Below are 50269 nucleotides of genomic sequence, written 5' to 3'. Positions count from 1 at the left end.
TTATCATATTTTTATTGTATACTTTATAGTTCTGTCCATCAGGTATTATTGTATATACCAAGTTGGTAGAATTTATCAAATTATTATTGTATACTTTATAGTTCTGTCCATCGGGTATTATTGTATATGTCAGTTCGGAAGAATTTATCATATTTTTATTGTATACTTTATAGTTCTGTCCATCAGGTATTATTGTATATGTCAAACTGGTAGAATTTATTGAGCTTTTTTCATAGACTTTAATGTAATTATTATCTGTACTTGTGCTCCCCCCTCCTATATCGTTCTCTTTTTCACAAGAAATAAGACTAAAGGAGATAGATAATGATATGATAAGATATAAGATATTTTTCATTGTTTTATAGTATTTCCATTTATAAATATAGACTTTTAAATTAACAATTGGTTTAATCTGTAATCAAAAATAAAAAACTTTATCTATACCTTAAAAACACTTATGGCAGACAAAACACTTAAATTAAAAATCGACAGTAGCGATGTTGTAGCATTGAAGGACAAGCTGGAAAATGTGGAAATAAAAACCATAAACGTAATTTCGGCTCAGGAAGTATTACAAGGCATACTCACTTCGCCCGAGCCTGTAAAGAACATGGATAAGATTATACCTGCTTACCAAAAGATAGGTACGATTGTAGATGGCATGTCGAAGCTATTGCCCCGCAGCGTAAAAGGATTGCAGGAAGCACAGGTGTCGATACAAACGGGCATAAATAAAGAACTGGAAGGTGCTAAGAAGATAAGCGATGCACATAAAAAAAAGCTGGATGAAATAAAGAAAGAAGAAGCCGCTTTTATAAAATCGGCAAAAGAAAAGGAAAAAGAAGACCTCTCCGTTTTGAACCGTGCGCTCGCTAATGCAAAGAAAAGAGGGGAAGACACCACCGTGCAGGAAGCCCTGATAAGGAAACTATATGAACAAACAGAAGCCGGAATAACAAGGCACATACAGGACAACAACGACAAGCGCGCCCTGATAATACAGGAGTCGATGAATAATATGGCTACTGCCATAGACGACAACTACGCGAAGCAGAAAGCCTCGCTCGAAGCCAGGTACAAACTGGAAACCCTGCTACCGCGCGATTGTATCGCGTGGTAATATATAATTAAAAAGAAAATGATAGATAGTATGAGTCATAATTATAAATTCAAAAATCCGGAGGGTATATATTTCATCTGTTTTGCTGTGGTAAATTGGTTGGATGTATTACCACGCGATACAATCGCGCGGTAGCGGGGAGTAAGAAGATAATTAAACTTTATATATCAAAAAACTATTAGTAAAAGTAGATATAGTATATATAATATCACTTGCAGACGAAGAACCTCCTGAATATATGACATAGCCAGTATCTGTACGTTTAGCATTATAGACTATATCACTTGCAGACGAAGAACCTCCTGAATATATGGCATAGCCAGCATTTGTACGTTTAGCATTATAGACTATATCACTTGCGGATGAAGAACCTCCTGAATATATGACATAGCCTGTATCTGTACGTTTAGCATTATAATGTAATTTAGATGGCGGTGCGGATACAGGACTAGTATAAATATCTTCTTCACAACTATTAAAGCTGAAGCTAAGTAATGAGGCCAATAAAATATATAGATACTTCTTCCCCTGCTACCGCGCGATTGTATCGCGTGGTAATATATAATTAAAAAGAAAATGATAGATAGTATGAGTCGTAATTATAAATTCAAAAATCCGGATGGTATATATTTCATCAGTTTTGCTGTGGTAAATTGGTTGGATGTATTACCACGCGATACAATCGCGCGGCAGCGGGGGGGAAAATAGAAAATTAATAACTTTCCACTTTTTATTTTTGTAGAGTAGGGCATTAATATCTCGTAAATATAATCAGTTTATCTTTTTATAATCAATTGATGAATCTGATTTTTCATTATATATTGTTAGAATACTATTTTTTAAAGTATATCTAAACGACCACCGTATACTATCCGTTCTTTTTTCTAAAATTATGTAGGTATTTTGGGAATAATTAGGATAATAGGTAAGTCTATATTCTCCATGATTTGTTCTATCTATTATTTCTTTTGTGCTTTTTTCATATACATATTCTTTCATTGTATTATTCTTTAAAATCAACACAATAGAATCAATATCAAGAGAAACAGTCCATATTCCTTCAATCTTCTTATTATCCTCATAAATAAAATAATATTTATCCTTAGTTCTATCTATTTCATCATCGATATTTTTATCGCAACTAACTATTCCTATACTGATAATTAATAAAACTACTATGTAAAAATATTTTTTCATAACATTAAAACTTAGTTCTTATAAATATAGACTTTAAAAAAAACAATTGGTTTAAACTGTAATCAAAAATAAAAAACTTTATCTATACTATAAAAACTTATGGCAAAGAAAACGATAAGCATTGATATTGAGATCAATACAAAGAAAGCAGAGGAAGCAGCTTCCAAATTTGGCAAATTTCTGGGAGTAGAAGATACCCTGATTGCAAACTTTTATAAACATTCCGGAAACCTGATAGACAATATAGGGCAGATAGCAACGGCATCGGCAGAAGTAGCCGCGCGCGTGGAGGATGAACAGTATAAGTTTGAGAGGCAGATAAGGTGGTAAAATGAAGAATAATCATACAATGTAATCGCACGGTAACAGGGGGATATTATAAGGATTATTTGTATTGGATGAAGTATTTTGAGTAAGAAGATAATTAAACTTTATATATCAAAAAACTATTAGTAAAAATAGATATAGTATATATAATATCACTTGCAGACGAAGAACCTCCTGAATATATGACATAGCCAGCATCTGTACGTTTAGCATTATAGACTATATCACTTGCAGACGAAGAACCTCCTGAATATATGGCATAGCCAGCATCTGTACGTTTAGCATTATAGACTATATCACTTGCAGACGAAGAACCTCCTGAATATACGGCATAGCCAGCATTTGTACGTTTAGCATTATAGACTATATCACTTGCGGATGAAGAACCTCCTGAATATATGACATAGCCTGTATCTGTACGTTTAGCATTATAATGTAATTTAGATGGTGGTTCGGATACAGGACTAGAATAAATATCTTCTTCACAACTATTAAAGCTGAAGCTAATTAATGAGGCCAATAAAATATATAGATACTTCTTCATGATTTTAGGTATTATTACTTATAAATATAGACTTTTAAATTAACAATTGGTTTAATCCATTATTAAAAATAATAAACTTTATCTATACTATAAAAACTTATGGCAAAGAAAACGATAAACATTGATATTGAGATCAATACAAAGAAAGCAGAGGAAGCAGTTTCCAAGTTTGGCAAATTTCTGGGAGTAGAAGATACCCTGATTGCAAACTTTTATAAACATTCCGGAAACGTGATAGACAATATAGGGCAGATAGCAACGGCATCGGCAGAAGTAGCCGCGCGCGTGGAGGCATTAAATGCTCTGAACCTGAAAGCATTCGGCTCAGTGGAGAAGCTCAACGAAGCGCGCATGCAGGCACTTGTAGCTGAAATAGAAGCCGAAGCAAAAAAAGGAAAGGCGATAGAACAGACAAATGCCTTATACAAAGAGAAAGAACAGTTGCTTATAGAACTGAGCGAAACAGCCAAAAAGAAAGTGGAAAAAGAATATGCCCTGCTAATAGAAGCAGCTAAAAAAACAGGGGCGGACATTACCATTTACGATAAACAGAAAAATGACAGCCTCACCGCCCTCGACAAAAAACTGAAAGAGGATTTGAAGAAAAACAATGAGGAACACATTTCCGCCCAGAAAGCCTTTGTAGACAAAGGGTTGAAAGAGACATCCGAATTGCTGACAAAAAACATTTATCATGGCAAACAAAAACTGGATAAGGATTCGGAAGAAAAGATTAAACGGCAGACAAAAGAAACAGCAGACAAAATAGCGGCTATTAAAAAAATGGCCTTAGATAAGGAAGTTGGAGACGCACGTATCGAGGCTTTGGAGGCAATACATAATGCCAGAATAGCCAAAATAAACGAAGACGCCGCTAAGGTAACAGTCAAGCAAGCCGAAGATACAGCTAAAAAGACCGAAGAAGCGGGAAAGAAAGCCGAAAACTCATTCAAAGGGATTATCAATGTAGGCGAAATGTCGCGCAATATAGAAGACGGCATTAAATATCTGAAGCATTACGATGATGCACTCACTGCTTCTATGGAATACGACATATTGCGTTTCAAGCAATTGGAAGAAACGTATAAGGACGACAAGGAAATACAGAAAACGGTGCTGGAAGAAAAGGCTGCCGTACTGAAAAAATATACCGATGAAAAAATCCGCATTGAAGAAATGATTACCACCGCCGAAAAGAAAGAGCAAGGTTTAAGGCTGGAGCAAATGAAACAATATGCGGAAAAAGGGCAGGAAATAACAAATAGTATAAAAGGGGCTTTGACTCAGACCGCCGACTATTTCGGTTCGACTTTTGGGGCTATTAGTAGTGTGTATAAGGCGGAGATAGATGCGATAGATGAGGATATAAAACATCTTAAAGCTAAGAATGATGGAATTATAAAAGAAGCAGAAAATAGGACTAAAGTTATAACAGATTTAGAAGCAAAATTAAAAGAAGCTACTGAAACTAACAATGGAGAAGCTATACGAAGCTTAACAGAAAAACTTAATGCAGAAAAAAGTGCCGCGGCCGAATCGATAAAAACAAAGCAAGAAACAGAAAAAAAAGAAAGAGAACTAACCGAGAAAAAACTTAAAAAACAAGCCGAACAAGAAAAAATAGAAAAACTAAACCGCAAAGCCACTTTATTAAAAAATATTGGTGAAGGTATCTTTAATGTGGCACAGGGAGTAACAAAGGCTCTATCTTATGGCCCTATTCTCGGCCCTATACTGGCGGCGGTTGTTACCGCAGCAGGAGCTATTCAGGTGGGTATAATGACAAAGCAGCTTGCTAAATTTGCCGATGGCGGATTACTTAATGGCAAACGCCATTCACAAGGCGGTATGCGCATCGAAGGTACAAATATAGAAGTAGAAGGCGGCGAATATGTAATCAATCGTGAATCTACGTCTAAAAATCTCGGCTTGGTACGCTATATAAACTCCCAACGCAAAGAATTGACACCCTCCGATGTAACCGGATTTTTCGCCAGAGCATCACAGGGTTTCGATCTGCCATTTCAACGGGAATTTGCAGCGGGAGGGATGATGCCTGCGCCGTTTTTAGCCCCTAATTTTTCTTCCGACAACGATGCGTTAGTACATGCCATTAAGAACATCCGCATAGAGTCGGGTTCTTCGGGTGACAACGAAGCCCTGATAAATGCTATCAAAGATATCCGTATAGAGCCTAAAGTAGCTGTAACGGATATAATCCGTGCACAGGAAGATGCCGTACAGGTAGATAAATGGTCGGGAAATTGATTAAACATTTATCAAAATAAAAGTAAATTATCTATACAGTGAAAAATAATTAAGAATGACAGGCAACTGTTCGGGTATCTAAATCTTAAATATCTGACTCAAAAAAGAATACGCCCGGAAGATTGTTATACTTTCGGACGTATTTGTTAATTTGTATATGGATGCATGCAAGAGGTAATTACCCTCTTCCGTTGTAGAGTTACGATTAAAAAAGAAATGTTCTGTTACAGACAAATCATTATACATTTCTGACATATTTCTGTTCTTTAACATTTGTATATAAATAAAATAGTTAATCTATTGTTATTCATATTATATTTGCATGCAATTTAACTAAATACCTGATTAACGATAATGAAGAGTCTGTTCTTCCTGTACACACTATTGTGTCTTACCCTCACTGTATCCGCCTCCATTCCACGTATAAAGGGAAAAGTAGTAGAAGCCGGGAAAAATACACCGATCGATTATGCCGATATAATCCTTATTGAAAAGGGAAAAACAAATCCCGTATTGCATACTCTTCCGGAAACAGACGGAGGCTTCATCCTTTCCGATATCAAGGACGGAGAATATTCGTTATTGGTAAGGGCTGTGGGGTTCGATGTATATACACGCTCCGGTATAGTGCTGAATACATCTGCCTCAGTCTTCAATCTGGGTATTATAGAGATGAAGCCACTGGAACAGGGCTTGGCCGAAGTAGAAATCGTAGCACAGAAAAGACAGGTTATCTATAAACTGGACAAAAAGGTTATAGATGCATCTAACAATCTGCTGGCAAGCGGCGGATCGGCAGTCGATATACTGGAGAACACACCTTCGATACGTGTCGATGCCGAAGGGGAAGTAACATTCAGGGGCAGTAGTGGCTTTGCCGTTTATGTAGATGGCAAACCGAGTGTCTTTAGCGGTTCGCAGGCACTGGAACAAATACCATCGGGACATATAGAAAATATAGAGATAATCACCACTCCGTCGGCCCGCCACGATACAGGTGGCGATGTAGGCATTATCAATATCATCACCAAAAAACATTCACTGCAAGGTTTGAACGGTATGGTAAATCTCACGGGAAGCACCATGCTTTCACGTGGGGTGGATTTTCTTCTCACACAGCAGGAAAAGGCTTCACGCTGGTATGTGGGCGGCGGATGGAATGACAGATTGCGTAAAAGTAAGTTCCGGCAGGAGAAAACCACCATCGTATCCGATGTGACCACCATATCCGATTCGGACGGGCCACGCGAAAGCAATAATTTCGACTATTCGCTGAAGGCCGGATGGATGTACACATTGCCGAAAACCACATTCAATGTGGATGTGCAGGGCGGTTATGGCGGACGTACACGCAAGGGTGACCTCGATTATAAAGAAGAGCAGTCTAAAGCCGGTGTGCCTGTAAGTAGCGGTGACTATATAAGCCATGACGACTACGATCTGCACGAGACTTATTATCAGGGAACCGTCGGCTTTGCGCACAAGTTTAATGATAAGGGGCACGACCTCACGGGGAGTTACTACCTTAAATATGGTGGCGATGCCATGGAATATTTTCAGAGCGACCTGTTCAACTACCAGGGCGAACGTCAGCAGGGGCACAGAGCATGGGAAGACGAACACCGATGGACAATGCGAGGAAACCTCGATTACATATTCCCATACCGCGAAACGGGGCGTATCGAAGGCGGTTATCAATATTTCTCCTATCTCGAAGACGGTGATTACAGCATGCAGTTCTGGAATCCCGAAAAAAAGGAATTTTACTGGCGCGATGATATTTACAATACATTCTATTTCAAATACGGTATACATTCCATCTATGCCATAGTGGCCGACAGTTACCGCAATTTCGATTTCCAGTTGGGGCTTCGCGGCGAACATACCCACCGTGTGCTTCGCAGTTCGAAGGAATGGGCTAACCGTACATATGACAAATTCGAATTTTTCCTGTCGGCACACCTCGGCTACAACCTGCCGGGAGGCGATAAGATACTGGCTTCTTATTCGCGGCGCATCACCCGCCCCGAATTGTTTTTCATGGAGCCGTACATTACATACCGCGACTATTATTCTGCCGAAATAGGCAATCCCGATATCCGTAACGAATACATCAACTCATACGAACTGAACTATAAGAAGAATATTGGTGAACACGCGCTTTCGGCATCAGTATTTCATCGTAGCCGCAAGGATAAGATAGAACGCTTGCGTGTACCGTATGAAGCCGGTGTGACACTGGATTCGATGGCAAACGTAGGGCACGATTATTCGACAGGCCTTGAGATCAGCGCGCAGATACAGGCTACACGCAAGTGGAATATCAACCTGAACGGCAGCTACTATCATTACAAGATAGAGAATGAATATAAGACCGAAAGTGGTGACGAAACCAGTAATAATTACGAGATAACACTCAATAACTCATACGATGCCGGAAAAACCACCCGTGTGCAACTCGATGGCAATTTTGTAGGCCCGTCTGTAACTACACAGGGGAAGACTGATGCTTTCTGGTATGTGAATCTGGCGGTGCGCCAGCAGTTGCTCAGCAGAAAACTGAATGCCACCCTGTCTTTCCGCGATGTGTTCAACTCGGCACGCTATGTTAGTAATATAAATACAGCAAACCTGAAATCGGTGACGCATATAAGACCCAATTATCCGTTAATTACGTTAAGCCTGAGTTATACATTCAATAACTTCAAGGCGAAGGGTTCCCAAAACAAGGAAAATCACGACTTATTTGAAGGAACAAATCATTAATTTATTATTTGTTAAGTGTGTAGTGTCGGTGTAGGATTTCCATGCCGGCACTATTTTTTGTGGGAATATATCAGTGTAATTGTGTCTGCTTGAAAATTTAGGTAAGGAAGGATGCTTAGAGTTAACTGTCTCTAAACATTCTTCCTCGTTTATAATGATTACTGTTTAAATTTCAATTTTTCATATTTTTTATTGATCTCTTTATAGTCAATTAATGGAATTGAGGTGCTTTTCTTACTTGTATTCATATATGTGTGATCTTTAGGCGGATAGTAAAAAGCAGTACTAAATATAACGGAATTGTCTATTAAATTTACATTTTCATATACCTCAAAAATAGGATAGCGATATCCCTTAGCATACCAGCGATATATTGTCATTACCTTGTCTGAATCAATACTTGGCGATATACCATCACTTATCAATTGGCTGTTCTTGGTTCTTATAACATTATTTACAATCCCATCGGGAAATTTTACCGAACCATAGCCATCAGCCTTCATTTCCATATTACCTTGGGTATACCCCCATACTGTACCTGAGTATAGATAGGATGATTTATAATCATATTTATACGAATTATTGTAATAAGTAGGGTATTGAGCTGATATCATCCGGGGATTATAATCTAAAACTACGGATGGGTTTTCATGGCCATAAGCCTGTAGTTGATTGTTCTTTACCTGAAAATAATACATTGTATTATGCTCTGTGCATACGATCAGGCTATTTGGCTCTGTGGTTGCTATATCGAAGTAAGTCCTTCCCAAGATATAACTATTGCTTTGTAGTTCAATGGGAGGTAATGAATATGATACAGTATAATTATCATTTATAATGTTTAGTTTGCTAAAGTCCCATACTACGTTTTCTCCGGCGGGACCCGGATTTACATATTCCACTTGCTTTTTAATGAGTTCGTCTCCTGTACGAAAACCATTATCTAGCAGGTTAAATTGATAAGACTCGTTCGTTACAGGTATTTTTTTTGATTGCTTTATCAGTATTTTTATTGAAACACTACCAGCCGAGATGGTAACTTCGGTACTTCTGTCCGATTGAGATTCATTGTCTAACGGATAGATTACCAATGATTCGTTTTGTATTCCTTCCTTTTTATTTGTTATGCACCAGCTTGCTCCGGATACTACTTTCCACGATGTGTTTGATTCTATATTTATCATTTTGGAACCATCTTTGCTATAAAATTCCAGTACGGGACTAGATACTATCAATGCATAGACCATACCTTCTTGTTTGAGCTTTAATTGCTGGCTTTTACTTCCTGCTTTTACTGTTATAACAGCCTCCTTTACTGTTTCGTCCAGATTTATCTTTATAGTTTTATTGTCCGATCCTTCTGTCGCATCCAATGTACACCAAACAGGAATGTCGGATATAGTCCACAATTCATTTGATTGTATATCGAACGTCTTCTCTTCTCCATCAGCCACAAAGCTGATTTCGCCAACGGAGAGAGTCAACGAAACATTTTTAGGATTTTGTTTTAGTGTTATCTCTTTTACTTTATCACCCGCTTTTATAGTTACTACTGCTTTTCTTTCCGATTCGTTTGGATTAGCAGTTACTTTGACTGTAATCTTCCCACTGCTCTGACCTTGTTGTGTCGAAAATGTACACCAATCAGGTATATCCGAAATAACCCAAGAATCGTTCGAACTGATGGCAAATGATTTTTCGTCTTCATTTGCCGAAAAAGAGAGGATATCTACAGATAAACCGAGTGTTATTTCCTTTTTTTCATCATCAGACGAGCATCCTAATACAAAGATTAGTATTAGTAACAGTGGGAGAATTTTTCTCATGGCATTTATTATTTTTTAGATTAAGATAATTTTGCACAAATGTATAATTATTTTAACAGTTATCTGGTGGTAATTTTGATATTATTCTCCATCCTCTTCAAAAAATCATCCTTTTTTAATCCCGCTTTTATTTCTGGCGAATACAGCATCCTTATCACTGTCTTTTCCTGTTCTGAAATATAATAAGGCACTCCCTGAAAACGCAGCCAGCCGCCGTATGCGCTGTAATGCTGCGGGATGGCCGAACGGCCTATAGTGAGGTAGTATTCATAAAGCATCATCGGGTGTTCAAGTCCCAGCATATGCTCAAATTCATGCATCAGGGTTTGTGTGCCCGATTCACGCCCGTCGTATATATGGGCAAAGTTAATTTCCCATGCATGGTCTATAGCCTCGTTTATGCGGGCTATGCCGTTGACAAATATCGGTTTCTGCCTCGGCTTGTTTGCCGGAGCCGACTTCACATTCTTGTATACGATAACATTTCCGTTATCCGGTACACGTTCTATCCTTAATGGAACTATCAGCGGGCGGAGTAGGGTTATAACGGAATCTACTTCGGCTATAACGTTTTTATCCAGTTTGCCGGTGTCTTCTATTTCCACCCGTATATCTGTATTCCATTTGCGGATACGCTCCCCGGCCCGGTTGAAGGCAATGTCGCAAAACAAATCGAGTTCTTCGTCCGTAAAACCAATTTTACAGAATTTGTCCGCATCAAAATCCTGTATCTTTTCGTCTTCCGACTTTCTGTAGAAATGCGCTGCCGTGCCCCATGCCGTAAGCAAAAGAAGCGAGATAAGAATGATGTATCTGACAATTTTCGAGCGCATTTAATGTGAGTGTAATTTATTGATTTTTTAATCTTTAAACCCAACTTGTTTTTTTTCCTCTTCAGGATAGATGATAATGCGAGGGCGCTTGTTCACATCCGGAATCATCAGTTTACGCTCTGCATCTGTAAATCCCATCTTTTGTGCGAAAGTTTCCACATGAAGTCCCGATCTTATTTCGGACGAATACAGCATTTTTATCACCATCTTTTCTTCCTTCGATATATAGAAAGGTTCCTTCATCATATTTCGTATTTCGTCCTGTGAACGGAAGAATTGTGGGATCACAGATCTGCCTATGGTTACATAATAGGGATATAACTTGATAGGATGGTCCAGCCCCAACGCATGCTGAAATTCATGCATAAGTGTTTGTGAACTAGCATGGCAGCCATCGTAGATCATAGCAAAATTGATACTCCACGAGTAGGAAGATCTGCGGTTTACCTTCGACATCCCGTTCAGGCAGATAGATTGCGGCAACTTATTTGATACCACTTCCGGCACACGCCTGTATACGTGCAGGTTACCACCATTTGTTACACGTTCCATCTTTACCGGGGCTATCAGTGGCGCAAGGATGGCAATGACAGAATCCACCTCGTCTATCGATTGTTGGCTAAGTTCGCCGATATTCTTTATTTCCACCTTTATATCCCTGTCCCATTTGCGTATCCGGGAGTTTTCGAACATGAATGCCACATCGCAGAACAGGCTGAGTTCGTCTTCATTATATCCGGTTTCTCTGAATTTGTCTGCATTGAACCGACGGGTTTCCTTTACTGCGGCATTTTCGTATACGAACGATACCAATCCTGTCGTTGTGGATAGGATAATCAAGGAGAATATGGTATATTTAGCATACTTCACCATGTTTTTCGGTATTATGTAGATTCATATAAATGCGCTGTCAAAAACGTCCGACGCACATCCCCCTTTACTACAAATATATTAATTTATATTTGTTTGATATTATATAGAGTGTTTTTTTGAGGGAATTCCATAAATAAGTAATAAAAAAAGAAGAAAAAGAATCACATTTTTATTAATGGGAAGAAAATGAGTGTGATATGGTGGTATAAAATACGAAGTGTATAAGGATGGATTAGATCTTACATGAATGAGTAGGTGAAATGTATCAAAACATGAATAACTGTCACTGCAGCAAAGAACTGAGCGGGTTATAATCTCATACTTTGTCATTTTTATCTTTTGCAATCCTTTCTGGTACTATTAAATATGAGCTTCTCTGTCCGGGAAAATAGGGGCAAAAATAAAAATGTCAATAAGTATTAATAACGACTATGAAAAAATTAATGATTTTTATTTATCATTTCAGCTTTTTATGCCGGTTTTGTTGAGTTTGTGAGTCATTCGATATCTACAATATCGACTAGCTTTACATCGAGTGCCTGACAAATTTTGTATAGTGTCCCAAGGGTTGGATTAGTGCGTCCTTTCTCTATCCTTATGAGGTTATTATATTCTATATCAAGTTTATCAGCCAAATCCATCATGCTCAAATCTCTACTTTCTCTTATTTCTCTAATCTTCAGACCTACTTTTTTAACTAAAGTTTCTTTATCCATGAATTTCTATCATTAATGATTGTTCATTAAAGAAAATTGATTATGTTTGTATCACAACAATCATATATGATAGTTTATGTTAAACCTTATTTTGTTGAAAATCAGATTTAACACATTATACCTTAATGTTTAACAGATTTATAAAAAGGAGGAAAGTATGAAAACATGAAACCATGGATTACACCCTACGTATGCAAGGATAATGCCCGGATCCACAGTGCATGCATAATCAATTTTTAACGATTTAACGCTTTATTATTAACAAATCTTATTAGAAATTAATGAAAACACATCGACAAATTAATGCCCCGAATTCAGGATTATTATGTAGGTCGTTTTCTTCTTTAGCAGTTGCCACTATAGGATTATTCCTGTTTTATACACCCGATGTGCAGGCTATTGATGAAAATACTGAGAAAAAGACTGTTTCTCATGAAATCGCCCCTTTGCAAAAGGGACAAACTATCACTATAACTGTAACAGACGCAGATGGGCCTCTCATCGGAGCCAATGTAGTGGTAAAAGGTACCACTAACGGAAATATTGCAGATGCAGATGGAAAAGTTATCTTAAATAATGTACCCGACAATGCTGTGCTGGTAATATCATTTGTAGGTTTTATCCCTAAAGAAGTTCCGGTAGGCAATCAGAAAACAATAGATGTAAGACTACTGGAAGATGCCCAGGCTCTCGAAGAAGTTGTGGTGATTGGATACGGTACACTGGATAAAAAGCAAGTAACCAGTGCCGTTACCTCCATTTCGGGAAAAGACCTGATGGTAGGAGTAGGCGGTTCCGATATATCCGCATCCTTACAAGGTAGAATCAGCGGGTTGATCATGAATAATATAGGGAGCGCCAATGCCGGTACAACATTCCAGCTGCGAGGGCTTACTTCTATCAATGCAGGTAAATCGCCACTGATCGTAATTGACGGATTCCCGGGCGGGGATATACGTTCACTTACACAAGACGACATTAAGTCGATAGACGTACTTAAAGATGCCTCTGCCGGAGCTATCTATGGTACACGCGCCACTTCGGGAGTAATATTGATTACAACCAAGAGCGGTTCGAATACCAACGGCAAGGTAAAACTGACCTATAGCAACGAACTTACTAAGAAACAGGCTTACGGGGCTCCTCAGATGCTTACCGGACGAGAATATGCCGAACATGGTATAGGCACGGATTACGGTTCGGATACAAACTGGTGGAATGAAATGATAAATGATGATAACTTCTCTCACAAGCACCATGTGGCTATAGATATGGGAACAGAAAAGGCTCAGGTATATACATCGTTCTTCTATGAAAAAAATCAGGGGATATCTTTGAGCGACGAACGCGAAGATTATGGAGGACGTTTCAATGCCAATTTCAAACTGTTTGACGACTGGCTCGAAGTACGCCCGAATGTAGATTACCGTCAGGCATGGAGAAACAATAATATTCCGGCTTTCCAGCAAGCTATGCGAAACAACCCTACACGTTCGCCTTACGACCCCGAGAGTGAAACCGGGTACAACGTATGGCTCAACGAGTCGCTGGACTATAATGTGGTAGCCGATGCCAGACTGAGCACTTACGAAGGGCTGGACAAATGGTTCAAACCGGAAGTCACCTTCAAACTGAACATAAAGCCTGTTCCGGGCTTGTCTTATTCGCAGACAATAGGTTACGAAAACCGCCAGTGGGAGTATCATTTCTACAGGTCGCGTTACCATCGCTCCGAACTGGAAGAATCGCGCAGGGGTGCTGCATATCTCAATTTCAGTAAGACCGAAAATATTACATCCGAAGGATATGCAAATTATATCAAAGAATTTAACGGAGGGCATGTGCTAAATGCTACTGCCGGTTATTCGTACTTCGAAAACAATGGTGAAGGTTTCAGTATGGAAAACTTCGACTTCGATGTGGACGGTCTCAAGTTCTGGAATATCGGAGTTGGTTCGTACCGCAGTGACGGGAAAGCGAATCTGGCCTCAAGTAAAAATATCACAGAACGCTTGTTTTCGGTGTTCGGACGTGCCAATTATTCTTTTCAGGACAAATACTTGTTGCAGGCGTCTCTTCGTCACGAAGGTTCTTCAAAGTTTGCCGCTGATAATCGCTGGGCAGATTTCTGGTCGGTATCGGCGGGATGGCGTATTTCCGCTGAAAGTTTTATGAAAAGCCTTACATGGCTCAAAGACCTTAAAGTGCGTTTCGGTTATGGAGTAACGGGTAACAACGATTTCAGCTCTTCGTATATGGCCGATATGCTTAGTTCAGATGCTTACTGGATGCTACCTGACGGAACATGGGCATATTCGTTTGGTAAGTCACAGAACGTAAATTCCAAACTGGGATGGGAAGAGAATAAAGAATGGAATATTGGTGTCGATTATTCGATATTCGGAGACCGCTTCTATGGAAAATTTGACTATTATCGCCGTAAGATAGACAATCTGATTTATAACGTGAAAGTTCCTCAGCCGCCTTTTACACAGGGTTCTCAATGGCAAAACATCGGTAGTATGGAAAGTAAAGGCTGGGAATTCGAATTCGGTGGGGATATTATCCGCTCAAAAGATTTCACCTGGACTACCAATATGAATCTCAGCCACAACTCGGGTAAGATACTCAGCTTGTGGGGTAACAATACTTATTACAACGGTAACGGATTCGTTGCTCCGGGCACACCCGGGGATGCTGCACGTATAGAAGAAGGTTCGAAAATCGGTTCATTCTACATCTGGAAATTTGCAGGGTTCGACGACGACGGAAACTTCCTTCTTTACAATAAAAACGGAGAAGTGATACCCGCTGCTCAAAAGACCGAAAATGATAAACAGTATATGGGTAATTACCTGCCTACACTGATCGTTGGCTGGCGTAATACGCTTACATATAAGAATCTGGATCTGGGTATCAGCCTGCGCAGTTGGATAGACTTCGATGTATATAACACCTTAAATATGTATTTCGGTATTCAGGGACGAGGAAATACCAACGTGCTCAAAGACGCTTACGGGAAGTTTGCCCACATTAAGGGAGAAAAACAGATTTGTGACTACTATCTCGAAGACGGTACATTCCTGAAAATCGACGCTATTACATTGGGATATACCCTGCCAATGAAAAAATACACCAAATTCGTTGACCGCATACGTGTTTACGGAACAGTGGGTAATGTTGCTACTATCACAGGCTACAGCGGTATGAATCCCGAAGTGAATATCACCAATTGGGATGGCGGTACGGAGAAGTTCTGGGATGGTAGTTTCTATCCGATGACACGTACATATACTTTTGGTCTTCAAGTGAACTTCTAAGATCGCAGACCTATCTAAGGTTCTGTTATAATCAAATATAACAGGTAGTTAGTCTGAAATAATATATCATTAAAAACTTTCTTCTTAAATACATAGGCAAGAATGAAAAAAAATAAGATAACTAAATTTATATTGTCGGGAGCCCTTTGTCTGCTCACAGTTACATCTTGCGATGTAGATCCGACTTTCTATACACAAGTAGTACCCGAAACGTTCTATACCTCGCAGGAAGCGGTATGGGAACGTTTCAACCGCCCTTTCACTCACTGGCGCTGGTATGTAGCCAATGACGCTCCACGCTGGATGTTGCAGGAACTTGGTACAGACGAATTTTGTCAGCCTACCAGAGGTAGCGACTGGTTCGACGGCGCTAATTATCAGAAATTCCATCACCATGAATATACCGAAGATATGATTTTCGTCGAAACAGGATGGACAAACTTTGCCATGGGAGTAGCCCTTGCCTGGGATGCACTCGAAGACCTCGAAAAAGTAGACTTCGATGCCCTGGGTTTTCCACAGGGAACACGTGAATCGATGCTGAATCAGCAAAAAGCACTGGTAGCATCTTTGTACCTTGACGGGCTCGACTTTTTCGGAGGGGTAGCTCTATATACTACAACCCAGAGTGAGGTGAAGGGGCGTTCGACCGATAAGGAAACGTTCGATTTTATCGAAAACCTGCTCAAAGAAGCCATCCCTAACCTTCCATTAAAAGAAGAACTGGGTGGGCTGGAAAACGGCAGTATCAACAGGGCCGCAGGAGCCGCTCTTCTGGCACGCCTCTACTTCAATGCCAAATCGTATATCGGTACGGAAATGTATGCAGAGGCCGGACAGATATGTCAGGATATTATCAGTGGCGTATACGGCAAATATGAACTGGATGCGGATTGGACAAATATTTTCGGCTTCGATAATGAAACAAGTACCGAAATAATATGGTCGGTACCTAGCCAGAATGCCAAGCTGGAAACAGATGGTATGTACTGGGACCGTATGGTTCCTTACAACTACAGGAACTATCTGGGAGGATTGGAAGGTTCGGGTTCCAACAATGGTATCGGGCTGATTCCGAGCCTCGACCCGCTGGGCAATAAATATCCTTATAAACTGGGCGGTGCTTATTCCAAGTTCCACGATAACGATATACGCAAACAACCATACGTATATGAGAACAATGGCAAATATCGTGGAATGTTTATCGTAGGTAAACTGATTAATCCTACCAATCCCGATTGGGTTTGTACAGGTAGCCGTGAGTATAACGGGCAGATAATAACAGTCGTAGACCAGGTATCGTATTTTGCCAAATTAGGTTCGGCCGAATATCCTACGTTGGCATCACTGCCATCTACTATTGCCACGGCTGAGGAGTCATCCTGCGTACGTGTTACCAAACGCAGTCCTCGTCCAAATCAGAGCGAAAAGAACCGTAAATTTGACCCCGATGTTCCAATTATCCGTTTAGCTGAAATTTATTATACATTGGCTGAATGCAAGATGCGTGCAGGGCAAACAGGAGAAGCGGCACAATTGATTAATACCGTGCGCAAACGCTATTTCGCAAACGGAAACGACCCTGACCCTGTTACGGCTTCCAATCTTGACAAATACCGTATGCTGGACGAATGGTTACGCGAATTTTTGGGCGAAGGCCGCCGCCGCACCGATCTGGTACGCTGGGATGCTTATGTAACAGAAGACTGGTGGGATCATAAAGCGACTAACAATCCAAATCTGAACCGTTTTCCGATACATTACAGCCTGATAGGGGCTAACAACTTACTGGAACAGAATCCGGGATATTAAGAATGAGCAGATTGTTTGGTATATAAATGCCCGTTTACTGTTTAGGTATAGGCTTTAAACAGTAGAATTTGAAAGAGGCTGCCCGAAACGGACAGCCTCTTGTTTGTTTTATATAATATACTTTTTTTTAAGGCAGGTAATATTTAAAAACCACCCCGATAATAATAGCCACAGAAAAACTCGAAAGCGTTCCTATCATTACATATTCTGTCATTTTTATTTCCTGTAACTCTTTCAGGTCGCCATATCTGAATATCGACTTGGCTGCCAGAAGGAATCCGATGGCTTCGAAATTTCCGGTAAATATAAATGTAATTATAAGAAAGCGTTCGATGTAGCCAATCCATTTTCCGGCATCCTGTAGCCCGTTATTTCCTGTTACATTCAATTGGCTGCTCCATTTTTCGGTGAATATGCCGATAAGTATCGAAGAGGGTTGCAGTATGAGGATATATGCTATCAGGACAATCCACATCTTATTGCCCGCAAACAGGCCGGATATATATTCCCATAACGCCCCGAACTGGCCTTCACAGATAAGCCAGAGCAATATCAGAACAATAATGTGTAACAGTTGGTCTATCAGGAATGGTTGCAGTCCATCTTTTTTCCGCTTATACAGGAAATCTATCGCAAAATGGGAGACCAGTATCCCTGCGGGAATATACCAGCTTAACCATGCCCCTGCTATAATGTACGCCGCGATAGCATGTATAAGGCTGTGCATTATATTTGCTTTCAGACTTATCTGTATATCATCACTCTTTTTCCTGTCTACCAGTGATCCGGGCTGAAACAGGAAGTCACAGAGGAAATGTGTGCAAAGTAACCTGAGTAAAATATTGATTTCCATCTTTCTTAAGATTTTTGTTTTTCCAAATCCGATACCTTCCTTCTGAACCGGTTTGCATATTTGATTATATTACCGGCTTTCGCATTTAATAGTAATTTGCTGATAGTCTGTTGCGTTTTTCCTGTTATTTCTGCAAGGTCTTTTTGAGACGTATGTTCCGCCATCATAAGGGGATATACAACCGAAGCCTGTGCCTGTGTCCAGCCGGATACGATGTCATCGGCGAAGGTTGTGCTGACATTCAGTTCATCATTGAAGTCATTGTCAGGTGTAATAATACACATACGACTGTTCTTATCCAGCATATCAAATGCCTGGCCCGACAACCGGAAGGCTTCTCCATCCGATTCCACGACACTGTCTGTTATAAACTCGCCTTTTCCTATGCCTAAGCCCATACGCGCATCCCAGCGGAGATTGGCACCCGAATTCGCTGTCAGGGCAGCCCTTAATGCTATGGCTGTCCATACGGTAGCTTTGGCATTATCGGTAATTATCTGGAAGCTATCGCCCCTGTATATCTCTATTCTGGCATTAGCTATTGCTAAAGTGTTGACATTAGAAATAGTGTTATGCAATATATCCAGTAGCCTGTCCCTGTTTCCGGAACTCAGTATTTCGGTAGAATCTACTATGTCGCCTGTTATTACTCCTATCCAACTCATTGCTCTTATTGTTTTATACAAAGATACTATTTTTTTATTTTACTTACAGCCTTTTTAGGTTGTTTTTTGTTAATACAGTCAATATTGGCTGTTTTTCGTTAATACAGCTTGTTTTGGCTGTTGTTTTGACGTGATAAGAATAAATATTTTTTGTGATTAGATCAAAATGTTAATTTTTTTCATTTACCTGCATTTTTCCCCAATCCGATTATCTATACCCTAAAAAGCAGATAATCTATGAACTTACCTATCTACAACTGTATTATTGACGATAACGAAGACGATGTAACCGGCATCTGTGCCATATCTTTTGTCGATTGTCCGGCCAATGAGGTCGATTTCGTGGCATTGCAAAAAAACAGCGAACATATTCTTCTCAATCGCGATACGAAAAAACGCATACTCACAGGCGTAGTACTGAAACCCGAACAACTGATTTATCGCCACAGTGAAGAACTGGGCGACTATTACATCAAGTTTTCGGCCGAACAAATAGAGAAAATAGCACAGAAAATGATGCGTACCGGTGTGGCGCTCCACAATACCACACACCAGCATCAGACACCGCTCTCGGGCAATTATCTCACCGAACTGTGGATAGTGGCAGACCCGCGGACAGACAAATCAAAAGCATTAGGATTTGAAGACCTTCCCAAAGGGACCTTGATGTGCAGCTACAAGGTCGAGAATGAAAGATACTGGAACACAGAGGTGATGACCGGCCACGTCAAGGGCTTCTCTTTGGAAGGTTTCTTCAATCAACAACCGGATATTTCCAAAATTAAAAATCAAATGAATGTAAACATGAACAAAAAGAGACCGAAACAAACATTACTCGGCCGCATTGCACGCATGTTGCTTGACATCGAAGCCGTAGAAAAGGCGGATGTGACGGCTAGCGGTACGCCTTATGTAGTCTTTGTGCTGGCCGACGGCAAGGAAGCCTATGTGGACGAAGACGGATTTGCCACGCTCGACGGAGAACAGATGCCGGCCGGAGAGCATCAGCTTGCAAATGGCAATTTGCTGGTAATAGACGAGCAGGGACAATTCACAGAGACGCGCGAAGCATCGGAAGACAAAACCAAACCCGAAGAGACGAAAGCTCCGCAAACATTGAAACGCAGTAAGGCACGGCACAAACTAGCCACTTTCGAACCTAAAACAGCCGAAGCACTGAAAGCTAAGATTGCCGAAATGCAGCAAACTATCGACCAGTTGACTAAAACATTGGAAGACGCACAGTCGATGCTCGAATCCACAAAAGGGCAGGTAGAAGAGATGCGCAAAAAAACTCCATCGGCACATCCTGCCGTTCAACTGTCGCACACAACTAAAAATGCCGGGGATATGACTACGGCCGAACGCATGGCAGCAGCTTTGAATCAGACAATAAACAGAAAGAAGTAATTAATTAACAAATTCGAAAATTAGCAGATTCGGAAATGGCGAAAACACATTTGCTAATATGCTAATATTCACATTAACAAATTGAAAATATGGCAAACATGTATGACATCTCATCACTGAATTATCAGCCGTCTACTAATATGGACTGGTTTAATTATTAATGCCAATCAGTAGTTAAAGTAACTATTGTAGTATAATATTGTTCTATTATTTTCTGCTTCACTACGTTTCGCTGAAACGTTCATTTTGGCATTGCCCAAAACGAACCAAAAGGCTAGCGCTCCTGTTGAGTCGCCTACGCTCCTCGATTTTCAATTCCTCGGGTACCCAAAACCGTTTTGCCGTCTGAATCAAACACACGGGCTATCGCCCCGTTTGATTCTACCCCGCCTGCAACGGATTGGGTACCCCGCCTGCGTCACTAATGCGCAAGGGCTGACGCACGTGGGGCTAAAGCCTGAAAAGACACAGTCCTGTCGCCGCATCGCGGTAACGGCCTCGTCCCACAGGCGGGGTCCCCAATCCGCAAAGCGGAGGTGTAGGGCAAAATACGGTAGTTGCTATACCCGGCTGATAATCCGGCTAAATATAATTCCGTATTATTTTGCCCCACCGAAGCTGCGGTTTTGGGGACCCGGGGGATGCAGCCTTGATTTTTTGTTTCGTTTTGCATCAAGGCAAAATGAAAAACAAGCCGGATGGCGCGTTAGAAAAAATAGAACATTAAGTAATGTATTCGGCAACAGGCGTATGGCTTTTGCCGAAGTGATGGATGCCGCCGAGAAACACGGCAAACTACTCATCATATCCACCAATCTCCCGGTAGACGACATCCGCAAACGATACGGCGACCGTGTGCTGGACAGGATAAAATCGACCACAACGCGGATATTGTTTGAAGGGGAAAGCCTTAGGCAGTGAACAGTTAGCAGTCAACAATTCATAACTCATAACTACTATAAATATGAAACTAGGAAACAGCAACGGAAACAACACAGGTAAGAAATACTTTATCCGCGGACGCGACGACCGGGACGAGCCACAACCCGCGCATCGTAAGAAAGCCGACGAGTTTAACGGATGGTTCACCGAGAATCACCAATCTCTGGCCAACTTCCTGATAGGCAAATATGCCTACAACGAGGATGTGTTTTATACCACTTATATGCGCATTAGCGAAAAGATTCTCTATTCGGGCATGATCGTAAAAGACTATAAGGCGTATTTCCACCGGTCTTATTTTACCAACTATATACAGGACAGCGAAAAGGAAAGCCGCTATGTAGCAATACCTGTGCACCATCACCTCGAAGCGCACCATTCCAATCCTCACGAGCATGAGCATATGCAGACGAAACTGGAGGATGATATATTCGATTATGTATATCGCCGCTATGACTTGCGTGAGTTTGAACTTTTCAAAATGTACATAACCCTCAAGCCGGCGGTCAATTACCATACGCTGGCCGCTATCACGCATGTGCAGGCGCATAAGATACAACGCATCGTATCCAGGATTCTGACCGATATACGCAGCAATAAAGTATTGGTGGGCAGGTACAGGGAGGTAAGGTAATTTATTTTTAATTAGCAGATTAGCAAAAATAAAATGAATATATCTATCCGGTAATTTGCTAATCTGCGAATTTGCTAATATACTAATTAAAAGAAGAATGTTTATAATCCGTGAAATCAGAATAACAGGCATCACCCGCCTGAAAGTAAATATAGAGACAGGCGATATCGAAAATATCCGCAACGAATGCGCCCGTACCTATAAAGTGAATAAAAGCAAGGTGAAATTTGTATATGACGAAAAAGATGATATATAAAATTAGGGCAAACGCATCAAAATACCTAAAGTTGTTTTCAGTCTCCTGTAGGGGCGTATTGCATACGCCTAATTGTGATATTTTGTTATGCGGGCGTATGCAATACGCCCCTACAGGCCTTCGATAGAAGTTGAACAATTTGATGCGTTTGCCCTAATATAAAATAGCAGGGGCGAACACACTCATTCGCCCCTGCTTATAATATAACCGGATATGCCTATGTCATTTTACCGTGTATTTATACCATTATATTGAGCCTGTTTGATAGCCCATGCCAAAGCATTTGCCATAAGACGGGCATTTTCCACGTTTCCTCCTGTCCATCCGGTGCGTGTCATAGGTTTGAAACTGGTATCGATAGCAAGGGGATATGTAGAAGCTGATCCTCCTGCGCCTGCGCCTGTAGCTCCATTATGGTTAGCTGCAAATCCACCCTCACTGATGAAAAGGAGATTATACCTTTTGTGTCTCAGTATCATTGGTGTGCCACTGCTATTTCTGGATAAGACAACGATCTCATCATCGTCGGGCAAACCTTGCGCGCCGGATGCACCATAACTGTCATTACCCCATAAGAGACCGCGTATATCGCCAAACGGGCCATTAACAATCTCGTCATTTACAAAATTCAGCGTCATCACATTCGTTGTTGTCCAGTCTGCCGTAATTGTATAGCCCGGATACAGAGCTTCAAAAAAGGCTTTCACCATTGCCTGACGCTCACATACAAAGATAAGTACCCCGCCTTTTTTCAAATAGTCGACCAGATTGGTGGCCATTGCTGATTTATCGGTAACATCAAGGTCAAACCCTGTAATGACGATATCAGGTTTAGTATCCAGATAACTCTTAACTGTAGCAGTATTATAGGCGGAAGATCCGCTCACAACGTTGTAAGGATAAAATGTTTGGGAAGATGAATAAGGTACTATTTTAACAGTACTGCTTTCCGTATTTCCAAAATTAACAGAAGCGTCCATCATCTTTCTCAGCCCCGACCCCGACTGGCCCAGATATCCCGCTGTATTCTCATAGTATCCGAACGCAAACACCGATTTTGTAGGGTAGCTGACTACCACAGTAGCTTTACAGGTAGAAACATCCGATGAACTGTTGGATGTGATCGTCATCACCTTATTCTCCACGCTGGTGGGTGTGCCGTAGCCCTGCAATTTCACAGTCTGGCTGGCAGTGTTCAGCATTCCTGACCCTTTGAAATAAATACCGTCCACGGTGTTTGTCTCTATCACATAAGTAGCCCCATATGGCGCTGTTACATTCAATGTCACTTCTATATAATTTTCATCCGGGTCCAGTTCCTTGTTTAACTGATACACACCTCTCACTTTGGTTGCGCTACAAGACATATAGTAAACAGGCTTCACCGAGGAGTCTTCCACCTTTATGTATAACGGGTCGCAGGCGTCCATCGCCTTGTTGTTGAATGTCACTTTTATCTGATCACCGTTTCCTCCGGTCGGTGTATAGTCCAGAGGTGTCCCTGCACCGGGTATGGAAACGAAGTAATAACCGGGAGTTAAGAAAACGCCCGAAGCCGTGAAATAATAACCGTTGTCCGGATCGGGCATTGCTGTTATAGTATATGCTCCGGCCTTTGTCACATGCAATGGTATTGTCATATAATTCCCTGCATTTAAGGATACGTCGTTTTTATATATTCCGAAGAATTTCAGGGAATCGCAATTGCCAAGAGTTGCGATAGCATTGCCCATCTTGGACTGGAAGCAGTTCCACTGTTCTCCGTCCCATTGGTTAAGCCCCTGACAGAGTTCCTTGTCGTCATCTTCTACAAGATTGTACACGATAAGTCCTGTATGCGCCTTATCCAATGTCAGCTTATTAGCTGTATAATCGGTGCTGGGGCCGGAAGCAGGATTGTCAGGATCTGCGAGGAACATCGGGTAAAGTTCCTTTTTCTCCGAAAGAGTTACACGGGGGAGTGCCAGCCCTTTGCGGGCATTCAGTGTACTGTCAGTTACATTGTCCTTGTCTTTTAGTTGCAGCAAGGCTCCTGAGAGTGGCTCTTCATTTGTGCCTACGGTTACCTGTGCAGGCAGGGCCATACTTATACTTAATATTGCTATCAGCAATATCAGTATTTTAAAAATAGCTCCATTTCGATGTTTTTGTCTAAAGTTTGCTTGAATCATGTAGTTTTTCGTTTTAGTTCAAAAAAAATAAATTACTTGTCTTTGTCTGTTATAATTTGTCATTCATCATCTCTTCTGTAATCATCATTGCGCAAAAGTTTCAATACCCCATATCCCTGCCCGATACTTTCCCAAGCCGCGACCAGGAGCGAGGGAGAAAAGATTTTTCCTAAAGACAACAAGAATCTCCCTATCTGTGAGGTATTGAAGCTTTTGCTTAAGATGAGTGTATGTTATAGTCCCCAAAATGGCCCGGCAGGACATGAAAATATTCGCATCTGCGAAGGTGTGAGGCCTGAACTTGTATTTATATATGGAAAATAATATATCGCGCGCGCATGTGCCCGCAATCATAATGGTGTGGCTTATATAGGTACATGTGTTTTTTACACTCCCCGGGATAAGGAATGTAAAGTATATTATAAAATGAAGAAATAAAGGTAAGGTGTTAAGTGTGGTTAGAAATTCTCTCTCTCTCTCTCTCTCTCTCTCTCTCTCTCTCTCTCTCTCTCTCTCTCTCTCTCTCTAGCAAAATAAGGCTAACCTCCAAATTTTCAACAGAAAAAATGAGGTTCTTTTTTGCAAAAAAATCCATGAAAAGCAGTCTTAACCACATGTCGTATGTACTATTGTCTTTATTGTCTTTCTCTAAAAATTGCCATGTCCTTAATAGAACAGTCCAAAATTAACAATTATTTTTTATAAACAAAGTAAATCATTAAGATATTTTACTTTTAATATGGTTCGGCTCATTAGCGGGTATCGTATATAACGGTTTGTAATTTAAATATTTAATGATTTATATCTGATACCTAAGATATTTAAATGTTAAAGATTCACCTAGATAAACACAATTTTAAGAGCGGCTGTATTGTTTCGGTTTCATCCCCATATGTTCATTAAAAACTCTCGAAAAATGGCTTAGATTGGTGAATTCCAGTCGGTAACCGACATCAGATGCAGATAATTTTTCTTCTTTTAACAAACGGAAATATCTGATAAGTGGCGCAAACCATCAAAAATATTATTTTTCATTCCTTTCTAAAATATTCTTTCCCCTCACTCGTCTCCATTAATAGAGAGCTCTTTATTAAAAAACAGATTATAAAATAAAAAACAAATAAAATTATGATGACAAGAGGTTTTGGAATGGGATTCTTCGGAAGAAACCCTTTCGACAACGAATCAAGAAAAAAGTTTAAAGAAGAATGGTCTAAAATGACCGATAGTGAAAAACTTGAGTTTATGAACAAACGTATGGAGTGCCTCGACAAGCATGAAGACCACTTTTCGGTGGAGGCGATAGATGCCCGCTGCGAAAAATGGATGAGCATGTCGGCTGAAGAAAAACAGGTATTCGTTGACGAAAAGAAAAAAGCGTTCGAAAGCAGGATGCATGGAATGCACGGAGGCTTTGGTTTCGGACATTAAAAGAAGAAGCAACAAAAAAGCCTGACTAAGCATTTAGTCAGGCTTTCGTTAGTTATATATAATCAAGCTGTGAGGCTTCTGTGTTCTCTGTGCAATGCCTGCAACTCACTGGACATCACCTCCAGTTCTTCCAGCAATATATCCATATCTTCGCGGGAGATATTGCGGTACGAATCTTCAAATCGCTTTCTTGCCATATGAATTTCATTAATCAGTTCTTCGTGGCGGTTCATGGTGGTATTTTTTAAGTGTTGTTAATTTAGTTTTTATAGCTGAAATAAACAATATTTCCTCATATTGCTATGCAAAGATAGCAATTATTGCAATCTGTACATTACAATATGGTGATTTTTTGAATATGTTTTTTAGCATGTTTTTCGCAATTATTTGATATATAGCCGTTTATTGTTTCTGGATAATTAAAAAGTTTTATTTCAGATAATTCACCATTTTAGGTTATGCGATAGGATAGGGGAGCTTATCTGCCGAGCCATTAAATGTTTGCCACAGAATACAATATTCACTATAAATAAAATCCTTCGCTGATATTATATCTTCCTTTTCCCGGTACTTTTTACTTTGATCGCTTTACCTGAAACCAAATCCTTTCCTCCTTGCAGAAAGAGGTCGCCGCACGTCACTAAACCGGCGCTGTATATATGAGATAACCTATTCTTTTCTATCTTTACAACAAAAAACAAACAAGGCTTCAGTTTTTGGGATTAATATAATCAATTAACAGGGGCTATTAATTGCTGAATAAAAGATGGAACTCCGGACAGTAAACGTCACACGATATATCACCCCCTTGCGTGAAGGTGGTTCATTGCCCGCTTTGGCCGAGGCCGATGATGGATTCAAGTATGTAGTCAAATTCCGCGGCTCGGGGCATGGCACAAAGATGCTTGTGAGTGAACTCATAGGCGGACTGGTTGCACAGGCTCTCGGGTTCCGTGTGCCTGAGATGGTATTTATCTATCTCGACGAGGCTTTTGGCCGCAGCGAGGGCGATGAAGAAATACAAGACCTGCTGAAGGGCAGCCAGGGGCTGAATATGGGATTGCACTTCCTTTCCGGAGCATTGACATTCGACCCGGTAGTAACACGCATAGACGACACTACCGCATCGCAGATACTATGGATGGATGCCTTACTTACCAATGTAGACCGCACCGCCCGCAATACCAATATGCTGATGTGGCACAAGGAGCTGTGGCTGATAGACCACGGTGCATCACTCTACTTTCATCATTCGTGGACAGGGTGGGAAAAATATGCACTGAGCCCTTTCACTCAGGCCAAAGACCATGTATTGTTACCCTATGCCAGTCGTCTTGACGAAGCAGATGCAGCGTTTAAGAAAGTACTTACACCGGAGAAGGTGGCCGAAATAGTAAGCGTATTGCCCGATGATTGGCTGCACTGGGGAGGAAGTGACGAGTCGCCACGGGATATACGGCAGGTGTATAACGATTTCCTGAATGAGAGAATAAAGAATTCAGCAATATTTATAAAAGAAGCACAGCATGCAAGGGAAGCACTTATATGAATACGCCGTCATCCGTGTTGTACCTAGGGTGGAGCGCGAAGAATTTATAAATGTGGGCATTATTATGTACAGCAAGCGGGAGAAATTCCTGAAAGCCCGCTATTATGTAGATGAAAACAAACTTCGCCTGTTCACATCGGAACTGGATACGGACTCGATACAGGAGAACCTGAAGGCATTTGACAAAATATGCGCTGCCGCCGGGGACGGAGGCTATGTGGCTTCGCTGGATATAACAGAGCGCTACCGCTGGCTGACGGCCGTGCGGAGTACATCTATACAGACATCGCGCTCCAACAGGGGCTTTTCGGATGATTTGGACAAGACGTTCGAAAAGTTGTTTACAGAGTTGGTGATGTAGCAGCCAGCGTTCTCAAGCAGCGTCTAAATCTCCCGTATCACCCTGCACGGATTGCCTACGGCGAGTACATTGGACGGAATATCTTTTGATACTATGCTTCCCGCGCCTATCACCGTGTTGTCGCCGATAGTAACTCCGGGGAGGATATGCACGCCCGCACCTATCCATACATTATCGCCGATGGTAACAGGATAAGCATATTCAAGCCCGCTGATGCGCTGCTCCACATCGAAGGGATGTCCGGCAGTATAGATACCTACGCCGGGGGCTATGAATACATTGCTGCCGATGGTGACCTTTGCCCCGTCGAGGACTACGAAATTCATGTTGGCAAAGAAGTTTTCACCTATCTTGATATTGTAGCCGTAATCGCAAAAGAAAGGAGGTTCGAATATGAAGTTCTCGCCTGTTTTGCCGAGAAGGCTTTTCAGCATTTGCTTTTTTTCGGTTTGCATGCCCGGGCGCAAGAGGTTGTAATCGTAAAGTATTTCTTTAGCTTTTTCTCTTGCCTGTAAAAGATCTTTATCGTTGTTGGCATCGTAAAGAAGGCCTGCGGCTGCTTTTTCTTTTTCTGTCATAAGTGTCGGTTATAGTTACAAATCCAAATATAAGGCATTTTCTCCTTATTTAAGGAATCCTGCAACTTCTGAAGTGTTAAATAGTAAAAGTGCCGACAACCACCGTTATCCGCACTTTATTTATATATAAATTCTAGACCAATCAGGCGTTTAAGAGCTTCTCGATATCGAATTTTTTCATTTGCATAAATGCATCCGTTACCCGTCCTGCTCTTAGCGGGTCTTTCATCAGGTCGGTGAGAATAGCGGGAACTATCTGCCACGAAAGGCCATATTTGTCTTTCAGCCAGCCACAGTAGCTTTCTTCACCGCCATCGGCAATAAGGGTGTCCCAGTAATAGTTTATTTCTTCCTGTGTATCGCAATATACCTGAAACGAAACCGACTCGCTGAAGCGGAACTCAGGCCCGCCATTGAGAGCTGTGAACGCCTGTCCGTTGATTTCAAATTCTACGGTAAGCACCGTACCTTCTGGCTGGTTGTGTATCTCAAACCCTTCCTTGCCGTAGTAAGTAATGTCGTTTATCTTCGAATTACTGAATACGGATACATAAAAACGGGCGGCTTCTTCGGCTTTGCCATCGAACCACAGACAGGGGATTATCTGATATTTCATGATTGTTGTTTTTTTTGTATGGCTACCGATTTGTTTGATTAATGTTCTATTATTTTCTACATTTTTTCTACGCGCAATCAAAGATTGCTTGTGTTCCTTTTGTCCAAAGCCGCAAAAGGAACCAAAAACGCTTTAGCGCCCGCTTCAAAGGCCGACCCGTAACGGACAAAAAGACGAAACGAAAAAACTCGCTCTGAATAGAGCATAATACGAATCGGTCGATAAGCTCAAACACGTTTTCGTTTTTTTTCGCCTTTTAATCCTACGGGTACCCCGTCCATGAAGCATACGGCGCAGGGCTGGCGCATTTTTAATTTATCAAAGGGCTTCGCCTCATTCGTGCGTCAGCGGACGCGCATTAGTTCCGCAGGCGGGGTACCCAATCCGTAAAGCGGAGGTGTAGAGCAAAATACGGTAGTTGCTATAACCAACTGATAATCCGGCTAAAGGTGATTCCGTATTATTTTGCTCCACCGAAGCTGCGGTTTTGGGTCGCCGAGGAATGGAGCGCTAGCCTTTTGGTTCGTTTTGGGCAATGCCAAAATGAACATTCAGAGAAAATAATAGAACTTTTCAATTAAATTATATGCTGCGCCCTTGCATAACAATTTATTTCTCGTTCAATTCCACATAATATTTGAACCTGTCGAGGATGGCCTGCCACCCGGCACGTTGCATATCTGCCGGATTCAGGGTTTCGGTGTCGAATGTCTCTGTGATCAGGGTATTATTATCCACATTGGTGAATAATATCTTTACCCTGCGTCCGTCGGCCATTGTATATATTATCTTTTCGTTTGGCACGATCTCATCGTACCGTCCTTCAAAGTCGAAACCTGCGCTGCGGTCTTTGGCTTCCATACGCCACCTGAACCACCCGCCCTGCTGAAGATCGTTGACGGCGGTAGGTGTATGCCAGTCGTCAGACGCACAGTTCCAGTTGATTATGTGTTCAGGGTCTGTCCAGTATTCCCACACGATATGGGGCGACAGGTTGACCTGAACTTTTACGGTGATTTCTTTCTTTTCGTGTTCCATCCTGTTGTTTTTTGAGGGGTTACTTCTCTGAGTGCAGTCCGAAGATATTCCCTTCGGTATCTACAGCAAGCGTAATAAAGCCATATTCCCCTATCGGGAATTTTGGTTGGTGTATCTGCCCTCCTGCAGCTACTACCCGGCTCTCTTCCACAGAGCAATCGTCGCACCCGAAATACACTACCGTGCTGTTGCCTCCGGCTTTCACGTCTTTCATCCATACCAGCGCTCCGGAAGCATTGGGGGCATCCATATCGTCTGCCATGGGAAACATTGCCATGTTGTAGTCCGTTGCGCCTTCCATCGGCATATCGGTCAATTCCTTAGCCAGTACTGTTTCATAAAATTTGCGGGCACGGGCCATATCGTCTACATAGATTTCAAACCATACTACGGGATTCGTCTTTGTTGCCATACTGATCTTGTTTTTTATTGGTAATTAAATTATTTTGATAGAAAATTCCTGAGGGATGTTCCTAATATTTCCTCCCAGCCTGCCACATAGTTTTCGCGGGAGAAGTCAGCCCCGGCATCGGCAAAGTTTTCCACACCTGTGTGCGTAAGGGTGACTTTAGTACCGTTGTCAACAGGCTGTAAATCCCATGTGACTACCGATTCGCCATTGCTCTGTGAGGGATGCGTCCATGTGTGGCTGAATCTTTTTTGCGGAACAATTTCTTTTATCACGCAACGGTGATGATAGATAACATCTTCGAAGGATACAGTAAAATTAAATTCGGCACCTTCTCTGAGTTCAAAGTCTTCGATGGTGAAATACCATTCTTCCATCTGGTTTTTATCGGTGATCGCGTTCCATACCTTCGATAAAGGCACCGGATAAATTTCTTCTGTTATTATGGGGATATTATGCATGAAACAGTGTTTTAAATTGATACTGATATATTTCTTTAAACAGAAAAGTGAATATCTGTGTTCATTCGAAAGAGTTAATATGTAGTTAGTTATTGTTGGTAAAATATAAAATGCCGGGGTTGGCATAATAAACTGCGTCAGCCGGATTCTTTTTAGCTAACGTATGAAGCGGGACATTTGGTGCCCGGCTATTGTAGTATATTTTTTTAATGCGAATCAGTAGTTTCGCTTAAACGTTCATTTTGGCATTGCCCAAAACGAACCAAAAGGCTATCGCCCCGTTTGATTCTACGCCGCCTGCAACGGATTGGGTACCCCGCCTGCGTCACTAATGCGCAAGGGCTGGCGCACGCGGGGCTAAAGCCTGAAAAATCTCTGTCTTGTCGCCGCATCGCGATTCCGGCCTCATTCCGCAGGCGGGGTACCCAATCCGTAAAGCGGAGGTGTAGGGCAAAATAGGGTAACTGCTATACACAGCTGATAATCCGGCTAGAGATGATTCCGTATTATTTTGCCCCACCGGAGCTGCGGTTTTGGGTCGCCGGAGGGATGCAGCCTTGATTTTTTGTTTCGTTTTGCATCAAGGCAAAATGAAAAACAAGACGGCAGGCGCGTTAGAAAAAAATAGAACAATTTTATACTACAATAATTATTTTAACTACTGATTGGTATTTTTACTTAATTGTTATAGGATATCTACCTGATTATTGAGGGTTTAACTTTACTCTATCACAAATACCACCGTGCCTTCCACGGGGAAGGTATCATAGATAAATTTGGCATGCGAAGTAGCATTACGCACACACATATGCGACCGTGGAGTAGTTCCCAGCGAAGCGCTGTATTCTATAAAATCTTTGCGGGGAGCATTCACCGGCACGCCGTGCAGGTATCCGCCATTGGTAAACCGGCTGGCGTAAGGAGCAAAGCCGCCTGTTTCGGTAGTGCCGTCGACAAGGAAAAACATCTTATATTTCTTCTCCTGTATGACGAACATCCCCAATGGAGTTTCCTGCTGATGGGGCGGTTTGTGCAATCCGGTAGTCACAGGATTCATGCTTCTTATCATCCACTTGTCACCCTCCTTTTGCAGCGTGACCACATTCTCATTTATGCGATCTACAAATATGGCACTGCGGAAGGCTATACTATCAGCTATTTCTTTCACATACTTACGGGGAATCAGCCATTCGCCGGGAAAGTATACGGTCTCTATTTTTTCAAACTTTGTGCTGTCTGTTCCTTTTATCAGTTTCACCAGCGAACCGTCCCTGCCGTAACGCTCGGGAACTACGGTGTCCTGAAGAGAATATAAGGGTACCGACTGGTAACGTTCTACATCGTAATTGTCGGATATACGTTTATATACGTTGCGGTGATATTCTTTTACCAGCGGGGCTTCCCCGTTGTTGTTCCTGTAATTTTGCAGAATGCCCCACGACGAATGCTCTATCTGCATGGAATCAATGGTTTTCAGCCCAGCTTTGATCTTCTCCCATTGAAACCGCCTTGTGGTATCTTTGTAGGGGTAAGTATCTTCGAGCGTGTACTTATCGTAGAGAAGTTCCTTTTCTACGGTGACTGTATCTGTTTTCTTTGTCTCATCTTTATCCTTTACAGCCACCGTATCTTGCGAGGGGGGATCTGTGGGTTGGGGATCAACATTTTTCTGCCTACACGAATTTAATATAAGAATAGTGATAACTAGGAGAGTCGTAGTTATTTTAGCCATAAACTTTTGTTTTTGTATTTATTGTGAATATCCGTTTATCCCTAAGAATACGAATGATTTCCTTCTTGTTGCTATTTTTACAATTATTTCTTCTTTATAAAAATATTAACTTTTTATTATAAAAACAAAGAAGACGCTTTATTGTTTCCCATATTTACAAAATAAGCCCGTTCTGCCGGCTTATTTAAAAAGGTTGAGATTGTATAAGTTCTTTTTTTATAAAAATGGCGGTGATATCAACCGGTAATTAAAATTTAGCATTATTCGAAAGTTTTCTATGCTTTAAACATACAGATAAAGAGATATTTACCTGTATTGTTTCCTAAAAATACCAAAAGTGAAAGAAGGATAGCTGTTATGCATGAAATAATTGAAGAATTTCGTATATTTACAGAAGTATTCTACTCCTTATTTCTATAAATATCAGCATTATGAATAAACAAAGCATTACATTTCTGTTCTTGATGTTGTTTGCTTTACAAATGGCATATTCGCAAGTACCGGCAGTGAGGGGACAGATAACTTCGACAGAAGACAAAAGGGTACTACCGGCTGTTATGATATCTAATACATCGCGACAAATAAAGAGTGTCTCGGATAGCAAAGGAAATTATACAATACGCGCCGGGATGGGCGATACACTCCGTTTCTCACTGATAGGATTTAAAATCAAACAGATAGTTGTAAGCAGTCCTGTGTGCGATATTGCCCTCGATACGGACAAACACGTTATGGGTAAGGGGACTCCCGGATCTGTTTATTCCCTTATAGAGAAACGGGAAGACAATATCTATCTGGTAGACGACAATGTGATCTCAAAAGATTCGTTGCTCAGGATAGATCCTTCTACAATAGAATCTATCAGCATACTCAAAGACGGTGATATGCACCCCATCAATAAGCCTGTGACCATAAGCATCAAGTTGAAACCCATTTACGAAGCCATCGTTATGGAATCCGGCTATGAAACATTCCTGGTCACTCAGCGGCCGAAAAATTTCTATACGGAATCGTCACTGAAGACTAAAAATGTATTCCTTGTGAATGAATGGAATTACCGCTGCGACAATCCCATGCTATACAGCCCGCTGATCTATGAAGCAAAAATAGATTACAATCCACAGAACGAATACGGGCTGGATGTGGAATACCGCTTGTACATGTTTTTCAGGTATATGGATAAAAAATACAGGCTGGGACTCGAAAACTGGTAAGTTTTGTGAAAATTTGCGACAAAATCCGTTCACAAATCAAATTATTCCTGTCTTTTTGATTGGGGTTAATGCCTTTATACTATTTTTGCGCTTAATCCGTTTCCTTAATAAAATAAAGAGAGCAAGTATATATAATGCCGGCATTAATCAAAAAACGAAACCGCTTATCAAGAGCCTGGTGTATAATTATATTGGTATTTTTGGTACTCGTGTCCCAATACGGATTTTCACAGACCGACAGTACCTATATCGGTTTCTTTGAGCAGCCTCTCTCGGTGCGTACCTACTTCATGGATAAGTTTACCGTGCTTTCGCATCAGCAGGGCGACCACGACGATGAAACCTCTTACCGCTCCAATGCTCCTTTTGGCATCGGCTTTGGCTTTTCGTACAAAAATGTCTCGCTGAGCGGTGCCTATGGCTTCGATTTCATGCGTGACAAAAAGCGGGGGAAGACCCGCTCGTTCGACTTTCAGTATCATCATTACGGGCGGAAGTTTGTTTACGATATATTTTTCCAGAACTATAAAGGCTTATATACCGAACCCGAAAACGATAGATATGAATTGTATCCCGATATAAAGCTGAAGCAATACGGAGTATATGGGCAGTACGTCTTCAACGGCAATAGATTTTCCTATCCGGCAGCCTTCAATCAGAGCGAAAAGCAATTGAAATCGGCCGGGAGTTTCCTGCTTGGAGGTGCAGTGTACTTCAACGAAGCCCGCGCCGATAGTTCTCTGGTGTTTGATGGTGGTCACAAACTAAAAAATTATCAGGTGGGTGTAAATGGAGGTTATGCCTATACGTGGGTTGCCAACAAGCGAATATATGTTTCGTTGTCTCTTTCGGTGGCGGCAAATGTAGGTTTTGAAAATATAGACGGAAGAAAAAATAAGGTGAAAGTATATCCATCCTTTTTTCCCCGCTTCTCGATGGGATACAACCACGATACGTGGTCGGTAGGAGCATCGGTGGTCAACAACCGGGTGTATATTCTCTATACTGCTCCTTCGAAAATGGCATTCGATGCGGGGGCGATCCAGTTCTCGGTTATCAAGCGATTTGGAAAAGCGCCTAAGTTCCTCGAAAACCAGAAGATAATAGATAAATATAACGAATACAGGTTTTGGTAGGAGGGAAGTTTTTTAAGATTTGAAGAAGAATATTTTTTAATTGTTAAATCTTACATATTTTGCTAAATTTGTATCGCTTATATATGCCCATTTTACCTAAAAAACAATATTGATATGAAACAAGCAAAACTACTGAGTTTATTTTTATTCGTCTTTATGTCTCTGAATATTATCACTTCCTGCAGCGATAGTGATGACAAAAGAGAGATCAGGGAGTTTCAACTTACCGTTGCATCCGTAAAGCGATTGATGTTTATCTCAGATCATTACAGCCCTTACTTCGTAAAATATGAAGGAGAAAATGAATGGAAACCTTTTCCTTATATCACTAATTTTACACTTACGGAAGGATATGAATATGTGATAAGAGTAAGGAGCGAAAGGGTTGTCTTTGAAGATATGGAAGGAGGCTCGCCCTACAAAATCACGTTATTGGAAGAAATATCGAAGACACAGAAAGTTTCTGAAAATATACCTCCGCAAAGAGGCTATATTGTAATTGGTTCAAAAAAACCGGTGATGAAAACAATCCATACTACATGCGGGAATTAGGAAAGGGCTATTGGGTTAAATTTCCCGGTATTCTCGAAGGCTTCGATTATGAAGAGGGATATGAATATATAGTGGAACTCGATTATCAGTTTAACGGCTCTACGGATATTAATAAATATCTATTCAGTTTTGTGAAAATACAGCGTAAGGATAAGACCGATTCTGTAAACTTACCGTCGTAGAAAAAGATTTATGAAATAAAAAAGGCAGGAATAATGGTATCCCTGCCTTTTTTGTATCTGTAAATGATCAATTCCTAAATTCTATCAGTTTCTTCTCCGGCGATTCTCCTGCATTTTCTTCTGATGCTCATCAAATTTCTTTTGCTGGTCTTCGGTCAGTACAGCCTTGATGGCGGCAGTACGTTCTTCCAGGTTCTTCTGGAATTGAGCCCTTAGCTTTTCCCTGTCGGTTTCTTTGCTATCGTCGGCTAGCGGCTGGGCAAATTTCAGGTTTATTTCATATACTTTCTTTTGCTGGTCTTCTGTCAGGCTGAGTTCCTTTACCAGTGTTTCAGTTTGTCTTTTGGCTCTTTCTTCAGGTGTGGAACGTTGTCTCTGTTGGGCGAATACTCCACTTGTAGCGAACAATGCAATTGTAAGAAACAATACTAACTTCTTCATAAGATTATAAAAATTAAGTTATACATACTGTCTATTATGACTATCGAAACCTGAAAAAGTAAATTCGTAAAGTCGTCTTTTTTTGTTAAATAATCATAAAACAAAAAAGTATACACCCAATACAGCACCTACAATAAGAATGGATGCGATAACAGAGGCATACATAGTATCGGTGGAAATCTTAAATACACTCCTTATCCTTTCCTGGCTGATGGTCCACAGTGTGCCGCTAAAAAACAAGCTGCCGATAAGGAATGTGGGGTCGTAGGCAATGAAGAACATCCAGAGCAGCCCCATGAGTGCAAAGCTCAGGTAGATGGATAGCAATATCCATCCCGCCGTCTTTTTCATCCAGAAGAGTATGGCTGCCAGTGGCGTGATGATGACAGGAAACAGGAATATAACTACGCTGAAATCCCATCTCGAATCCTGAAACAGTCCTGTAATCAGGTCGAACTGGGTAATAATCTGCAACAGGCCAATAGCAAGGAATATAATAGCAATGGTATTAATCAGTCTGGGCGATTTACGGGCATCGTCTTCGTTGTCCTGTATAGGGTTTATGTAATCCATAATACCGGAGCCTTTTTCTTTCAGCGTATTCTTTATCTCCTCCCTATGTTCCTTTTTTAAGGCGAGTTCCTGCCGTTCAGCTTCCAGTTCGGCTATAGCCCTGTTTTTATCATCGGGGGTAAGATCGCGGGCATCGAGTTCGTCCCGGGCGGTCTTCACTGCTTCGGGACGGTAGTTTTCGGGGTTCTCTATAATCCGCAGCAGGGCGGTTACAGAATATGTTTTATATACTTCAGATAACTGGCTCATATTTCGTCATTGTTTACACGGTAAAGATAAGATATTTATGCGAATCCGTAGCTTTAAAGGCCAGACGGAAATAAACGCTGAAAATATTGTGTAGTAGAAATCACCCTATAAAATCACATATTTGCAAACTGATGCTAACGCTTTTTACCTATCTTTGAAAATAATAGTTGTTAGAAAAGGATTAGACAATATCATAAAAAAACAATATGAAGATAATATCCGTCAAAGAGACTCCCGGATATAAGGATAAAGCGATAGATTATATCAGTAGCAAATGGTCGGCCTCCCGTATCATTTATGACGATTGCATTTCCCATTGTCTTACATCTCCGAGCCCTGTTCCCCAATGGTATCTGCTGGAAAAAGAAAATAAAATAATAGGATGTGCAGGACTGGTAACAAACGATTTTATCAGCCGTATGGATCTATATCCCTGGGTATGTGCTGTATTTATTGAAGAAAAGCACCGGGGAAATGCATATGGTTCCCTCTTGCTGGAGCAAGCAAAAGAAGACACCCGTAAAGCGGGTTTCCACAGCCTTTATCTTTGCACGGACCATATCGGTTTATACGAAAAATATGGATTCCGGTATATCGGGCAAGGTTATCATCCATGGAACGAGGAATCGAGGATTTATGAGTTTACGGGTCTCTGAATTAAAAATACTTTATTCAGGAATTTCTTCCTTGTTCCCTTCTCTATCCTCCATATGACGGGCATCACAAAACGGCTTGTTCCGCGATTTACCGCAACGGCAAAGAGTCATCCTGTTGCGTGCGGCGTATGGGCGTCCGTTGGCATCTTCTACACTGATGCCTCCTTTCAGCCATATAGGCCCGTGTGTTTCGGCTACCGTATCTTCGAGGATACTTATTTCCTGAGCAAGTTCGGGTTCTATCCTTTTCCCGTCTTTGGTTACGGCAGTGAGGCGTCCACTGGGGCAATTGCAACATTGCCGGATAACAGTCTCTATGGTTTCTTCATCGTCGCCTTCTTGCACCAAATCCCATGTGGTACCGTTGGTGTCACAGAAACGGGCTACTGCACAGAGGTTCTGTGCATCTAGCATATCTATACGTTTACCTTCCGTAAACAGAGCTGTTTGCTCATACGGGCGGTGAGTGGCGGTTTCTTTTCCATAAAATCCCTGCAAATGTGAGCCATCACAGTAGGGCTTATTATTCGATCTCCCGCACCGGCACAAATGATAGGTTTGCTGCAATGGGAACGTTCTGATATGCTCATAACCTGTCGATGCTCCGTTTTCATTGTATAGATAGCCCAATTGGTCGAGTGGCACATTTCCCGTCACTTCGTAAGGGCCATTTTCCAGCACTTTTACTTTTTTCGGATCTTGTGTGTTCATAGCTTTGTTCTTTTAAGATCTGAAGCCGTCCCTGATTTTATTTCTTCCGTTTCATATTGTCATATCCAGAGCTTCCCTGTTTCCTTTTTTCGAGGACTTTCCCTTATTATTTAAGATGACAGAGAAAAGATTTATATCATAATGACAGCAAAACTTCGATAATTTCTTAGTTGTATTCAATCTTAACAAACTGCTACATGATAAGTTTACGGATTTACCGCGAAAAATAAAAAAAAAGTCCGCAACATCACATCGCAGACTTTCCTAAACCTTAACACAAACTTTACAAAACTACACGCCGTTATAACTGCAAACGGACGTATTATGTTCACGGGAATTTGATATTTAACATTATTATTAGATATTTTAAGAATTCTGTTATCTGAAAAGGCTTTTGACGAGTAAAAGTATATTTGTTTTTTATGGTTTTATGGCTTTTTTTTATTTTAGCACTATTTCTATAATAGAATCTGTTTCATCTAATCCTCCGGCGAATGAAAAAGTCACATCCCCTGTCTTTTTATCTTTCTCCCATTCGGGTTGTGCAGAGACATTTATCCATTTTGCCGATTTTATGTCCGGTATATTCAGCGTAATGGATTTTGTGTCCTTATCCAGTATATGGATATAGTATGTTTTATCCTTTTTGGTCACTGCGCCCCATGTCTGAGGTTTTACAAAGCCCTGCTCTGTGCCGTATATCGTATATCCGTACTTATCCATCCATTTGCCCATCTCCTGCAGGCGTTGCACACATTCGGGCTGTATCTGCCCGTCAGGCATAGGCCCTACGTTCAGCAGGAGGTTAGCACCCGTTCCGGCAGTGCGTATCAGCAGATGTAGAAGCTCTTTTGCTGATTTGAAATTGTCGTCGGTGATGTTGAAGCCCCATGCGCCGTTTATTGTTTCACAGGTTTCGAGTGGAAGGCGTGAAACTTCCTGTCCGCTATATCCCGATTTGTTCTCACCCGGCACATCACGTTCAAAGATTTGATAGTCCTCTCCCGCAAATGGCGGCAGATGGTGGTTATTGGCTACCAGACATCCCGGACGAAGGGTATGGATGAGTTTGTATATCTCGGGATAGTGCCAGTCTACATGTGTGGTGTGGTCGGTACGATTTTCATCTTCGGTCTGATCCCAGTGTCCGTCGAACCATATGCCGGCAATCTCATAGTTGGTAAGTAATTCGGTCAGCTGGGCTTTCATAAAGTTGATATACGACAGCCAGTCGCTTTTTCCGGTACGTCCTGCGGCCTTTCCCGTGCGCCCGGTTTCATACTGGTAATCGGTACGCATCCAGTCGAGAAGGGAATAATACAATACCAGCTTCATATCCTGTTTTTGGCATTCGTCCGACAATTGTTTTACAAGATCCTTCCCGTAAGGTGTGTTCATTATGTTCCAGTCCGACTGTTTCGTGTCCCAGTTGCTGAAGCCATCGTGATGGCGGGAGGTGAATGTGATATATTTCATCCCTGCATCTTTAGCTATCCTGACCCATTCTTTGGCATCGAAGGCTTGCGGATTGAACAGTGTTTGCAGGCGCATATAGTCTTTCCCTTTTACGGGGCGGGTGTTCATTACCCATTCTCCGGCTCCCAGTACACTATATGGGCCAAAGTGTACGAACATGCCGAAACGGGCGTCTTCGAACCATTTGGTATCGGTTTTTTGTACTGTTTCCTGACTATTCATGCGGGGAACTATAAACGAAATAAGCAATAAGCTGAATAATACTTTTTTCATGGTCGGCTTTATTAAAAGTTAACAGGTATAAAGGTAAGGAAAAGAGGGGAGAAGAATTAAGAGCCTGTTTAAATTTTACCAAAATATTTTATTATAGATTCTTTTTCGTTCATTTTTAGTCTCTTTTTGGCTATTTTTTCATTCTCTCAGTTCAAATAGCCCGCTATTATCACTTCGAGGAAGAAAAAACTATCTCAAAAATAGTTCTAAAAATTTAAACGAATAAAATTTAAACAGGCTCTAAGAAATTAAATAAAAAACAGTGTGGTATACTTCATACGCAAGTTACGTTTGACTAAACCAGCCTAACATCGGCAAACAAAGACCTGTTTTTCCGATTTATTTCTGCATTTTTTTCAGACTCATTTATCTATACTGTAAAAACAGCTATGGATGCAATAATGATAAGCGTCACTCTGACTTTAACCGCAATTACCTCTCTTTACTGGGGTGAAGTTCTTTCTATCCGTCTGCCCGAAATAGACAAAAGATTCGACCGTAAGCCTTTCAATTGTCGTCCTTGTTTTACTTTCCATATTTCGTGGCTATTAGCTTTATTGTCAGGGATTATATTAGGATGCGCATACCTTGTGTTTATTGGCGTATTTATATCATTCGCACTGTTTTTTATTACAAAATTTATTGACAATAAAAAGATAACAAAATGAGTGAAATGAACCTAAAATCAGAAGTAGAGCAGCTTTTAGCTGAAATAGAGAGAACCCACAGGTACTCGATGAGTAAGATATATAACCTTGCGAATAGAGTATTTAATAAAAATGAAATACCTCAGTCGTGTGCCAGCTGCCTAATACGAAAGACTCGTGAATTAAGGAGTTGGCTCAATATGCAGGAAAGTGAAACGGAAGTACCGAAACCAGCGGTAGAAACTCAGGCAAAGAAGAGAAAAAGTAAGAAAACAGGGGAGGGAAAAGTATAAAATACGGCAATTTACACTCCTTTTCCTATTACTCACATTAAATACAAAAACATATGACAACAGTAAATTCTATGACGCGACAAAAAAGAACAAAACAACAACTATATACTGACCCCGAAATGTTACTTTCCAAGGCATTTGAATACTTTACATGGTGTGAAGAAAATCCGTGGCTGAAGAAAGAACTGATGCGCTCGGGCGAAAAGAAAGGTGAATTCATAGAGACACCTATACCGAGGCCATTCACTCTCGCAGGCATGTGCGTATACTGCGGCATCAGCGAATCTGCATTTATGCGGTACGGCAAGGATGAAGAGATGCGTGATGCAGCAGCCCATATTTTGGGTATAATCCGCCAGACCTATCTCGAAGGCGCTATATTGGGAGAATATAACGCTACATTTGTGGCGAATCTGCTCGAAGATTTATATTAGAATAATTAAGAATTAAGAATTAAGAATGATGCAAGCTACTCGTATTCTTCATTCTTAATTATTCATTCTTAATTACCTAAATACTCTGTTTATTATATTCAGCACCGGACCTGTCATAAACGTAGTCACCAGTGCCATTATCACCATCATGGCAAATATTTCGGCATTGAGCACACCCAGATCGTAACCGATATTGAGTACCACCAGTTCCATCAGTCCGCGTGTATTCATCAATGTACCTATGGTGAGGCTGTCCTTCCAGCTTTGCCCTACATACTTGGCGGCTACCGCACTGCCTACGAATTTGCCGAATACGGCCACAAGGATTATCACTCCGGTTACTATCCACAGATAAGAGTCGTTGAGCAATCCGATTTCGGTACGCAGCCCCGTGATAACGAAGAATAACGGCAACAGGAGTACCAGGGCCACATCTTCTATCTTGTCTATAAACATGCTTCTGAAACGTGGATTGCTAGGCATGATAACACCTGCCATAAATGCGCCGAACAGGGCATGGATACCGATTATTTCAGTGACAAACGAAGAACAGAGCAATACTAGGAAAAATATGGCAATGGCCGATTGTTTAAAGCCCTTTTCTGTCTTTAAGGATTCTGCCGTTTTCTTGAGGAAGGGACGTACAATCTTTATCATAAACGCCACATAAGCTACAGCCAACAGGATGGTATAAATGGAACTGACAAACGAACCAGCCTTGACAATGGCAATCACAGCTGCCAGCAGACACCATGCAGTGATATCGTCGGCCGCGGCACAGGTGATAACAATTGCCCCCAGTTTGGTCTTGTGTATCCCGCGTTCCTGAATGATGCGTGCCAGCACCGGAAATGCGGTTATACTCATCGAAATACCCAGAAACAGACCGAATGACATGAATGAAATGCCATCAGGAGCGAATGATGAATATATGAAATAGGCAAGCGCTATGCCTGCCGCAAAAGGGATTATAATACTGGCATGACTGATGACTACAGCTTCGTGAGCCTTGGTCTTCAACACTTTCAGATTGAGTTCCATACCTACGATAAACATAAACAGGATAAGGCCTATCTGGCTCAGCACCTGTAGATTGGCAAGTGACTTCACAGGGAATATAAATTCGGACACCTCCGGCAGGTATAGCCCTAATAATGAAGGTCCGAGTACGATTCCCGCAATTATTTCACCTACTACCACGGGTTGTCCTATCTTATTGAAGAGCCATCCGAATATACGTGCAAAAACGATAATGATAGTTATTTGAAGCAACAGAATACCGGCAGGATGTTGGATATTAGACACAAACGAGTCTAAGAATTCCTGAAATGAACTTCCCGCAGCCGCATTTTCTATAACGTGACGTCCGGCTTCAAGGCCTTTTCCTTGGGTGATAATCCAGTAAACGAGAAAAGAAAACCCTCCGATAATGAGGATGTAGAAAAATACTGTCCTGAACTTTTTCACAATTTCCATAGTTGTGTGCGTGTTTTTATTATTAGTGATTTTTCATGTGGAAAAAGAAGTGAAGATTCGACCTGTAAGCTTTACGTATTTTTCCGCATATGTTTTATAACAGTTAAATAATGAATGGTGTTTAACTGAAACTGTTAAAAAAAATCGGTTACAGAGAACAAAAGTAAAGAAATAAATATATCAAAGACATTCTTAAACCAAATATTTCGTGTATTTAACTAAGAATATATCGGCCTTTTTATTGCCTTTGGTTCTTGTTTCCATTCCGTTTTAACAGAAAAATCCCTTTAAATCCAATATACAAATAATAATACCGGTCCTGTAGCGTTCTAATACAGACAGGAAAAACCTAAATAAGTATTATGAAAAACGTGTCCCTATACTGTTTTCTGACTATTATTCTATTTTTCCCATCCTGCGTTTTTCACAGGAATTATAAGTTTAGCCGGCTCGATTCGCTGCAATCGCTCAATGGGATATATGAAAACAGGGATAATATTATAACCCGGTCACTGAATATGAGAGACGAAAAGGATGTGGACCTTGTCAGGTTCGAATTTACCGATTCGCAGACGCTGAATGTGTCATGCCTTGTCGATTCGGGCTTCGGGGTCAACAGGACTTTTAAAGGTAAGTTCAAGCCGGAGAAGGGCTATTTTGAAATCGTTTTTGACAAGAAATGGTTATGTCTTCTAATATTTTACCATCATTCGAGCGATAAGGTCAGGATAGGACGGGACACTTTCGGGAAGCTGTTTCTAAACAAAGAGGTAGCCTATAGGCAACACACACTCATCGTTTTCGGAGAAGCATACGAATATGACTATGGCGAAAGCCTCGACAAAGTGGAAGGAATCGTTCTGCGTCCCGCCCTCCGCTTCGAAAAATGGGGATATGCAGACCCCGAAGGTAATATTGTAATACGTCCCGTTTATGATTTTGCACGGCGGTTTGAGGGAAACATAGCCTGTGTGCTCAAAGACAAAAAGTGGGGATTGATAGACAAGGCCGGAAACGAAATACTGCCTCCGGCATATAGCGAAATAGAAGGATTCGGCAGGCTGGAGATCGCACGGGCTTACCGCAACAAAAAAACGGGCTTTATCAACCGGGCAGGAAAGGAAGTCGTACCTGTAATGTATGATAAAATAGACGATGTATATACCGGCGACAGTATTACCACGACCATGCTAAATGGAAAGTACGGATTTGTAAGCTATAGCGGGGTCATTGTACCTCCTGTTTTCGACCATGCCATGCGTAGGGACGACGTCACCGGGCACAACAAGGCGATGAAACGAATTTTACCGGGGTATGTGGGTACAGCCGAGGTGGACAGAGTGCGGTATGCAGTAGACGGAGACGGCTATACTTACAGGATGACAGGCCGATCGGAGGTAGAACCTGCATCGCGAAAGCACTGGACAGAATTGCCTGTGCCGCAGGGACAGCAAAATATACACAGGCTTTTTCCTGTCCCAGATAAGCAATAATCCACAACTTTTATTTATCTTAATTGCCAATTAGCCGACACTATGAAAAACAAGAGTTACGCACTATTTTTTCTTCTGCTTATTCTCATACTTGCATCCTGCGCGTCGCATAGGAAATACACATTTAGCACACTGGATTCGTTACATTCGCTCAACGGGACATATGTGAACCGTGCTGGCTATATAACGCAGGCATTCAACATACGCGAAAATTATATTGACTTGGTCAGGCTCGAATTTGCTGCATCTGATACACTAAACGTATATTGTCTTACCGATACGGGCTATGTACATTTTGTTTCGCGCAAAGGGACGCTGAATAAAAAGAAGAATTACTTTGAGATCGTTTTCGAAAAAAACAGAGCCATATTCCTGCTGATGAATGGTATATCGAACGATAAGGTCAGGATAGGAGTAGATTCGTCAGGTAAATTATTCTTAAACAAACGATACGATAGTTTCGGCAATTTTTTCATCCTGATGGGCGGCTATGATTATGACTTTGGAGAAAGTATGGAGATGTTGAGCGATACTGTACTCCGTCCTGTCTGCAAAGACGGCAAATGGGGATATGCCCGTGCGGACGGTAGTATAGAGATAGAGCCGCAATATGACTTTGTGAGGCTGTTTGATGGCAATGTAGCCCGGGTGCAGGTAGATAAAAAATGGGGCTTGATAAATAGGGCAGGCGAGGAGGTCGCTCCTGCGATATATACAAATATAAGGGACTTTGAAGGTCAAAAGACCACCCGTGCCTATCGCGACGAAAAAGAAGGTTTTATAGGCCGTGACGGAAAGGAAGCCGTGCCCGTGATATATGACAGAATAGATTATATGAGTAGCGGGGACAGTATAGGAAAAAGCCGTCTGGATGGCAGATACGGGTATGTGAACCGTACGGGCGTTATTGTACCGCCTGTATTTGATGCAGCCGAGTACATTGGTACTTATTATAATCTCAGCTATGTGAAGGATGTAAGGAAGACATTGCCCAATTATATAGGAGAAGTTGTAATACAGAAAAAGCGATATGCAATAGATGATAATGGATACATATACAATATTTCGGATAATATAATAGGTAAGGTCAGGATCTTACTGGATTCGAAAAGGCACTGGAGCGAAATATATGTACCTAAGGGTAAAGATGAGGAACAAATGGATATACACCGTATCGTGCCTGCCACAGGGCAATAATATTTGCAGGGTCTTTGTCTCATATCCTTCCGGGTCGAAGGTGCTCAATATATTGAATGATATCTATATTTATTGTATTCAATAATTTCTAATCTACTTCTAATCTACCTCTAATATTTATTTAATCCATATCTAAAAGACTTCTAATCTTAGAGAATTAATTTTGTAGCGAAATTGATCATGTGGAGATGAAATAATATTTACTCATATTTACCCGTTCTTTCAGCCCATATAATTTATAACAGAAAAGCCGGGAGTAATTTATCTAAGATAGTTGAAAACAATTTTCAGTTGTCCACGGTTTAATATTTATCTGTAAATCGGAATTAACGATTTAAACAGGACGGAGACAATATATCTGCATGACATTTTTTAGATTGTTTTTTTAGACTCACAATAATATTACACATAAACATTTATACAAAATTATGGATAAAATAAATGGCCTAAATGTTAAATACATTATCAATAAACATGCTTTCCTCATTGCCGTATGTTTATTTAGCGGAATTTACCAAGCGAAATCCCAGGTTACTATAGGCAGCGGAAGCCCTCCCGCAGAAGGCGTATTGCTACAGCTAAAGGAAAATGATAACACCGGAGCTAATGCAACAAAAGGCATGATGTTGCCTCGCATGTACCTATCGGATAAAAACAATCTCTACCCGATGTTTGAAGACAAGAACAACAGTGGACTGCCAAGCTCCGATTATGCCAGTATTCAGGATAAACAGCAACAGGACGAGTTGCATATCGGATTATATGTATACAATCTCAATCCGTGCAATCCGTTCGGGAGAGGGACTTATGTATGGAATGGGCAAGAATGGATACCATTGGGCAAGACCTTTATCGAAGGTTATTCGACATTGATGGCTTTACCCGATACACTGCACATCCCCAGCGGTATGGATAGCAGATCGTGGACTGCTCAAACTATGAGTTTCGAGTATCTTTCCCAGACATCCCCGACTTGGGGAAATCTGGTTTCCAGTCCTTCGTACAATGGATTGGAATTTGCAGATCAGTCCACTCAGATACTGCCTGATAATCCGGCGTCGTGGTCAGCCAGCCCTGCGGTCTTTTCTATTCAACCCGACAAAATGACATCATCGCTGGTTACGAAACTGAAGCCGTGGCATACGAGGCAGTCTTCGGTTACATTGTCTTTCGATCAGGCTCCCTGTGGCGGCGTCATAACCAAAAATGTTCTTTTAAATCAAACGAATTACGCTATTTCAGGAAGAATCCCCACCAGTAATAATAATACCACAGATGAAGAAGACATTCTGAATATGATCACAATCAGAAATACAAATCTGAATGGAACAGTGAAAGTGTTGTCTAATGTACGCTGGCAGGCTATTGTAGAGCCTTTGGGTGGAAATGTATCCGAAGTACTTGGCAATTATACTCAAACTCCACAGGGAATAAATCTGAGTGACGGGAATTACGGCCCGGAAACATTTTTTACTTACAATGGAGCCTCCGGTGCTCCCGGTAGCCGTTTCAAATATGTAAAAGTTAATCTCAGAGATGTGAACAACCGGGCGTCTGACTTCGAAATAACTATTATGCAATGCGAAGGGAATGAAGACCTGACAAGTGTGACAGAGAACTCGACTCCGGCTCAGACCTCCGGTGCATCGTCTGACTGGGGAGATAAAGTTGTCCGTCATCTTGAAAAGCCGGGTATTTATGAAGAATTTTATTCAGCGGATTTCGGGCCGGCAGGCAGATGGATGGTAACAAACCTTGCGGCAGTGGATTATGATTCGAATGTTACTCCCAACGGATTTTCCAATATGACCGAAAGTCTGGCATCGACATTGACGGCGGGGCATTATGCTTATCCGGGAAACAGTTTACAGGCATATCTGGATAATACGTACCTCGGGTTGCTTTACAATTTTGCAGGGGCAACAGCCGGACAAAAGACAGGACTGAATGTGGATGAGCCTAACAATCCTTCCCAAGCTAAAGTTCAGGGAGTTTGCCCGAACGGATGGCATTTGCCCAGCGATTATGAATGGACTCAACTCGAAAATGAAATAATCTCTAACACTACAAAATATGCCCATGTATCTAAAAATATAATCGACGACGGCGGAAGTCTGGTACCTCCATCTGCTTCGGGAGGGAATTACAGAGGCAAACATGCTCCCGCCATGACTAATGCATGCGAAATATATCAGGGCAACGTAAAAGGTACATCGAAGAGTATCGCTGAAGGCGGGTTTGGAGCTTATTTTGCCGGAGAGATAGTGAATGCAGCGCCAAACGATTTCGGAGAAACCGCAGCTTACTGGAGCAGTAGCTTATATAACATGGACCAGGCATATTACCGGGTAATGTCTACCGGTATAGGGGATGCGGGAGTGGCAGCATTTGCAAATAGCCAGACTAATTATATGTCTGTGCGTTGTAAGAAAGGCTGAACGTTTTAATTATGTGAATAAGCCAAAGTACCGAAAGCGTGGAATAAAACCGTAATAAAATTTTTCACCGTTTTGCACCTTATTATAGTTTTAGCAATGCGTCCGGCTTTGGCTTGTTCTGTTTTGGTAGAATTGACCGCTTTTACTGACCATCACTGGGATATACTTTAAAAGTAAAGTGCCCTTATTGGTCATATTTTATCGTTTATTGAATAGCAATTTTTAGAGGACATAAAAGGTTTGTGTTAAGTTTGCACGTCAAACAAAAGAATACGTTAACATTTTAAATTCTAAAAAGCATGCAATCTTCTACTACACTAACCAGTAATAATCGCATAGAAATAGCAGATGTATTACGTGGTTTTGCAGTAATGGGAATTACCCTTATCCATTTCATCGAACGGTTCAGTCTTAATAGCTTTCCGGAAGAAACCAGCAACTTTCTGATATTTACCGACAGAGTGATCTGGGACAGTATATTTTTTACCTTTTCGGGTAAAGCCTATTGTATTTTCGCATTGCTTTTCGGATTCAGTTTTTTTATTCAGGACAATTCACAAAAAGAAAAAGGGAAAGACTTTCGCGGACGGTTTGCATGGCGGCTGGTATTACTTTTTTTTATAGCCTGCATCAATTCTACTTTATTTCCCGGTGAAATATTAGTGCTTTATGCATTGCTTGGTTATGTAATGATAGCGGTCTGCCGTCTTTCTACCCGTACTATTGCGGTGATAGCAGTTATCCTTTTACTGCAACCTCTTGAATGGGGACAAATAATTTATGCAGTCATCAATCCCGGATATGTAATTAACGCAGAATTTGATGGTCCGTACTGGGAGATAGTGAATACGGTACAGAAAGAAGGCTCTTTCCTCGAAATGTGCAAAACTGCAATCTGGACAGGAAATATTGCGAATATGGGTTGGATGCTATTGCATGGAAGGGTTACCCAGACAGCCGCGTTATTTATGATAGGTATGCTGATCGGGCGTAGCAATGTGTTCATCTATTCGGAAAAAAACATGAAGTTATGGGCTAAAGTATTCATTGCAGTCACTCTGGCCTTTTTCCCCATATATGGTTTGATAGCTGTACTTCCCGACTTTATAGACAGGGAAGCACTACTCGTTCCTTCTATCCTTATACTCAAATCACTTTCTAATATCGCATTTACAGGAATACTGTTTGCCGGGGTAATCCTTATATATTACCTGACAAGGTTTAAACATGTTCTTCACCAATTAGCTCCTTACGGACGCATGAGCCTGACAAATTACCTATCGCAGTCTTTGATAGGAGGATTCCTGTTCTATAACTGGGGACTCGGGCTTTACCGGCATACAGGCATCACAGCCTGTTTCTTAATGGGTATCGGGATGTTTCTTATTCAGTTCTTCTTCTGCCGCTGGTGGCTTCGTTCACATCGCCAGGGGCCATTGGAATGGTTATGGAAAAAGGCGACCTGGATTAAAATAGGAAAAGGATAATATTCCGTATTACTTCGTTTAGTACATAACCGTCAGGCTATTGATTTATAGTCTGACGGTTATTTTAATTGATGGATATCTGATTCAACAAATAAATCAGAAGCGAATGTTAATTATTGAAACTACTATTCACCGGGGTTCTTTATTTAAATAATATTAATATCTTTGCACTCAGATTTTGGTGTCATGCTTCCGTATCCTCGGAAAAATGATGAAAAGGGAATCAGGTGTAAGTCCTGAACAGACCCGCTGCTGTAAGCTCTATTCAGTAAACAGTTAACAATGTTTCTGAAAAAAGTCTTCGAACAATACCAAATACCACTGATTGACAGTAATCAGTCATCAGTCAACCGTTATCAATCTTTTTGTTAACTGTTCACTGTTCACTCTTAAGAAACGCTATCGATAGGCACTAATCTAAAACCATACTTAGCGGCCTGTTTATCAACGTATTTAATTCTTCGTTCCTTGAAATAGTGATTATACTCGTCAAGAGGTAAAGGCGAAAACTCTTTTTTATCCCTGAGCATCCGGTAAAAAATAATTGCCAGCTTGCGAGCAGTCGCTTTTATGGCTGTTGGTGCACCGCTTTTGGCCTTGATGCGCCTGTAAAATTCACCTAACCAGTTATTA

Annotated in this window: 49 protein-coding genes, 1 pseudogene and 1 riboswitch; of the genes and pseudogenes, 26 read left to right on the top strand and 24 right to left on the bottom strand. The window is 41.2% G+C overall.

Features of this window, described 5'->3' with window-relative positions; all coding sequences use genetic code 11:
• Positions 1-355, bottom strand: a 355-nt coding sequence (locus IR083_RS01510) for a hypothetical protein (protein ID WP_194222974.1), incomplete at its 3' end; no start/stop codon positions are given.
• Positions 356-457: 102 nt separating this feature from the next.
• Here IR083_RS01510 and IR083_RS01505 point away from each other — a divergent pair.
• Positions 458-1120, top strand: a complete 663-nt coding sequence (locus tag IR083_RS01505; protein WP_194222973.1) for a hypothetical protein — start codon at positions 458-460, stop codon at positions 1118-1120.
• 576 nt (positions 1121-1696) lie between these two features.
• Positions 1697-1828, top strand: coding sequence for a hypothetical protein (locus tag IR083_RS24745; protein ID WP_262893142.1), 132 nt, complete (start codon positions 1697-1699; stop codon positions 1826-1828).
• A 63-nt stretch (positions 1829-1891) separates the two neighbouring features.
• Here the strand turns inward: IR083_RS24745 and IR083_RS01495 are convergent, their stop codons facing one another.
• The gene (locus IR083_RS01495) at positions 1892-2317 is read right to left on the bottom strand and encodes a hypothetical protein (protein ID WP_194222972.1); all 426 of its coding nucleotides are present in this window, start codon (positions 2315-2317) and stop codon (positions 1892-1894) included.
• A 99-nt stretch (positions 2318-2416) separates the two neighbouring features.
• Between IR083_RS01495 and IR083_RS01490 the strand changes: the two genes are divergently transcribed.
• Positions 2417-2647, top strand: coding sequence for a hypothetical protein (locus tag IR083_RS01490; protein WP_194222971.1), 231 nt, complete (start codon positions 2417-2419; stop codon positions 2645-2647).
• A gap of 94 nt (positions 2648-2741) precedes the next feature.
• Here the strand turns inward: IR083_RS01490 and IR083_RS01485 are convergent, their stop codons facing one another.
• Positions 2742-3188: a hypothetical protein gene (locus IR083_RS01485; protein WP_194222970.1), complete on the bottom strand. Its 447-nt coding sequence runs from the start codon at positions 3186-3188 to the stop codon at positions 2742-2744.
• 99 nt (positions 3189-3287) lie between these two features.
• On the opposite strand from IR083_RS01485, the gene IR083_RS01480 reads away from it, so the two are divergent.
• Together IR083_RS01480 and IR083_RS01475 are read left to right on the top strand one after the other, a co-directional pair.
• The gene (locus IR083_RS01480) at positions 3288-5456 is read left to right on the top strand and encodes a hypothetical protein (protein ID WP_194222969.1); all 2169 of its coding nucleotides are present in this window, start codon (positions 3288-3290) and stop codon (positions 5454-5456) included.
• A gap of 354 nt (positions 5457-5810) precedes the next feature.
• Entirely contained in the window at positions 5811-8222 is a 2412-nt protein-coding gene (locus IR083_RS01475; protein WP_194222968.1) for an outer membrane beta-barrel family protein, read from the top strand.
• A 158-nt stretch (positions 8223-8380) separates the two neighbouring features.
• On the opposite strand, the gene IR083_RS01470 is transcribed toward IR083_RS01475, so the two are convergent.
• The 4 genes from IR083_RS01470 to IR083_RS01455 all read right to left on the bottom strand — a co-directional run bounded on the left by IR083_RS01470 (position 8381) and on the right by IR083_RS01455 (position 12470).
• Positions 8381-10048: a BACON domain-containing protein gene (locus tag IR083_RS01470; protein ID WP_194222967.1), complete on the bottom strand. Its 1668-nt coding sequence runs from the start codon at positions 10046-10048 to the stop codon at positions 8381-8383.
• Positions 10049-10107: 59 nt separating this feature from the next.
• Entirely contained in the window at positions 10108-10881 is a 774-nt protein-coding gene (locus IR083_RS01465) for a hypothetical protein (protein WP_194222966.1), read from the bottom strand.
• A gap of 27 nt (positions 10882-10908) precedes the next feature.
• Complete coding sequence (locus IR083_RS01460; protein WP_194222965.1) at positions 10909-11754, bottom strand: hypothetical protein; 846 nt, start codon at positions 11752-11754, stop codon at positions 10909-10911.
• Positions 11755-12251: 497 nt separating this feature from the next.
• On the bottom strand, positions 12252-12470 hold the full coding sequence (locus tag IR083_RS01455; protein ID WP_006798007.1) for a helix-turn-helix transcriptional regulator: 219 nt from the start codon (positions 12468-12470) through the stop codon (positions 12252-12254).
• Positions 12471-12751: 281 nt separating this feature from the next.
• Here IR083_RS01455 and IR083_RS01450 point away from each other — a divergent pair, with 281 nt between their 5' ends.
• Together IR083_RS01450 and IR083_RS01445 are read left to right on the top strand one after the other, a co-directional pair.
• Positions 12752-15790 (top strand): SusC/RagA family TonB-linked outer membrane protein, encoded by a 3039-nt coding sequence (locus IR083_RS01450; RefSeq protein WP_194222964.1) that lies wholly within the window; start codon positions 12752-12754, stop codon positions 15788-15790.
• Positions 15791-15892: 102 nt separating this feature from the next.
• A complete protein-coding gene (locus IR083_RS01445) occupies positions 15893-17602 on the top strand; it encodes a RagB/SusD family nutrient uptake outer membrane protein (RefSeq protein ID WP_194222963.1) in 1710 nt (569 codons plus the stop codon).
• Positions 17603-17729: 127 nt separating this feature from the next.
• On the opposite strand, the gene IR083_RS01440 is transcribed toward IR083_RS01445, so the two are convergent.
• Positions 17730-18455 carry a DUF3307 domain-containing protein gene (locus IR083_RS01440; protein ID WP_194222962.1) on the bottom strand — a complete coding sequence of 242 codons (726 nt, stop codon included), beginning with the start codon at positions 18453-18455 and terminating at the stop codon, positions 17730-17732.
• Positions 18456-18460: 5 nt separating this feature from the next.
• Positions 18461-19120 (bottom strand): helix-turn-helix domain-containing protein, encoded by a 660-nt coding sequence (locus IR083_RS01435; protein ID WP_194222961.1) that lies wholly within the window; start codon positions 19118-19120, stop codon positions 18461-18463.
• Positions 19121-19357: 237 nt separating this feature from the next.
• On the opposite strand from IR083_RS01435, the gene IR083_RS01430 reads away from it, so the two are divergent.
• From IR083_RS01430 to IR083_RS01415, 4 genes are all read left to right on the top strand, one after another.
• On the top strand, positions 19358-20530 hold the full coding sequence (locus tag IR083_RS01430) for an XkdF-like putative serine protease domain-containing protein (protein ID WP_006798012.1): 1173 nt from the start codon (positions 19358-19360) through the stop codon (positions 20528-20530).
• Between the two features lie 246 nt (positions 20531-20776).
• Positions 20777-21451 carry a hypothetical protein gene (locus IR083_RS01425; protein ID WP_194222960.1) on the top strand — a complete coding sequence of 225 codons (675 nt, stop codon included), beginning with the start codon at positions 20777-20779 and terminating at the stop codon, positions 21449-21451.
• A gap of 43 nt (positions 21452-21494) precedes the next feature.
• On the top strand, positions 21495-22106 hold the full coding sequence (locus IR083_RS01420) for a hypothetical protein (protein WP_006798013.1): 612 nt from the start codon (positions 21495-21497) through the stop codon (positions 22104-22106).
• Positions 22107-22203: 97 nt separating this feature from the next.
• Positions 22204-22362 carry a hypothetical protein gene (locus tag IR083_RS01415; RefSeq protein WP_006798014.1) on the top strand — a complete coding sequence of 53 codons (159 nt, stop codon included), beginning with the start codon at positions 22204-22206 and terminating at the stop codon, positions 22360-22362.
• A gap of 227 nt (positions 22363-22589) precedes the next feature.
• On the opposite strand, the gene IR083_RS01410 is transcribed toward IR083_RS01415, so the two are convergent.
• Positions 22590-24533, bottom strand: a complete 1944-nt coding sequence (locus tag IR083_RS01410; RefSeq protein WP_006798015.1) for a hypothetical protein — start codon at positions 24531-24533, stop codon at positions 22590-22592.
• A gap of 856 nt (positions 24534-25389) precedes the next feature.
• The gene (locus tag IR083_RS01405; RefSeq protein ID WP_242052327.1) at positions 25390-25518 is read right to left on the bottom strand and encodes a helix-turn-helix domain-containing protein; all 129 of its coding nucleotides are present in this window, start codon (positions 25516-25518) and stop codon (positions 25390-25392) included.
• Positions 25519-25661: 143 nt separating this feature from the next.
• On the opposite strand from IR083_RS01405, the gene IR083_RS01400 reads away from it, so the two are divergent.
• Positions 25662-25964 (top strand): hypothetical protein, encoded by a 303-nt coding sequence (locus tag IR083_RS01400; protein WP_006798030.1) that lies wholly within the window; start codon positions 25662-25664, stop codon positions 25962-25964.
• 62 nt (positions 25965-26026) lie between these two features.
• Here IR083_RS01400 and IR083_RS01395 read toward each other — a convergent pair whose 3' ends face one another.
• Positions 26027-26197 (bottom strand): hypothetical protein, encoded by a 171-nt coding sequence (locus tag IR083_RS01395; protein WP_006798031.1) that lies wholly within the window; start codon positions 26195-26197, stop codon positions 26027-26029.
• Between the two features lie 533 nt (positions 26198-26730).
• Between IR083_RS01395 and IR083_RS01390 the strand changes: the two genes are divergently transcribed.
• A complete protein-coding gene (locus IR083_RS01390; RefSeq protein WP_194222959.1) occupies positions 26731-27513 on the top strand; it encodes a HipA family kinase in 783 nt (260 codons plus the stop codon).
• Positions 27491-27874, top strand: coding sequence for a DUF3037 domain-containing protein (locus IR083_RS01385; RefSeq protein WP_006798033.1), 384 nt, complete (start codon positions 27491-27493; stop codon positions 27872-27874). Before IR083_RS01390 ends, IR083_RS01385 begins: the two co-directional genes overlap by 23 nt.
• A 23-nt stretch (positions 27875-27897) precedes the next feature.
• Here IR083_RS01385 and IR083_RS01380 read toward each other — a convergent pair whose 3' ends face one another.
• From IR083_RS01380 to IR083_RS01355, 6 genes are all read right to left on the bottom strand, one after another.
• The gene (locus IR083_RS01380; protein WP_194222958.1) at positions 27898-28452 is read right to left on the bottom strand and encodes a sugar O-acetyltransferase; all 555 of its coding nucleotides are present in this window, start codon (positions 28450-28452) and stop codon (positions 27898-27900) included.
• A gap of 142 nt (positions 28453-28594) precedes the next feature.
• Positions 28595-29068, bottom strand: a complete 474-nt coding sequence (locus IR083_RS01375) for a VOC family protein (protein ID WP_194222957.1) — start codon at positions 29066-29068, stop codon at positions 28595-28597.
• A gap of 609 nt (positions 29069-29677) precedes the next feature.
• Positions 29678-30106, bottom strand: coding sequence for an SRPBCC domain-containing protein (locus IR083_RS01370; RefSeq protein ID WP_194222956.1), 429 nt, complete (start codon positions 30104-30106; stop codon positions 29678-29680).
• 19 nt (positions 30107-30125) lie between these two features.
• Positions 30126-30518: a VOC family protein gene (locus IR083_RS01365; RefSeq protein ID WP_006798037.1), complete on the bottom strand. Its 393-nt coding sequence runs from the start codon at positions 30516-30518 to the stop codon at positions 30126-30128.
• Between the two features lie 29 nt (positions 30519-30547).
• Positions 30548-30976: an SRPBCC domain-containing protein gene (locus tag IR083_RS01360; protein WP_006798038.1), complete on the bottom strand. Its 429-nt coding sequence runs from the start codon at positions 30974-30976 to the stop codon at positions 30548-30550.
• Between the two features lie 721 nt (positions 30977-31697).
• On the bottom strand, positions 31698-32708 hold the full coding sequence (locus IR083_RS01355; protein ID WP_194222955.1) for a L,D-transpeptidase: 1011 nt from the start codon (positions 32706-32708) through the stop codon (positions 31698-31700).
• 431 nt (positions 32709-33139) lie between these two features.
• Between IR083_RS01355 and IR083_RS01350 the strand changes: the two genes are divergently transcribed.
• The 4 genes from IR083_RS01350 (at position 33140) to IR083_RS01335 (ending at position 35792) form a co-directional block, all read left to right on the top strand.
• Positions 33140-33922 (top strand): DUF6146 family protein, encoded by a 783-nt coding sequence (locus IR083_RS01350; RefSeq protein ID WP_194222954.1) that lies wholly within the window; start codon positions 33140-33142, stop codon positions 33920-33922.
• Positions 33923-34056: 134 nt separating this feature from the next.
• Positions 34057-35058, top strand: coding sequence for a DUF4421 family protein (locus IR083_RS01345; protein ID WP_194222953.1), 1002 nt, complete (start codon positions 34057-34059; stop codon positions 35056-35058).
• A 114-nt stretch (positions 35059-35172) separates the two neighbouring features.
• Positions 35173-35610, top strand: coding sequence for a DUF4377 domain-containing protein (locus IR083_RS01340; RefSeq protein ID WP_194222952.1), 438 nt, complete (start codon positions 35173-35175; stop codon positions 35608-35610).
• Positions 35598-35792, top strand: coding sequence for a hypothetical protein (locus tag IR083_RS01335; protein WP_194222951.1), 195 nt, complete (start codon positions 35598-35600; stop codon positions 35790-35792). Before IR083_RS01340 ends, IR083_RS01335 begins: the two co-directional genes overlap by 13 nt.
• 84 nt (positions 35793-35876) lie before the next feature.
• On the opposite strand, the gene IR083_RS01330 is transcribed toward IR083_RS01335, so the two are convergent.
• A complete protein-coding gene (locus tag IR083_RS01330) occupies positions 35877-36233 on the bottom strand; it encodes a DUF4890 domain-containing protein (RefSeq protein ID WP_006798042.1) in 357 nt (118 codons plus the stop codon).
• Positions 36234-36326: 93 nt separating this feature from the next.
• Positions 36327-37055, bottom strand: a complete 729-nt coding sequence (locus IR083_RS01325) for a hypothetical protein (protein WP_194222950.1) — start codon at positions 37053-37055, stop codon at positions 36327-36329.
• 206 nt (positions 37056-37261) lie between these two features.
• Between IR083_RS01325 and IR083_RS01320 the strand changes: the two genes are divergently transcribed.
• Positions 37262-37711 (top strand): GNAT family N-acetyltransferase, encoded by a 450-nt coding sequence (locus tag IR083_RS01320; RefSeq protein WP_194222949.1) that lies wholly within the window; start codon positions 37262-37264, stop codon positions 37709-37711.
• A 12-nt stretch (positions 37712-37723) separates the two neighbouring features.
• Here the strand turns inward: IR083_RS01320 and IR083_RS01315 are convergent, their stop codons facing one another.
• Both IR083_RS01315 and IR083_RS01310 read right to left on the bottom strand, forming a co-directional pair.
• Complete coding sequence (locus IR083_RS01315) at positions 37724-38422, bottom strand: CDGSH iron-sulfur domain-containing protein (RefSeq protein WP_006798045.1); 699 nt, start codon at positions 38420-38422, stop codon at positions 37724-37726.
• A gap of 441 nt (positions 38423-38863) precedes the next feature.
• A complete protein-coding gene (locus tag IR083_RS01310; RefSeq protein ID WP_006798046.1) occupies positions 38864-40171 on the bottom strand; it encodes an alpha-L-fucosidase in 1308 nt (435 codons plus the stop codon).
• 389 nt (positions 40172-40560) lie between these two features.
• Here IR083_RS01310 and IR083_RS01305 point away from each other — a divergent pair, with 389 nt between their 5' ends.
• Genes IR083_RS01305 through IR083_RS01295 form a run of 3 tightly spaced genes read left to right on the top strand, consistent with a single transcriptional unit; the run spans position 40561 to position 41545 of the window.
• A complete protein-coding gene (locus IR083_RS01305) occupies positions 40561-40839 on the top strand; it encodes a hypothetical protein (RefSeq protein ID WP_006798047.1) in 279 nt (92 codons plus the stop codon).
• Positions 40836-41111, top strand: coding sequence for a hypothetical protein (locus IR083_RS01300; RefSeq protein ID WP_006798048.1), 276 nt, complete (start codon positions 40836-40838; stop codon positions 41109-41111). Before IR083_RS01305 ends, IR083_RS01300 begins: the two co-directional genes overlap by 4 nt.
• Positions 41112-41164: 53 nt before the next feature.
• Entirely contained in the window at positions 41165-41545 is a 381-nt protein-coding gene (locus IR083_RS01295; protein ID WP_006798049.1) for a terminase small subunit, read from the top strand.
• Positions 41546-41617: 72 nt separating this feature from the next.
• Here the strand turns inward: IR083_RS01295 and IR083_RS01290 are convergent, their stop codons facing one another.
• Positions 41618-43021: a cation:proton antiporter gene (locus tag IR083_RS01290; RefSeq protein ID WP_194222948.1), complete on the bottom strand. Its 1404-nt coding sequence runs from the start codon at positions 43019-43021 to the stop codon at positions 41618-41620.
• A 362-nt stretch (positions 43022-43383) separates the two neighbouring features.
• Here IR083_RS01290 and IR083_RS01285 point away from each other — a divergent pair, with 362 nt between their 5' ends.
• The 4 genes from IR083_RS01285 (at position 43384) to IR083_RS01270 (ending at position 49636) form a co-directional block, all read left to right on the top strand.
• Positions 43384-44514 carry a WG repeat-containing protein gene (locus IR083_RS01285; RefSeq protein WP_194222947.1) on the top strand — a complete coding sequence of 377 codons (1131 nt, stop codon included), beginning with the start codon at positions 43384-43386 and terminating at the stop codon, positions 44512-44514.
• Between the two features lie 42 nt (positions 44515-44556).
• A complete protein-coding gene (locus IR083_RS01280; RefSeq protein ID WP_194222946.1) occupies positions 44557-45711 on the top strand; it encodes a WG repeat-containing protein in 1155 nt (384 codons plus the stop codon).
• Between the two features lie 428 nt (positions 45712-46139).
• Positions 46140-48149, top strand: a complete 2010-nt coding sequence (locus tag IR083_RS01275) for a fibrobacter succinogenes major paralogous domain-containing protein (protein WP_194222945.1) — start codon at positions 46140-46142, stop codon at positions 48147-48149.
• 299 nt (positions 48150-48448) lie between these two features.
• Positions 48449-49636 (top strand): DUF418 domain-containing protein, encoded by a 1188-nt coding sequence (locus IR083_RS01270; RefSeq protein ID WP_194222944.1) that lies wholly within the window; start codon positions 48449-48451, stop codon positions 49634-49636.
• 162 nt (positions 49637-49798) lie between these two features.
• Positions 49799-49932: riboswitch (cobalamin riboswitch) on the top strand.
• A 93-nt stretch (positions 49933-50025) separates the two neighbouring features.
• Here the strand turns inward: IR083_RS01270 and IR083_RS01265 are convergent.
• A pseudogene (locus IR083_RS01265) lies at positions 50026-50269 on the bottom strand (IS110 family transposase); the annotation flags it as partial.

This window comes from Dysgonomonas sp. GY75 (genome assembly GCF_015234155.1).
Lineage (GTDB): Bacteria > Bacteroidota > Bacteroidia > Bacteroidales > Dysgonomonadaceae > Dysgonomonas > Dysgonomonas gadei.
This window is presented reverse-complemented; position numbering and strand designations above follow the sequence as displayed.

What these genes read in the sequence shown, in the direction of transcription:
- IR083_RS01440 (WP_194222962.1), bottom strand. Translation starts at nt 18,455, where the DNA reads ATGGAAATCAATATTTTACTCAGGTTACTTTGCACACATTTCCTCTGT.
- IR083_RS01495 (WP_194222972.1), bottom strand. Translation starts at nt 2,317, where the DNA reads ATGAAAAAATATTTTTACATAGTAGTTTTATTAATTATCAGTATAGGA.
- IR083_RS01275 (WP_194222945.1), top strand. Translation starts at nt 46,140, where the DNA reads ATGGATAAAATAAATGGCCTAAATGTTAAATACATTATCAATAAACAT.
- IR083_RS01385 (WP_006798033.1), top strand. Translation starts at nt 27,491, where the DNA reads ATGCAAGGGAAGCACTTATATGAATACGCCGTCATCCGTGTTGTACCT.
- IR083_RS01465 (WP_194222966.1), bottom strand. Translation starts at nt 10,881, where the DNA reads ATGCGCTCGAAAATTGTCAGATACATCATTCTTATCTCGCTTCTTTTG.
- IR083_RS01400 (WP_006798030.1), top strand. Translation starts at nt 25,662, where the DNA reads ATGATGACAAGAGGTTTTGGAATGGGATTCTTCGGAAGAAACCCTTTC.
- IR083_RS01360 (WP_006798038.1), bottom strand. Translation starts at nt 30,976, where the DNA reads ATGCATAATATCCCCATAATAACAGAAGAAATTTATCCGGTGCCTTTA.
- IR083_RS01480 (WP_194222969.1), top strand. Translation starts at nt 3,288, where the DNA reads ATGGCAAAGAAAACGATAAACATTGATATTGAGATCAATACAAAGAAA.
- IR083_RS01435 (WP_194222961.1), bottom strand. Translation starts at nt 19,120, where the DNA reads ATGAGTTGGATAGGAGTAATAACAGGCGACATAGTAGATTCTACCGAA.
- IR083_RS01270 (WP_194222944.1), top strand. Translation starts at nt 48,449, where the DNA reads ATGCAATCTTCTACTACACTAACCAGTAATAATCGCATAGAAATAGCA.
- IR083_RS01415 (WP_006798014.1), top strand. Translation starts at nt 22,204, where the DNA reads ATGTTTATAATCCGTGAAATCAGAATAACAGGCATCACCCGCCTGAAA.
- IR083_RS01310 (WP_006798046.1), bottom strand. Translation starts at nt 40,171, where the DNA reads ATGAAAAAAGTATTATTCAGCTTATTGCTTATTTCGTTTATAGTTCCC.
- IR083_RS01295 (WP_006798049.1), top strand. Translation starts at nt 41,165, where the DNA reads ATGACAACAGTAAATTCTATGACGCGACAAAAAAGAACAAAACAACAA.
- IR083_RS01375 (WP_194222957.1), bottom strand. Translation starts at nt 29,068, where the DNA reads ATGAAATATCAGATAATCCCCTGTCTGTGGTTCGATGGCAAAGCCGAA.
- IR083_RS01445 (WP_194222963.1), top strand. Translation starts at nt 15,893, where the DNA reads ATGAAAAAAAATAAGATAACTAAATTTATATTGTCGGGAGCCCTTTGT.
- IR083_RS01290 (WP_194222948.1), bottom strand. Translation starts at nt 43,021, where the DNA reads ATGGAAATTGTGAAAAAGTTCAGGACAGTATTTTTCTACATCCTCATT.
- IR083_RS01315 (WP_006798045.1), bottom strand. Translation starts at nt 38,422, where the DNA reads ATGAACACACAAGATCCGAAAAAAGTAAAAGTGCTGGAAAATGGCCCT.
- IR083_RS24745 (WP_262893142.1), top strand. Translation starts at nt 1,697, where the DNA reads ATGATAGATAGTATGAGTCGTAATTATAAATTCAAAAATCCGGATGGT.
- IR083_RS01330 (WP_006798042.1), bottom strand. Translation starts at nt 36,233, where the DNA reads ATGAAGAAGTTAGTATTGTTTCTTACAATTGCATTGTTCGCTACAAGT.
- IR083_RS01470 (WP_194222967.1), bottom strand. Translation starts at nt 10,048, where the DNA reads ATGAGAAAAATTCTCCCACTGTTACTAATACTAATCTTTGTATTAGGA.
- IR083_RS01335 (WP_194222951.1), top strand. Translation starts at nt 35,598, where the DNA reads ATGCGGGAATTAGGAAAGGGCTATTGGGTTAAATTTCCCGGTATTCTC.
- IR083_RS01350 (WP_194222954.1), top strand. Translation starts at nt 33,140, where the DNA reads ATGAATAAACAAAGCATTACATTTCTGTTCTTGATGTTGTTTGCTTTA.
- IR083_RS01460 (WP_194222965.1), bottom strand. Translation starts at nt 11,754, where the DNA reads ATGGTGAAGTATGCTAAATATACCATATTCTCCTTGATTATCCTATCC.
- IR083_RS01475 (WP_194222968.1), top strand. Translation starts at nt 5,811, where the DNA reads ATGAAGAGTCTGTTCTTCCTGTACACACTATTGTGTCTTACCCTCACT.
- IR083_RS01355 (WP_194222955.1), bottom strand. Translation starts at nt 32,708, where the DNA reads ATGGCTAAAATAACTACGACTCTCCTAGTTATCACTATTCTTATATTA.
- IR083_RS01430 (WP_006798012.1), top strand. Translation starts at nt 19,358, where the DNA reads ATGAACTTACCTATCTACAACTGTATTATTGACGATAACGAAGACGAT.
- IR083_RS01285 (WP_194222947.1), top strand. Translation starts at nt 43,384, where the DNA reads ATGAAAAACGTGTCCCTATACTGTTTTCTGACTATTATTCTATTTTTC.
- IR083_RS01505 (WP_194222973.1), top strand. Translation starts at nt 458, where the DNA reads ATGGCAGACAAAACACTTAAATTAAAAATCGACAGTAGCGATGTTGTA.
- IR083_RS01380 (WP_194222958.1), bottom strand. Translation starts at nt 28,452, where the DNA reads ATGACAGAAAAAGAAAAAGCAGCCGCAGGCCTTCTTTACGATGCCAAC.
- IR083_RS01325 (WP_194222950.1), bottom strand. Translation starts at nt 37,055, where the DNA reads ATGAGCCAGTTATCTGAAGTATATAAAACATATTCTGTAACCGCCCTG.
- IR083_RS01365 (WP_006798037.1), bottom strand. Translation starts at nt 30,518, where the DNA reads ATGGCAACAAAGACGAATCCCGTAGTATGGTTTGAAATCTATGTAGAC.
- IR083_RS01420 (WP_006798013.1), top strand. Translation starts at nt 21,495, where the DNA reads ATGAAACTAGGAAACAGCAACGGAAACAACACAGGTAAGAAATACTTT.
- IR083_RS01320 (WP_194222949.1), top strand. Translation starts at nt 37,262, where the DNA reads ATGAAGATAATATCCGTCAAAGAGACTCCCGGATATAAGGATAAAGCG.
- IR083_RS01280 (WP_194222946.1), top strand. Translation starts at nt 44,557, where the DNA reads ATGAAAAACAAGAGTTACGCACTATTTTTTCTTCTGCTTATTCTCATA.
- IR083_RS01490 (WP_194222971.1), top strand. Translation starts at nt 2,417, where the DNA reads ATGGCAAAGAAAACGATAAGCATTGATATTGAGATCAATACAAAGAAA.
- IR083_RS01450 (WP_194222964.1), top strand. Translation starts at nt 12,752, where the DNA reads ATGAAAACACATCGACAAATTAATGCCCCGAATTCAGGATTATTATGT.
- IR083_RS01345 (WP_194222953.1), top strand. Translation starts at nt 34,057, where the DNA reads ATGCCGGCATTAATCAAAAAACGAAACCGCTTATCAAGAGCCTGGTGT.
- IR083_RS01485 (WP_194222970.1), bottom strand. Translation starts at nt 3,188, where the DNA reads ATGAAGAAGTATCTATATATTTTATTGGCCTCATTAATTAGCTTCAGC.
- IR083_RS01395 (WP_006798031.1), bottom strand. Translation starts at nt 26,197, where the DNA reads ATGAACCGCCACGAAGAACTGATTAATGAAATTCATATGGCAAGAAAG.
- IR083_RS01370 (WP_194222956.1), bottom strand. Translation starts at nt 30,106, where the DNA reads ATGGAACACGAAAAGAAAGAAATCACCGTAAAAGTTCAGGTCAACCTG.
- IR083_RS01340 (WP_194222952.1), top strand. Translation starts at nt 35,173, where the DNA reads ATGAAACAAGCAAAACTACTGAGTTTATTTTTATTCGTCTTTATGTCT.
- IR083_RS01300 (WP_006798048.1), top strand. Translation starts at nt 40,836, where the DNA reads ATGAGTGAAATGAACCTAAAATCAGAAGTAGAGCAGCTTTTAGCTGAA.
- IR083_RS01305 (WP_006798047.1), top strand. Translation starts at nt 40,561, where the DNA reads ATGGATGCAATAATGATAAGCGTCACTCTGACTTTAACCGCAATTACC.
- IR083_RS01410 (WP_006798015.1), bottom strand. Translation starts at nt 24,533, where the DNA reads ATGATTCAAGCAAACTTTAGACAAAAACATCGAAATGGAGCTATTTTT.
- IR083_RS01455 (WP_006798007.1), bottom strand. Translation starts at nt 12,470, where the DNA reads ATGGATAAAGAAACTTTAGTTAAAAAAGTAGGTCTGAAGATTAGAGAA.
- IR083_RS01390 (WP_194222959.1), top strand. Translation starts at nt 26,731, where the DNA reads ATGGAACTCCGGACAGTAAACGTCACACGATATATCACCCCCTTGCGT.